The organism is Luteibacter sp. 329MFSha (genome assembly GCF_900111665.1).
GTDB lineage: Bacteria > Pseudomonadota > Gammaproteobacteria > Xanthomonadales > Rhodanobacteraceae > Luteibacter.
On sequence record NZ_FOJE01000005.1, the window covers coordinates 1 to 57540 of the forward strand.

The window sequence follows — 57540 nt, forward strand, 5'->3', positions numbered from 1 at the left end:
TTTCTTGATGTCCATCAGGAACTCCAGCTCAACCGGAGGCACGATGGCCTTGTGGCGATAGCCGAATGGCTCCTCGAAGGTTATCGATCCGTCGAGGACAAGCATCGTCACGAATGCCTCCCCGCGCCACACGTTGACCTGAAACTCCACCGACGTCCGATCGTTGCCCATGGGCTCGATGCGTCCACGGGAGAACTCGATGTTGCGTTGCGGATCGTGTGCCAATCCGCCCTTCAGAACGAAACCCATCTGTACTTCCTTACTTCTTCCGATGAATCGATCCAGCGACCGGCCCCGTCAGTCCCACCACGTACCGGGATTCGCGGCACGTGCCAGCACGTAGCCGCCGGGCGCTTCGTCGTCGTGCGGTGCGGGCAAGCCGCAAAGGTCGAGGGCGTCACGGGTGGCGGCGACGACGCATTCGGTCGCGTCGCGGTCGAGACCGGGCGAGCGATATGCGGCGGCGGTGCCGGTGGCGAGGTAGCGCAGGAACGCCGACACGTCGAGGTCGGGCGCGACGATGTCTCGCGTCAGCAGGTTCGCGTGCAGGCTCTCGCGGTCGAGGCAATGGACGTGGCGTCGGATGGAGCCCCTCGTCTCCGACACGTCGCATGCGAAGACCCAGGCGGCGAGGGGCTGTTCGCGCCGGGTGACGTGGACTTCGATGCGTGTCGACGCGATGTCGCTCGTGGCGGGCGCGACCCTCCCGCGGTGGACGAGGATGTCGCGCGCCGGGTCGTACGCGCGTCGCGGCATGGGAATGAAACTCATGCGATCTCCTTGCCTGGACGCGATGCCGCGCCCTTCCATGAATCACCGGCGCGCGCGCCCGGCGGGCCTCGCTACGCGTGCCCGTGTGCTCCCCACACCGGCATGGATGCGGAGACTACACGAGCGCCGCGAGGCGCGTATGAGAATGATCGCCCTTGCATTTTCCAGCGTTCAGCAAACTACGCCGTGACAGCGGCGGCGACTTTGGGCTGCGCGTCAGTCGACCTCGACGGGTACCGGCACGGTGTCCACCAGCCCGGCTTCGTACTCGCGCGCTTCCTCCAGCAGCCAGTCGCGCACCCGTGTCACGCCGGCGTGCGCCTCGGAGCGTTTCGGGTAGACGAGGTAATACGCTTCCGCGACGCGGAGGCGCTCCTTGCACAACACGGTCAGCGCGCCGCATTCGATCAGCGAGCGCGCCATGACCAGTCGGCCGAGGGCGACGCCGAGTCCTTCGAGCACCGCGCGTTGCAGATGTTCGGTGTTGTCGAAGCGCGCGACGTAGCGCGACGGCAACGGCATGCCGAACGCTTCGGCCCAGTCGTTCCAGCGGCCGGAGGGATCGCCGAGCAACGGCCACCCGTCGAGCGACGTCGTGGGCAGGCCGCCCATGCGGCGAACGAGCGACGGGCTCGCGATCGGGACGATGTATTCGTCGAACAGACGCTCGGCCTTCGTGCGCGGCCACGAGCCGAGGCCGTAACGGAACGCCACGTCGACATTCGGCTCGCGGTCGAAATCGACCACCGACACCGACGAGTGCAGGCTGAGTTCGAGTTCGGGATGCTTGCCGACCAGGCGCGGCAGGCGAGGGACCAGCCAGCTCGATGCGACGGAAGGGAGCACGCTCAGCGTGACCGCGTCGTGGTGCCGTCCTTCGAAACGCCCCAGCGCGTGCTCGATGCCTTCGAAGTGATGCCCGATGGCCTCCAGTAGATGCGCGCCGTCCGCGGTCAGCGTGACCCCGCGTGGCCCGCGGTCGAAGAGCGTGCGGCCAAGTCGCTCCTCCAGGTTGCGGATCTGGTGGCTGAGGGCGCTGACGGTGAGGTTGAGCTGCTCCGCCGCGCGCGACAGCTTCCCCGTGCGGGCGACCAGGACGAACCCCTGAAGCAGACCGAGTGGCAGGCGGGACATGTGAATAATCCTCAAGGCCGGATTGCAAACATATCGCTTTCTGCGCGCCTGCGGAAAGTGCACCCTTTAGCCCACGTTGAATCGCAGGCCCTTGCGACACGTCACCCGAGGGAGGTTGCCATGGCATCGATTTTCACCGGTCTTGCGTTCATGCACGGCCACATCGTCGATCGTGAACTGGTTCTTCGCCTTGGCCGCGACGAGGCCCCGCGCCCGCGCGAACGCTCGCCGCAGGCGGCGCCCCGCCCCGTCCAGGAACCGGCAGCCGTGGTGCCTTCGCGAACGGCCTGCGCCACCTGCTGACGGACACGCGGCCTGAACTTCGTTTGCGTCATGATGGATGTTTTCCACCCCATCGGAGATGACGCATGACCCTTCGACCACTTGGCCGTTCGCCGCTGAAGGTGGCCCCCCTCGCGTTCGGTGGCAACGTGTTCGGCTGGAGCGTCGACGAGGCCCGCTCGGTCGATCTGCTCGACGCGTTCGTCGACCACGGGTTCAACCTCATCGACACCGCCGACGTCTACGAAGCCTGGGTGCCCGGCAACGAAGGCGGTGAATCGGAAACCATCATCGGCAACTGGCTGGCGCGCAGCGGCAAGCGCGACAAGGTCGTGATCGCGACCAAGGTGGGCAAGTGGGCCAGGTATCCAGGTCTGTCGCCGGTGAACATCCATGAGGCCGTGGACGATTCGCTGCGCCGCCTGAAGACCGACTACATCGATCTCTACCAGTCGCACGAGGACGACCCGAAGGTACCGCTCGAAGAAACGCTCCGCGCGTTCGACGATCTGGTGAAGGCGGGCAAGGTGCGCGTCGTCGGCTCGTCCAACTATTCGGCGGAACGCCTGAGCGATGCGCTGAAGACGAGCCGTGAGAAGGACCTCGCGCGTTACGAGACCAACCAGCCCGAATACAACCTCATGGACCGCAAGGGCTTCGAGGACGGCCTGCAGAAGCTCTGCGTCGACGAGGACGTCGGCGTGATCAGCTACTACTCGCTCGCCAGCGGCTTCCTGAGCGGCAAGTACCGCGGCGAGGCCGATCTGGAAAAGAGCTCCGCGCGCGCGGCGAAGGTGAAGGCGTATCTCAACGAGCGCGGCTATCGCGTGCTGCGGGCCCTCGACGAGGTATCCGAAGCCCACGGCGCGACGCCCGCCCAGGTCGCCCTCGCCTGGGTGATGGCGCAGCCGGCGATCGCGGCGGCCATCGCCAGCGCGACGACGGTGGCGCAGCTGGACGAACTGGCGAAGGCGGCATCGCTGTCGCTCGGCGAGGCGGAGCTGGCGAAGCTGAAGGCGGCCGGGGACGAGTGATCCCCGCCGGTTCGTGGGAAGCGCGCCGGTGCACGACCGGGCGCTCGCGGCGAGCACCCTTCGCGCGCGAGCGCGCTTCCCACAGGCCGATACTTAGCGGGCGGCGTTCAGGGTATCGAGCGCGGCGTTGAGCGTCGGGCTCGGACGCATGGCCGCGCTGACCAGCGCCATGTCCGGGTGGTAGTAGCCCTTGATCTCGACCGGCTTGCCCTGCGCGGCGATGAGTTCCGCGTTGATCGTCGCTTCGTTCTCCGCGAGCGCCCTGGCCACGCCCGCGAACTTCGCCTTCAGCTCGGCGTCGTCGTCCTGCGCGGCGAGCGCTTCGGCCCAGTACAGCGCCAGGTAGTAGTGGCTGCCGCGGTTGTCGATCTCGCCGACCTTGCGCGCGGGCGACTTGTTGCTGTCGAGGAAGCGGCCGTTCGCCTGGTCGAGCGTCTTCGCGAGCACACGCGCGTGGGCGTTGTCGTAGCGCTCGGCGAGGTGCTCAAGCGACGCGGCGAGCGCGAGGAACTCACCCAGCGAATCCCAGCGCAGGTACCCCTCTTCGACGAACTGCTGCACGTGCTTCGGCGCGGAACCGCCGGCACCGGTTTCGAACAGACCGCCACCGGCCATCAGCGGCACGATGGAAAGCATCTTCGCCGAGGTGCCGAGTTCCATGATCGGGAACAGGTCGGTGAGATAATCGCGCAGCACGTTGCCGGTGACCGAGATCGTGTCCTCACCCTTGCGGATGCGATCGAGGGAGAACTTCGTCGCGTCGACCGGCGCCAGCACGCGGATGTCGAGGCCGCTGGTGTCGTGGTCCTTCAGGTAGCGCTCGACCTTCGCGATCACCTGCGCGTCGTGCGCGCGCTTCGCGTCGAGCCAGAACACGGCCGGCGTCGACGACAGGCGCGCACGCTGCACCGCGAGCTTCACCCAGTCCTGGATCGGCGCGTCCTTGGTCTGGCACATGCGCCAGATGTCGCCCTGCTCCACCGCGTGCTCGAACACCACGGAACCGTCGTCGGCGAGCACGCGCACGGCGCCGTCGGCCGGGATCTGGAAGGTCTTGTCGTGCGAGCCGTATTCCTCGGCCTTCTGCGCCATCAGGCCGACGTTCGGCACGCTGCCCATGGTCGCGGGATCGAACGCGCCGTGCGCGATGCAGTCCTCGATCACGGCCTGGTACACGCCGGCGTACGAGCGATCCGGAATCACCGCCTTGGCATCCTGCAGCTTGCCTTCAGCGTTCCACATGCCGCCCGAGTCGCGAATCATCGCCGGCATCGAGGCGTCGACGATGACGTCGCTCGGCACGTGCAGGTTCGTGATGCCCTTGTCCGAATTGACCATCGCCAGCGCCGGGCGCTGCGCGTATTCCGCGGTGAGGTCGGCTTCGATGGCGGCACGCGTGTCCGCGTCCAGCTTGCCCAGGCGCGCGTACAGATCGCCGATGCCGTTGTTGGCGTCGAAACCGACCTTCGCGAGCGCATCGGCGTGCTTCGCGAGCACGTCCTTGTAGAACTCGCGCACCACGATGCCGAACATGATGGGGTCGGAGACCTTCATCATCGTGGCCTTCAGGTGCAGCGAGAACAGCACGCCCTTCGCCTTCGCGTCGGCGATCTGCGCATCGATGAACGTCGCCAGCGCCTTGCGGCTCATCACCGCCGCGTCGACGATCTCGCCTGCCTTCACGGCGACCTTTTCCTTCAGCACCTTCGTGGCGCCGTCCTTGCCGGTGAACTCGATGCGCAGGCTGCCGGCCTTCTCGATCGTGGCGGACTTCTCGCTGCCATAGAGATCGCCGCCGTCCATGTGCGCGACGTGCGACTTCGAATCGGACGACCACTTGCCCATGCGGTGCGGATGCTTGCGGGCGTAGTTCTTCACCGAGAGCGGAGCGCGGCGGTCGGAGTTGCCTTCGCGCAGCACCGGGTTCACGGCGCTGCCCATCGCCTTGCCGTAGCGGGCGTTGGTTTCCTTTTCGGCGTCGGTCGCCGGGGCGTCGACGTAATCCGGAAGATCGTAGCCCTGCGACTGCAGTTCGGCGATCGCGGCCTTCATCTGCGGCACGGAGGCGCTGATGTTCGGCAGCTTGATGATGTTGGCTTCCGGCGTGGTGGCGAGCTCGCCGAGTTCCGCCAGGTGGTCGCCGATCTTCTGGGCGTCGGTCAGGCGATCGGGGAACTGCGCGAGGATGCGGCCGGCGAGCGAAATGTCGCGCGTCTCCACGGCCACGCCCGCGGTACCCGCGAACGCTTCGACGATCGGCAGGAAGGAGGCGGTCGCGAGGAACGGCGCTTCGTCGGTGAGCGTGTAGATGATCTTGGGGGAGCTGGACATGATCGATCGAGCCTTATGCTTGAGTGGGCCAGGTCATGGAGCCGGCCGGCGCAGGCCTCGTGGGGCGCACCGGCGAGCGGAAACCCGCCCATTGTGGCGCGGAACGCGGCAGAGGGGGAAGCGAGCAGCCGGCACAGACCTTTTTCCGGTCTGGCACGAACCGGGACCGGCGCACGGCCTTTCGCCGATGCGATCGGCTCCCACCCGTTGGTAGCGAAGGTGAGGCCAGCGCCCGCTACCGGAGGGTGGGAGCCGATCGTATCGGCGATTCAGGCACGCGAAGCGCGCAGCGCGCGGCGCTCCTTGCGGCGCGCCTTGCGGGCCTTCCAGCGCTCGGAGAGGCAGGCGAAGATCACGTACAGGGCCGGCGTGGAGAGCAGCGTCAGGCTCTGCGAGATCACGAGGCCGCCGATCATGGCGATACCCAGCGGACGGCGCAGTTCCGAGCCCTCGCCCAGGCCGATGGCCAGCGGGGCGGCGGCGAGGATGGCCACCATGGTGGTCATCATGATCGGCCGGAAGCGGACGAGGCACGCCTCGCGGATGGCCCCGCGGTAATCGAGGCCATGCTCGCGCTGCGCCACGAGGGCGAAGTCGATCATCATGATGGCGTTCTTCTTTACGATGCCGATCAGCAGCACCAGCGCGATCATCGCGATGACGGAAAGCTCCGTGTTCGTGATCACCAGCGCCGCGAGCGCGCCCACGCCGGCGGCCGGGAGCGTCGAGAGGATCGTCACAGGATGGATCAGGCTCTCGTAGAGCATGCCCATCAGGAGGTAGACCGTGACGATCGCGGCGAGGATCAGCAGGGGCATGTCGCTCTGCGATTGCTGGAAGCGCCCGAAGTCGCTGCCGGCGTCGAGGCGGATGTCGCCTGGCAAGCGCATGCCGCTGATCGTTTTCTGGATGATCTCCATCGCCTCGCCCATGCTGACGTTCGGCGCGAGGTTGAAGCTGATGCCCATGCTCGTGTACTGGTCCTCGTGCACGATCTGGCTCGGCGCCAGCCCGGGCACCTGGCGGGTCACCGCGGTCATCGGCACCATCGCGCCGGAGCGCGAACGGATGTAGAGCTGGTTGAGCGATTCGGGCGTCGCCGCCATCTGCGGCAGCGCGTTGACGATCACCCGGTACTGATTGATGTCCGAGTAGATCGTGGACACGGCGCGCTGACCGAAGGCGTTGTAGAGCGCGCCGTCGATGTCGCCGACGGCGACGCCGAGACGGGCCGCGGTATCGCGATCGATGACGATGTTCTGGCGCAGGCCCTGCGCGTCGATGTCGCTGCCGACGTCGCGCAGCATGGGGTTCTTCTTCAGCGCGTCGACCAGCTTCGGCACCCACGCCTGTAGCTCGGCGAGGTCGTCGCCCTTGAGCGACACCGAGTACTGTCCGCCCTGCGTGTTGCCGCCGCCACCGCCGGTGGGAAGATCCTGGATCGGACGCAGGCGGAGGTTGAGGTCGGGATACTTGTTGGCTTTGGCCGACAGCCGGTCCAGCACTTCGAACGTCGTTTCCTTGCGTCCCTCGGCGCGCGTCTTCAGTTCGATGTTGAAGAAGCCGCTGGAGCCGGTGCGGCTGGTGCCGAGGCGCGAGCCGACGGCTTCCACCGCGGGATCGGCCAGCAGCATCTCGGTGAGGCGCGCCTGGCGCGTCTTCATCTCCCCGAACGACACCGTGGAGCTGGACGTCGCGCGCGCGCCGATCAGGCCGGTGTCCTGCGGCGGGAAGAAGCCGCCCTTGACCATGCCGAACAGCACGAACGTGATCGCGACGAGCACCAGCGGCGTGAGCGCCATGAGCAACGCGTGCCGCAGGGTCCAGTCGAGCGCGACGCGGTACAGGCCGAGCAGGCGCTCGTGACCGCGCTCCAGCGCGCGACCGAGGCGCGACTCGGGCTTGTCGTCCTTGTGCGCGGTGAGGAAGTGCGCGCAGAGCGACGGCGTCAGCGTGAGCGACACGAGGGCCGACACGACGATAGCCGCGACCAGCGTCACCGTGAATTCCTTGAAGAACATGCCGATGATGCCCGGCGCCAGCAGCAGCGGCACGAACACGGCGATCAGCGAGCCGGTGATCGAGACGATGGTGAAGCCGATCTCCCGCGCGCCCAGGAGCGCGGCCTCGAAGCGGGGAATACCCTCGTCCATGTGCCGGATCACGTTCTCGATCACCACGATCGCGTCGTCGACGACGAAGCCGATGGCGATGACCAGCGCGAGCAGCGTGAGGTTGTTCAGCGTGTACCCGAACGCGTACATCACCATGAACGCGCCGGCGAGCGACATCGGCACCGCGAGACCCGCGATCAACGTCGGCGCCAGGCGGCGCAGGAACAACGCCATCGTCATGATCACCATGGCGAGGCTGATCAGGAGCGTGGCCTGCACCTCGTGCAGCGAGGCGCGAATGGTGGGCGTGCCGTCGAAGAACGAATGCAGCTGTACGCCGGCGGGCAGCCAGGTCTGCATCACGGGCATGAGCGTCTTGACCCGGTCGACCGTCTCGATGACGTTCGCGTCGGCCTTCTTGTAGACGTACATCAGGATGCCGGGCCGGCCGTTGAACCAGGCCGCCTGGTAGGCGTCCTGCTGGCCGTCGTACACCTTGGCGATGTCGGAGAGGCGAATGGGCACGCCGTCCTTCACGCCGATGATGAGATCCGCGAACTCGGACGCCTTGTGCAGCGAGTCGGTGGCGGTGACGGCCATCGTCGTCTGGCCGTCGGTGAGGAAGCCCTGCGGCGAGGTCACGTTGGCGGCCGTCAGCGCGTTGCGCAGCTGGTCCGGCGACAGGCCCATCGAATTGAGGGCGCGGAGGTTCACGTCGACGCGGATCGCCGGCGTGGCGCTGCCGGCGATCTCCACGGTGGAGATGCCTTCCTGCTGACGCAGCCGCTGCGCGAGGATGGAATCCGCGATGTTGTAGAGGGTGGTGGGCGCCACCGAGTCCGACGTGAGGGCCAGCACGATGATCGGGTCGTCGTTCGGGTTGGCCTTCGTGTACGAGGGCGCGCTGAGCAGGCCGCTGGGCAGGTCGGGCTGCGCGGCGTTGATCGCCGACTGCACGTCGCGCGCCGCGGCGTCGATGTTCACGCCATTCTGGAAGAACAGCAGCACGAACGTGCTGCCCTCCGAACTGTTCGAACGCATCGACTCGACACCGGGCACCTGGCCCAGGTGGCGCTCCAGCGGCGCGGCGACCGTGGAGGCCATCGTGCTGGCGTCCGCGCCCGACTGCTGGGCCTGCACGAAGATCGCCGGGAACTGGATGTTCGGCAGCGCGGCGACGCCGAGCAGCGAGTAGCAGATGATGCCGATCACGAAAATGCCGATCGCCAGCAGCGACGTACCGATGGGGCGGCGGATGAACGGACCGGAGATATTCATCGAATGCGGGGACTTAGGTGAGCGCGGCGGCGCGCGGGCATCCCATCCCTAACGCGCCAGCCGGAAAAAGGTTTCGCCGGGCGGTGGGCCGCCCGGCGAATGAGGGTGGAGATGCGGTTGTGCGGCGGGGACCCATCAGCTCGCGACGTGGGGTTCGCCGCCGTGGGCCAGCGCGCGTCGTCGCTTGCGCTCGGCCAGCCAGTCGGAGAACCGTTCCATGTACAGATAGATCACCGGCGTGGTGTAGAGGGTGACCAGCTGGGAGAGCAGCAGGCCACCGACGATCGAGACACCCAGCGGCTTGCGCAGCTCGGAACCGATGCCGTTGCCCAGCGCCAGCGGCAGCGCGCCGAGCAACGCGGCCGCCGTCGTCATCATGATCGGGCGGAAGCGCAGCAGGCAGGCGCGGCGGATCGCGTCGGTCGCGTTGAGGCCCGTGCGCTTCGCCTCGATGGCGAAGTCGATCATCATGATCGCGTTCTTCTTCACGATGCCGATCAGCAGCACGATACCGACGATGCCGTCCACCGACAGGCTCATGCCGCACATCAGCAGGGCCAGCAGCGCACCGACGCCGGCGGGCGGCAGCGTGGAGATGATCGTCAGCGGGTGGATGTAGCTCTCGTAGAGCACGCCCAGCACGATGTAGATCACGATGATGGACGCGAGCAGCAGGAGCACCTCGTCGCCGACCGACGACGAGAACTCCGCCGCCTTGCCGATGAACTGGCCGCGCACCTGCGGCGGGAAGGCGAGTTCCTTCTCCACGTCGTGGATGGCGTCCACCGCCGACGAGAGCGAGTACCCCGGCGCCAGGTTGAACGAGATGGTGACCGCGGGCAGCTGCTGCAGATGGCTGACGACCAGCGGCGCGCTCGTGACTTCCGCGCTGGCGAGCGCCGCCAGCGGGATCGTGCCGCCCGCGCCCACCTGGAAGCCGACGTTGCCGGTGTTGCCGATGCCCGCCGGCGTCGCCGAGTTGCTCGATGCGAGCTGGCCGAAGCTGGTGGCGTTCGAACCGGTCAGGGCGCCGTTGCCGTTGCCGCGCACGGTGAGCTTGTTGAGCAGGTCGGTGCTGGTGCGGTATTCCGGCGACACCTCCAGCACGACGCGGTACTGGTTGAGCTGCGTGAAGATCGTCGAGATCTGCCGCTGGCCGTAGGCGTCGTAGAGGGTGTCGTCGATCGTCTGCACGGGCACGCCGAGACGGCTCGCGCTGTCGCGATCGATGGTGAGCTTGAGCGCGTTGCCCTTGTCGGCGAGGTTGCTGTCCACGTCGGCGAGTTCGGGACGCTTGCGCAGCGCCGTCGTCATCTGCTGCGCGAACCCGGCCAGCTCCGCCGAGTTCACGTCGGACAGCGAGTACTGGTACTCGGTCGCGGACACCTGGCTGTCGAGCGTCACGTCCTGCACCGGCTTCAGGTACAGCGCGACGCCGGCGATGCCCGAGACCGCCTTCTGCAGTCGCGGCAGAACGTCGTCGAGACCGTCGCGGTCGCCGCGATCCTTCAGCACCAGCGAGATCTGGCCCTGGTTGAGCGTGGGGTTCACCGAGCCGGCACCGATGAACGCGGCCACGCCGGACACGGCGGGATCCTTCGCGAGCGCATCCGCGACGGCCTTCGTGCGCAGCTCCATCTGCGGGAACGCGACGTTCTGGTCGGCCTGCACGACGGCGGTGATGAGGCCCGTGTCCTGCTCGGGCAGCAGGCCCTTCGGGATCACGATGTACAGCACCACGGTCAACGCGACCGTGAGGGCGGCCACGACCATGGTCAGCGGACGATGGTCGAGCACCCAGTCGAGGCTGCGGCCGTAGCCCTCGACGATGCGCGACCAGGTGGTGTGCTTGCCCGCCGCGGCGGCGTGCTCGTGGGCGTCTTCGGCGTCCGGGAGCTCATCGGCCTTCAGCAGGTACGCGCACATCATCGGGGTGAGCGTCAGCGAGACCAGCATCGAGATCGCCACGGCGATCGTCAGCACCCATGCGAACTCGTGGAAGAGACGGCCGGTGACGCCAGGCATCAGCAGCAGCGGCAGGAACACGGCGATCAGCGACACGGTCAGCGACAGGACCGTGAAGCCGATCTCCTTCGCGCCGACCTCGGCCGCCGTCTTGGCGTCCTGGCCCTGCTCGATGTAGCGGACGATGTTCTCGATCATCACGATCGCGTCGTCGACGACGAAACCCGTCGCGACCGCCAGCGCCATCAGCGAGAGGTTGTCGAGCGACATGCCCGCGAAGGCCATCACGCCGAAGGTACCCATCAGCGACAGCGGCACCGCCACCGACGGGATCACCGTCGCCCAGAGGCGGCGCAGGAAGACGAAGATCACCGCGACGACGAGGCAGATCGTCAGGATGAGGGTGAACTGGACGTCCTCGACCGACGCGCGGATCGTGATCGTGCGATCGGAGAAGACCTCGAGCTTCACGTCGGCCGGCAGCACCTTCTGCAGGTCCGGGATCGTCTGCCGGATCTGCTGCACCGTCTGCACGATGTTCGCGCCGGGCTGTCGGCGGATGTCGAGCAGCACGGCGGGTTTGCCGTTCGCCCACGCGGCGAGCTGGTCGTTCTCGACGCCGTCGATCACGTTCGCCACGTCGGACAGGCGCACGGGCGCGCCGTTCTTGTAGCTGATGATCGTGCCCTTGTACTCGGCGGCGTCGGCGAGCTGGTCGTTCGTGCCGATGCTGTAGGACTGGGTCTTGCCGTTGAGCGTGCCCTTCGGCGCGTTCACGTTGGCCTGCGTGAGCGCGCTGCGCACGTCCTCCATCGTCAGGCCGAGGTTCGCGAGCTGAGCCGGATTCACCTGGATGCGCACCGCGGGACGCACGTTGCCGGCGATGGACACGAGGCCCACGCCCTGCACCTGCGAGAGCTTCTGCGAGAGGATCGAATCCGCGAAGTTGTTGACGTCACGCAGCGAACGGGTGTCCGACGTGAGCATCAGCGTCATGATCGGCGCGTCGGCCGGATTCACGCGGTTGTACACCGGCGGGTACGGCAGGTTGTTGGGCAGCGTGCCGCGCGCCTGGTTGATCGCCGCCTGCACGTCCTGGGCCGCGATGTCGATGTCGCGGTCCATGTTGAACTGCAGGATGATCGTCGACAGGCCCGCCGACGAGTCGGAGCTCATCGAGGCGAGGCCCGAGATCTGGCCGAAGTTGCGCTCCAGCGGCGTGGTGATCAGCGCCGCCATCGTGCTGGCGCTGGCCCCCGGGTATTGCGTGGTGACGACCAGGCTCGGCGCGTCGATCTCCGGCAATGCCGAGACGGGCAACTGCCGGTAGCCGAGGATGCCGAGCAGGAGCACCGCCACCATCAGGAGCGAGGTGGCGATCGGCCGGCGAATGAAGAGTGTCGAGAAACCCACAGTCTGATCCTGGTGTCTGGACCTCGCGGTCCGTGGGCGGCGCGCCCGTCACCGGGCACGCCGCGCGCTGTCAGCCCCGGCGTCCGCCCTGGCGACCCTGGCCCTTCTTGGCCTTCTGCAGTTCTTCGGCCGTCGGCGCGGCGGGCACCTGGCCCGGCGCCAGCGGCTGCACCTTCGAGCCCGGCTTCAGGCGGAACTGGCCTTCCGTGACCACCTTCTCGCCGAGCTTCAGGCCCTTGCCGATCATCACGTGGCTGTCGCCCACCTCGCTGGCGGTTTCCACCGGCGTCATCTTGACCGTGTTGTCGCCCTGCACGAGGTAGACGTAATCGCCGTCCGGCCCGCGCTGCACCGCCTGCGCCGGCACCACGAGGCCGCCCTTGACGGTGCGCACCTGCAGGCGGGCGTTGACGAACTGACCCGGCCACAACTCGGTGTTCGCGTTGTCGAAGATCGCGCGCAGGCGGAACGTGCCGGTCGTGGTGTCGATGGTGTTGTCGATCACCTCGAGCTTGCCCGTCGAGACCACGTGCGAATCGATGCGGTCCAGCGCGTCGACGGTCAGCGGCGTGCCGACGTCCTCGCGGATCGACGTGCGGACGAGGTCGAGGTTCTTCTCGGGCAGGTTGAACGAGACGTAGATCGGGTGGACCTCGGTCAGCGTGACGATCGAGTCGGTGGTGGACACGATGTTGCCCACGTCGACGGCGCGGATGCCGGCGAGACCGTCGATCGGCGCGACGACCTTGGTGAAGCCCAGCTGCACCTGCGAGGCACGGATCGACGCCTGGTCGGCGACGACCGTGGCGTTGGCCTGGTCGAGCGTGTTCTTGAGGTTGTCCAGATCCTGCTTGGAGACGTACTGCTGGCCGCCCTTGCTGACGAGGTTCTGCGAACGCTCGAGGTTGTTCTTGGCGGTGGCCGCGAGGGCCTGGTCCTGGCGCAGCTTGGCCTGGGCCTGGTCGTACTGGGACTGGATGGTGCGCGGATCGATCTCGGCGATGACGTCGCCCGCCTTCACTTCCTGGCCTTCCTGGAAGTTCAGCTTCATGAGCTGGCCGCCCACCTGGGGACGCACCACGACCGAGTTACGCGCCTGGGCGGTACCGGTCGCCGTGAGGTACACCGGGACGTCCTGAGCGACGACCGGAACGACCGTGACCGGCACCGGCGGCTGGTCGGCCCCCTGACCGTCGCCATTCGCCTTGCCTCCCTGCGCGTTCGCGTCGCCATGGTTGCCCAGGCGGGGAACGACGAATATGCCGGCGATCACCAGAACCACGATGACGCCCAGCGCGATCTTCCAAAAACGCGACATGTAAAACTCCCAGATGAATAACCGGACGGGTTACCAGTTCCGACCGCGGCGCCTTGCACCACCCGGGGTTATACCCGGTTCCGGTGAACATTCGACGGCGCCAATATAGGTTTAGGGGAACGGCATTGAACAATGCCGGTTGACAGGGGTACAGCATGACTGACGGCATGTATCGGCGCATCCCGACCCCGGCCGTGACGGACTCCTGAATCGTCCGGAGGTTCCGCTATACTCGGGAAGTTCGACGCCGCGAAGCGGCCGGAAGGCAGCCGGATCCCGGGGAGGGGGCCGGCACACCCCAATCCAGTGGAGTCAATGCGTGAGCGGTTCTCCGAGCAAGTCCGACCAGAACTTCATGCGTCAGTTCTCGTGGCTGACCGCCGGCCTCAGCGTCCTGGCCGTCGTCCTGATGGTGATCGCCTATACCATCTACAGCAACATTCCCAAGGAACAGGATCCGGCGGTAGCGAAGCGCACCGAGGCCCGGATCGCCCCCGTCGGCGCCGTCTATGCCGGCGACACGGGCCGCGCGGCCATGCTCGCCGCGCAGGAAGCCGCCGCCAAGGCCGCTGCCTCGCAGGTCGCCTACGGCGGCAGCACCGACGGCAAGACGATCTACGACAACCTCTGCCACAGCTGCCACACCGCCGGCGTCGCCGGCGCGCCGAAGCTGGCGGACAAGAGTGCCTGGGGAAGCCGCATCGCCCAGGGCCTCGCCACCCTCACCAAGCACGCGATCGAGGGCTATACCGGCCCCGACGGCAACCACATGCCCGCCAAGGGCGGCAACCCGTCGCTGACCGACGAACAGGTCGGCAACACGGTCAAGTGGATGGTCGATCAGGCGAAGTAAGCGCGATGCGCTCCGCCGCCCACCCGGTGGCGAACCGGCGCAACGCCGGAAAGAATTCGGCGAACGTCCCGCGCAACGCTTCGGCGTCCGCCAGCAGCACGGGCACACCGTCCGCCACGGGGTTCGCTCGCGACAGCCGTCGCGAGATGCCGGCGAAGGCGCCTTCGATCCGGTCGAGTCGCGCATAGCCTGCCGGCAGGTCATGCATGTCCATGTAGGCGACGAATCGCTTGAGTCCATCCGGCAGCATGGCTTCCGCGGCGCGCAGCTCGGCGCGCAGGCCGTTCGAGAACACGTCGAGCGGCGTGTCGCTCCACGACGGGAAGTCGTTGGCGAGCAGGTGATCGAACCACACGTCGAGCAGGATGCCCGCGTAGCGGCGGAAGGGCGGCTGCATGCGCTCCCGGGCCGCGCGCACCGCGGGATGACTGTCGGTGAATACGTCGATCGCCCGGTGCAAGTAAATGCCCTCACGAACCCGCGCCGGCAGCGCGAGATCGGGGGTGCCGTGGACGAAGTCGCCCATGACCCCGCCCAGCCGCAGGGCCGGGTCGTCACCCGCCAGCAGGGCGTGCGCCAGTACGTTCACGGGGTGGCCTGGCCGCGAGGACGGCGGGCAGCGGTTATCATGGCGGCCATGAGCGATCTTCTACCGAGTGCGCCGGAACATTTCCCGGCCGAAACCCTGAGCTTCGCGCTCGCGGGTCCCGCAGGCAAGCTGGAATGCGAGGCGAAGCCGGCCGACGCCGACGTGTCCCGCGACGTGGTGGCCGTGATCTGCCACCCGCTGTCCACCGAGGGCGGCAGCATGCACAACAAGGTGGTGACGATGATCGAGCGCGCGCTGCGCGAGTCCGGCGCGGACACCGTCGTGTTCAATTTCCGCAGCGTCGGCCGCTCCGAGGGCGAATTCGACCACGGCAATGGCGAAAGCGAGGATCTCGCCACCGTCGTGGCCTGGGCCCGCAGGGCCCGGCCGGGCGCCGCTCTCTGGCTCGCCGGATTCTCGTTCGGCAGCTACGTCACGCTGCGCAACGCCGTTCGCCTGGACGCCCGCGCGCTGATCAGCATCGCGCCGCCGGCCGCTGGCCGCGGCTGGGATTTCGGGCCCATCGACCTGCCCCGCGTGCCCTGGCTGGTCGTGATGGGCGACGCCGACGAGATCGTGGAGCCGCAAGCGGTGTACGACTGGGTCGAGAGCATTCCCGAGGACCAGCGCCCGCAGCTCGTGAAGATGGAAGACACCAGCCATTTCTTCCACCGTCGGCTGATGGACCTGCGTGGCGCCATCAAGCACGCGGTGAAGGACTGGCCGCCGGAGCCGCGCCAGGCATGAACTGCACGGAATCGACGCCCGGCGAACGCTACCGGGACGGCATCGCGGGCCATCGCTGGGAATCGGATCCCGCGCAGCTGCCCGTGATCACCGAGTTCGACCGCCTGCACGCGGCGCTCTGCGCGCCCGAGCCCTCGGGCGGCGGCCTGTTCGGGCGCCTGCGCAGCATGCTCGGCAACGAGCCGCGGCAGCCCGTGCCGGGACTCTACCTCTGGGGCAGCGTCGGACGCGGCAAGACCTTCCTGATGGACCTCTTCGTGTCCAGCCTCGCGCCCGGTCTCGCCCTGCGCCGACACTTCCACCGCTTCATGCTGGAAGTGCACGCCACGCTGCGCGAGCTCGGCGAGCGGCAGAACCCGCTGGACGAGGTCGCCGCGCGTCTCGCGGCCAAGCACCGCGTGCTGTGCCTCGACGAGTTCCTGGTGTCGGACATCGGCGACGCGATGATCCTCGCGGGCCTGCTCGACGGCCTCTTCGCACGCGGCGTGACCCTCGTCACCACGTCGAACACCCCGCCAAAGGGCCTCTACAAGGACGGCCTGCAACGCGCCCGCTTCCTGCCCGCCATCGCGGCGATCGAGCGCCATTGCGTGGTGCACGAGATGGTCTCGCCCCGCGACTGGCGCCTGCGCGCGCTGAGCCAGGCGTCCGTGTTCCTCGTCCCGCCCGGCCAGGAAGCCGAACGTTCGCTGGCGAAGATCTTCGCCGGCCAGGCGCAGGGCGACGTGACGGACGGCGGGTCCATCGCGGTGAACGGTCGCGACATCGCCGTGCGCAAACGCGCCGAGGGCATCCTCTGGTTCGATTTCAGCGCCCTGTGCGAGGGGCCACGCGCGGTCGCCGACTACATCGAACTGGCGAAGGGCTACCCTGCCGTCATCGTCTCCAACGTCCCGCAGTTCACCATCTACACGGAGAACGAAGCCAAGCGCTTCGTCCTCATGGTCGACGAGTTCTACGACCGTCACGTCAAGCTGATCCTCTCCGCCGCCGCGCCGATCACCGAGCTGTACGATGGTGCGAAGCTTCGCGCCGAATTCGGTCGCACGGAATCGCGACTGATCGAAATGCAGAGCGAGGACTACCTTGGGCGTGACCATAAACCCTGACACGGCACGGACGGAACCGGCTGTGCGGCCGGGTCCGTCGTCGTCCATGCTTGATAGGCGGGTCACCCGCGCCACTGACGAGGTACGCCATGGAACATTGCGAGCTGGTTCCCGGCCGCGGCATCCGCCGAGGCAACATTGACATCTTCTTCGGCATGCCGCGGAAGAAACTCCGCGACGCGCTCGGCTGGAAGTCCTCCGGCGAGAACATCTGGGACGACGAGGACGAATACACCGACGAAGCGGGCCACGAATGGCTGCGCCTGCGCTTCCTCGACGACAAGCTCTGCGACGTCGAGGTGCTGCACGGCCGCCTGATGCACGAAGGCATCGAGCTGCGCGACACCACCATGTCCGCGCTGCGGGCGGCGCTGAAGCAGGGCGGCATGGCCCTCGAGAAAACCGAATGGCTCTCCGAAGGCCATGACTGCGTCGACCTGCAGATCGTCGTCGCGTCGAAGGAAGACACCGGCGACGTCGGCGACGAGATCGACTGGGTCATCACCAGCTGCGATTTCCGCGTCGAATGACGCCGCGCCACGCCATCGTCGCGCGGCGAACCGTCCGGGCGGCGGTCGTGCTGGCGATGGCGACGCTGGCCGGCTGCGCCAGCGCGCCGCGCGTGGCGCCGCAGCGCAGCCCGATCGCGCACTGGACGCCCTCGCCGAACTACAACGCGCGCAAGGCGCAGATCATCGTGCTGCACCACACCTCGATCGGCAACGCGACCGAGGCGCTGCGGGTGCTGAGCACGCGCAACAGCGAAGGCCAGGTCAGCGCGCATTACCTCGTCGAGTCCGACGGCCGCATCGACCAGCTCGTGGACGACGGCGATCGCGCATGGCACGCCGGCGCGTCCCGCTGGGGCGACATGACGGACCTCAACTCCTCGTCGATCGGCATCGAGATCGACAACGACGGCGAATCGCCCTTCACCGACGCGCAGATTCAGGCGCTGATCCGCCTGCTCGCGGATCTCACCTCGCGACTCGGCATTCCGCGGCAGGCCGTCGTCGGCCACGGCGACATCGCCCCGGGCCGCAAGACCGATCCGAGCGCGCAGTTCCCGTGGGCCACGCTGGCCCGCTATGGTTTCGGCCTCTGGCCGGATGCCGTGCTCGTGCCCGCACCGCCGGGTTTCGACAGCCTGGCGGCGCTGCGCCTCGTGGGCTACGACGTCTCGACGCCACGCACCGCCATCGCGGCGTTCCATCGCCATTACCGCGCGATGGAGACCGACACGCTCGACGCCACGGACGCCGCGATCCTCTACTCGCTGCAACGCAAGCTGATGGCGCCGCGTCAGTAGGCGAACGACGCGAACGCGGCGATCGTGCGTTCGATCGCCGCGTCGTCCACGTCCAGGTGCGTCACGAGGCGGATCGACGGCAGATAGCCGATGCTGAGGCGAATGCCCTGCTCCGCCATATGCGCGGCGAGGTCCTTCAGCCTCGCCGCCGGCACGTCGACGAACACCATGTTGGTATGGCAACCCTTCACGTCGAGACCGTCGATCGCGCGCAGGCCATCGGCGAGACGGGCGGCACGCGCGTGATCGTCGGCCAGCCGCTCGACATGATGGTCCAGCGCGTGCAGCGCCGCCGCGGCGAGCATGCCCGCCTGGCGCCAGCCGCCACCGGTCACCTTGCGCCACCGGCGCGCGCGGTGGATGAGTTCGCGGCTGCCGAGCAGCACCGAACCGACGGGTGCGCCGAGGCCCTTCGAGAGGCACACCGACACGCTGTCGAAACCTTCCACGACGTCGCGCGCCGGGCGACCGTACGCGATCGCCGCGTTGTAGAGGCGCGCCCCGTCGAGATGGAAACCGAGCCCGCGCCGCGTGGCGAGCTCGCGCGCCTGCGCCAGGTAGCCGAAGGGCAGCGCGCGGCCGTGCCACGTGTTCTCCAGCGCGATCAGCCGCGTGCGTGCGAAGTGCGGATCGTCAGGCTTGATCGCCGCTTCGATACGGTCGAGCGGCAACGTGCCGTCGGCGTCCTGCGGAATCGGCTGGGGCTGGATGGAACCCAGCACCGCGGCGCCACCGCCTTCGAAGCGATAGGTATGCGCGTCGGCGCCGACGATGTATTCGTCGCCGCGCTCGCAATGGCTCATGAGGGCGAGCAGGTTGCTCTGCGTGCCCGTGGGCACGAACAGCGCGGCGGCGAAGCCGAGCTCGCCGGCGAGCCGCTCCTGCAGCGCGTTGACCGTGGGATCCTCGCCGTACACGTCGTCGCCGACCGGCGCGCGCAGCATCGCCTCGCGCATGGCGTCGGTGGGCTGGGTGACGGTGTCGCTGCGCAGGTCGACGATTCGCATGGTCCGGGCTTCGGTGGGGATGACCGGACGATGGTACGTGATGGCGTTCACGAATCCATGGCCTGGCTCGCGGCATGCTGCCGCGCATGATCACGATCGTCATGGGTGTCTCCGGCAGCGGCAAGAGCACGATCGGCGAGGCCCTCGCCACGCGGCTCGGCCAGGATTTCGTCGACGGCGACGATCTGCATCCGCCCGCGAACCGCGAGAAGATGGCACGCGGCGTGCCGCTCGACGATGCGGACCGCCAGCCGTGGCTGGAGGCGATCGTGGCGACGATGGACGCGTACCGGGACCGCGGCGCGTCGCTCGTGCTGGCCTGTTCGGCGCTGAAGCGCCGCTATCGCGATTTCCTGCGCTCGGGCCACGACGACGTCGCGTTCGTCTATCTGCACGGAACGCGGGAGCTGCTGGCGGAACGCCTGCGGGCACGGTCCGGGCATTTCTTCGACCCTGCCCTCCTCGACAGCCAGCTGGCGACGCTCGAGCCGCCGGGCGACGACGAAGCGCTGGCGGTCGCGATCGGCCCGGCGCCTGCGGAGGTCGTCGAGTGCATCATCCGGGCCGGCTGCCGCGAGGCCTCCTGACGCAGGAACGGACCTGGACAGGACCGCTCCTCGCGTCGAGCCGACAGGGCCTGTGACGCCTCGCGAAACGATGTCGCGGCCGGGGCCGCTCCCACGGGCCCTGCGAAGCTGCCCCGGGCGCGCGGTTTCCGTGTTCTCATAAGCACTCCCCGAATCCGAGAACGCCCATGCAAGCCCCCGCCGAAGCGGCGCTGGATGGCCCCCGCGCGGACACGACCGTCTACGGCGTGATCTTCGCGATCAGTTTCTGCCATCTGCTCAACGACATGATGCAATCGCTGCTGCCGGCGATCTATCCGGGACTCAAATCCGAGTTCTCGCTCGATTTCGGGCAGATCGGTCTGATCACGCTCACCTGGCAGATCACGGCGTCGATCCTGCAGCCGATGGTGGGCCTCTATGCCGACCGGCGCCCGACGCCGCTCGCCCTGCCCGTCGGCACGTTGTTTTCGCTGGCCGGACTGCTGGTGCTCTCGCAGGCGCATGCGTACCCGCTCCTGCTTGCCGGAGCGGCGTTGCTGGGCGTGGGTTCGTCGGTGTTCCATCCGGAATCGTCGCGTGTCGCGCGCATGGCGGCCGGCCGGCGCCATGGCCTCGCGCAGTCGCTGTTCCAGGTGGGTGGCAACGCCGGCCAGGCACTCGGCCCGCTCGCCGCGGCGCTGGTTGTGGTCCGCTGGGGCCAGTCGAGCCTCGCGTTCTTCGCGTTGCTGGCGCTTCTTTCCGCCGCGATCCTCTGGAACGTCGGTCAGTGGTACCGGCACCACGGGCTCCCGCGGCTGGCCCGCGGCGGCGCGAAGCATGGCGACGCCGCACCCGTGAGCCGCCGCGCGCGTCGCGGGATCGCGGTGCTTCTCGCGCTGATCTTCTCCAAGTACGTGTACCTCGCCAGCCTCACCAGCTACTTCACGCTCTTCCTCATCCATCGCTTCGGCGTGTCGGTCGAAAGCGCGCAGTACCACCTGTTCGCGTTCCTCGCCGCCGTCGCGGTAGGCACGATGCTCGGCGGTCCGCTGGGCGATCGCATCGGCCGCAAGCGCGTGATCTGGTTCTCGATCCTCGGCACCCTGCCCTTCACGCTGCTGCTGCCCTACGCGAGCCTGTTCTGGACGGGCCCGCTCACCGTGGCGATCGGGCTCATCCTGGCGTCGGCGTTTCCCGCGATCGTGGTGTTTGCGCAGGAGCTGGTGCCGGGCAAGGTCGGCATGATCTCGGGGCTGTTCTACGGTTTCTCGTTCGGCATGGGCGGCATCGGCGCCGCCGTGCTCGGCGAACTCGCCGACCACATCGGTATCGAGGCCGTGTACGGCATCTGCGCGTTCCTGCCGTTGATCGGGCTGCTCACGGCGTTCCTGCCGGACGCGGCGAAGGACTGACCGGCGCGGTTCCCTTCGGCAGCGCGTAGGCGATGACCCAGTCGCCCTGCTTCGTGCCCAGCGAGCCATGGCCGCCCGCGGTCACGAGCAGGTACTGACGGCCCGACGCGTCCGCGTAGGTCATCGGTGTCGCCTGGCCGCCCGCGGGCAAGCGCGCCTGCCAGAGCTTCCGTCCGGTTCGCACGTCGTAGCCGCGCACGTAGTAGTCCAGCGTGCCGGTGAGAAAGGTCACGCCACCCGCGGTGGTCACCATGCCGCCGAGGCTCGGGACACCGAGGGGCATCGGAATGGGCAACGGTGCGCTGTCGACGATGGTGCCGTTCTTGTGCCGCCACGCCATGGTGCCGGTGCGCAGATCCACGCCCGCGACATAACCCCACGGCGGTGCCTGGCACGGGATGCCCAATGGCGAGAGGAACGCGGAAAGTTCGATGCCATAGGGGATGCCCTTCGCGAGCTTCACGCCTTCCGTTTCGCTCTTCGCGGGGCCGACTTCCATCATCTCGAGTTTTTCCTTCGGGATCAGCCGCGACTGGAAAGCCATGTAGCTCGGATTGATGAGCATCAGCTGGCGTGCCGGATCGACCGAGATACCACCCCAGTCGAACACGCCGAAGTTGCCGGGGAACACGAGCGAGCCCTGCTCCGACGGCGGCGTGAACATGCCTTCGTAGCGCAGCGAACGGAAGCGCACGCGACACCACAGCTGGTCCAGCGGCGTCGTGCCCCACATGTCGCGTTCGCGCAGGTCGGGCGGCGCGAAGTTCAGGTCCGACATCGGCTGCGTGGGCGACGTATGATCCCCGGGCACGGCACCCTGCGGCCGCGGCACTTCGCGTATGGGGACGATGGGCGTGCCGTCGCGGCGATCCAGCACGTACACGCTGCCCTGCTTCGTCGATGCGAGCAGCGCCGGCTTCACCCCGTCGGCGGTCTGCAGGTCCATCAGCGTCGGCTGCCCGCCAATGTCCATGTCCCAGAGATCGTGATGCGTGAACTGATAGTTCCAGCGCACCTTTCCGGTCGCGACGTCGAGCGCCACGATGCCCGCGCCGTAGGTTTCGGAGGTGGGCGTGCGCCCGGCCGCGAACTGGTCGGGCGTCTGGTTGCCCATCGGCAGGTAGACGATGCCGAGGCCTTCATCCACGCTGAAGAGCGACCACACGTTCGGGGAGTTGCGCGTGTACGTCTCGCCTGGCGCGATCGGCGCCGTCGCCTCGGGGTTGCCCGGATCCCAGTTCCAGACCAGATGGCCGTCGTGCACGTCGAACGCGCGGATCACGCCGGACGGCTCGTTCGTGGATTCGTTGTCGGTGACGTGGCCGCCGATGATCACGAGGTCCTTCGTCACCGCCGGTGGCGACGTCGAGTAGTAGCCGCCGGGCGTGAAAGGACCGATGTTCGCGCGCAGGTCGACGCTGCCGGCGTTGCCGAAGTCCGCGCAGGGTTTGCCCGAGTCCGCATCGAGCGCGATGAGCCGCGCATCCGCCGTCGGCAGGAAGAGCCGACGCGAGCAGGTCGTCCGGGGTGCCGCGGCCCCGTACTTCGCGTCGTCGTGATACGAGACGCCACGGCAGGTCATGTGCTCCCAATGCTTGAAGCCGACCGGGCTGCGTATCTGCGGATCGAATCGCCAGCGCGTCGTGCCCGTGGCCGCGTCCACCGCGATCACCCGGCTGTGCGGCGTGCACAGGTAGACGGTGTCGCCGATCTTCAGGGGCGTGTTTTCCGACGTGGTTTCGGTCGGATCGTCGGGACCCGGCGTGTCGCCGGTCTGGATCTTCCAGGCCACCTCGAGCCGCGAGACATTCTCCGGCGTGATCTGCGTCAGCGGCGAGTAGCGTTGGCCGAACGGTGAGCCGCCGTAGTCGGTCCAGTCGGCATCCGGACGCATCGCGGCATCCGCGCTCTCGCCGGCGACCCGCGCCATCGGCAACTCGCCGGCCAGGTCGTGGTCACGGTGCACCGCCCCAACGATGCCGACGGCGGCGACGACTGCGAGCCCGACGAGCAGGACGGCGGATCCGGTCCGGCGCGACGCGCCGGACGCGTCGCCCAGACCACGCCGCACCCAGGGAAGGAGCAGCCAAAAGCCAAGCACGAACCACACGTCGAGGCGTGGCAGGAGCTGCCAGAAGTCCCAGCGCACCTCCCAGACGGACCAGGCGGCCGTCGCGACGAGAAGGGCACCGTAGGTCGGCAGCGCGAGGCGCGACCGGAACGCGACGAGCAGGGCGACGAGCAGGGTCCAGGCCCCCGCCACCGCGTAATAGGGCGAGCCACCAAGACCGACGAGGCGAATGCCGCCGATCAGCACCGCGGCGCCCAGCACCGCGAAAACGACCATCGTGACGATGATCGCGGGGTGGAACCGCCTTGCTGCACTCACCTGGGTTGCTCCTGCCGACACCGGATGCCTTACGTTGCACCACGTGATGAGGCCGTTGCGTGAATCCCGGGTGGAGGGGGGTGCATCTTTCGCATCGCACTGCCCCGGCTAGGGCGCTGCCGTCCGCGCGAGTTCCGCCACCATCGCCTCACGCATCAGGTACTTCTGTACCTTGCCCGTCACGGTCATGGGAAAGGTGTCGACGAACCGTACGTAGTGCGGCACCTTGAAGTACGCGAGGTGCCGACGGCAGTACTCCTGCACCGAGGCGACCGTCAGTCGCGCGCCGTCGCGCACGCGGATCCACGCGCAGACCTGCTCGCCGAACTTCGCGTCGGGCACGCCGAAGACCTGCACGTCCTGAATGTCGGGGTGTCCGTAGAGGAACTCCTCGATCTCGCGTGGATAGATGTTCTCGCCGCCACGGATGATCATGTCCTTCAGGCGCCCGACGATGCTGCAGTAGCCGTCGTCGTCGAGCACGGCCAGGTCGCCGGTGTGCATCCAGCGCGCGTCGTCCAGCGCGCGTCGCGTGTTCTCGTCGTCGTTCCAGTAACCGCGCATCACGGAATAGCCGCGCGTCAGCAGCTCCCCGGGCGTGCCACGCGGAACGACGCGACCCGCCTCGTCCACGATCTTCACTTCCACATGCGGATGGACGCGGCCGACCGTCGATACGCGCAGGTCCAGCGGGTCGTCCGGCACCGTCTGGAAGCTGACGGGGCTGGTTTCCGTCATGCCGTAGGCGATGGTCACGTCCGCCATGTGCATGTCGCGGACCACGCGGCGCATCACTTCGATCGGGCATGGCGAACCCGCCATGATCCCGGTGCGCAGACTCGTGAGGTCGAACTCGCGGAAGCGCGGATGTTCCAGTTCGGCGATGAACATCGTCGGCACGCCATGCAGGGCGGTGCAGCGCTCCTCGGCGACGGTTTCGAGCGTCGCGAGCGCGTCGAAACCTTCTCCCGGGATCACCATGCAGGCGCCGTGCGTCACGCAGGCCAGATTGCCCAGCACCATGCCGAAGCAGTGATAGAACGGCACGGGAATGCACAGGCGATCTTCCTCGGTGAGGCGCATCGCTTCGCCGATGAAGAAGCCGTTGTTGACGATGTTGTGGTGCGTGAGCGTCGCGCCCTTCGGGGCGCCCGTCGTGCCCGAGGTGAACTGGATGTTGACCGGGTCGTCGAACGACAGCGCCGCCTCCACGACAGCCAGCCGCTCACGCGCCGCCGCGTCCGCTGCGATGTCCTGCCAGCGCAGCGTGCCGGGCGCGGCCTCGTCGTCGAGCAGGATCACGTGGCGCAGGTCGGGCAGAGCGGCGGCGCGCCAGCGGCCCGCCGGTGCGGTCGCCAGTTCTGGCGCGAGGCCGAGCAGGATATCGAGGTAATGCGACGCCTTGAAGCTGCGCGGAAGCATCAGTGCGCGACAGGCGACCTTGTTGAGCGAATACGCCAGCTCGTGCGAGCGATAGGCGGGATTGATGTTGACGAGGATGAGGCCGGCCTTGGGCGCGGCGAACTGCGCGACGACCCACTCGGCGCGGTTCGGCGCCCAGATGCCCACCCGGTCGCCTGGCTCGAGGCCCAGCGCGAGCAACCCGGCGGCGACCCGCTCCACCTCCTCCGCGAACCGCGCGTAAGTCCAGCGAATGCCCTGGGCGCGCACGACGAGTGCGGGGCGTTCAGGCCAGCGGGCGACGATGCGGTCGAGCAGCGCGCCGACGGTTTCGCCCAGGAGGGGCGTATCGCTCGCGCCGTGGACGTAGCTCGGAGGGTGGAGCATCTTGGGTTCCTTCTTCAGATCATGAGCCGGCGTGGTCGATCGTAACGGCGTGCGATCAGCGCGAGGCGAGGTGATGCCTGCCCGCGCCGACGACGCGATACGGCGCCCCGGGCAGCACGATGGTAGCCTCGGTGCCGACCGGTACCACGACATCCGCCTCCACCGTGCCGCGCGTCTTGCGCCACGCGACCGATGCCTCGCCATGCGGCGTCATCACGCTGGCCGAGGCGTGGTCGAGGAATGCCGTCAACTGCGGCCGCACTTCGAAACGGCGCCAGCCCGGTTCGAGCGGACGCAGGCCGGCGACGTCGCCGTAGAGCCAGTCGTCGATCGTGCCGAGGAAGTAGTGACCGCGCGAGCGCGAGGAGAGCTTCCAGTGTTCCCAGAGGCTCGTCGCGCCGTTCGCTCGCCAGAATCCCCAGCTCGGGAACGTCACCTGCGTGGCGATCGCCCATGCCTCGTCCTGGTGTCCGGTGGCGGTGAGCACCGGAAGGATGACCTTCGTCGCGAGCGCACCGGTGCTGAGGTGGTCGCCGCGCGCTCTCGCATCGGCGGCGACGCCATCGGCCACCCGCGCCCGCAGATCGTCGGGCACGAGACCGAACACCAGCGCGAGCAGGTTGTGCGCCTGCCGATAACCATCGTCGCCCTCACCCCGGTAGCGCGCGGCCTCGCGATCGAGGAAGCGCGCGTTGAACGCGTCACGCACGCGCGCCGCCTTCGCGTCGAACGCGCGGGCCCCGGCTTCGTTGCCGGTGAGCCTCAGCATCGCGGCGGTCGTCTTTTCCATGCCGTAGAGATACGCCGTGGCGGCGATCCGCTTGTCTTCCGGCGCGTTGCCGCCGCCCGGATCGCTCTCCGGACTGACCCAGTCGCCGAGGTCGGTATCCGCGATGCCGCCCGGCGAACGCGCATCCTCCAGCGCCACATAGCGTGCGATGCCGTCGATGTGCTCGTCGATCGGCCGACGATCGCCCGCGAACATCCACAAGGACCACGGCACGAACACATAGGCCGAATGCCAGGTCGGTGCGCGGCCCGTGCCCCAGCCCGGGTTCGGTGCGATGAGCAGCGGCGCCCCTTCGGCGTTGCGCGTGTCCGCGATGTCGCGCACCCATTTCGCGAGCAGACGATCGGCGTCGACGTTGCGCAGGAACATGTCCGCCGCGAGCATGCCGTCGCCGGTCCAGCCGTTCTTCTCGTACATCGGTGTATCGGTCGGGATGCCGTGGAGGTTGTTCACCATCGTGTCGACGGTGGCGCGATGGATCCAGTTCAGCAGCGCGTTCGAGCTGTCGAATCGCCCCGTGATCGCGACGTCGGTATGGACCACCTGCGCCGTGATGGCCTCGGGTCGCGGCTTGCCACCCGGCCAGCCTTCAAGCTGCACATAGCGGAATCCTTTGTACGAGAACTTCGGATGCCAGCGCAGTGGGCCGCCCGCGAGCGTGATCCGGTCCGTCTGGAAGTCGCCTTTCACGTAGTGGTGTTCGTCACGCCATTGCACGGTGCCGTCGGGCGCGAGCGTCTCGCCGTAATGCGCGACGACCGTCGTGCCCGCCGGACCGTTCATGTCGAACGTCGCCCATCCCGCGACGACGCGCGGGAAGGCGACGACGTAGGTTCCGGGCACAGGCTCCGTGACCTCGCTCGCTTTCAGCGTCTCGATCACGCGGATCGGTTGCTCGGTCTGCGCGACGAGGCGTCCCGCGGGCGCGGGCAGCGCGGCGGCAGCCGACCATCGCGCTGGCGTGACGGCGCGCGCATCGTACGTTTCGCCGCCGTAGAGATCGTCCAGGCGCGTCGGACCGTCCGCCACCTGCCAGCTTTCGTCCGTGACGACGTCTTCGCTGCGGCCGTCCTCGTAACGCACCCGAAGCAACGCGCGGATCCTCGGCTTGCCGTGCCAGGGCGCCTTCTCCCAATGCCACACGTTGACGTTGGTCAGGCCGTAGAAACCCCGCCCGAGCTCCGTGGTGAGGGTGTGGTCGCCGGGCGCGAGGGACACATCGTGCGCGACGACTTCGACACGCTTCGCATAGTCGGTGAACCCCGGCGACAGCACGGCGTCGCTGACCGGCTTGCCGTCGATCGCTACGTCCGCGTAGCCGCCGGCGGCGACGTACAGCGTCGCGCGCTCGACCGCACCGTCGATCGCGAACGACTTGCGCAGCAGCGGCGCGGGCAGTATGTCGGCGGGCTTGCCGATCCATCGCGCGCCGCGCCAGCCCGGCTCGTCCAGCGCCGTGTCGAAATACGACGACACCTCGGCCTTACCGTGGTTCGTGCGGACCGTGACTCGCCATGCGTAGCGAGTGCCTGGCTCGAGCGTGGGTCCCGCATACGCGATGTCGAACGATCGTGGCTCGTCGACCTCACCGCTATCCCATACGGTGCCGCCTCCGGCCGAGACCACGATGCGATAGCCCTGCTGCACCGTGCCGTTGCGGTCGTCGCGCACGACCCACGAGAAGCGCGGCGCGGAGACATCGACGTAACCGGGCGTGTCGCTGCGCTCGACGCGTGGCAGGGACAGCGTGACCGCCGCGGTGGCGAGGGGCGACAGGACGAGCAGTGCGCCGGCGAGGGCGACATGGCGTTTGCGCAAGGCGAGGGCCTTTCTTCATCTTCGGTCGTCGTCGAGCATAACGCGGCGGCGTGGCCGTCCATACATCCATCTAACGCGCGACGCGGTATCCCATCCGCACCTTCGACCATGGAGCACGCCATGAAGACGCTGATCGCCGGGATCGCCCTCGCCTCCGCCTGCGCCGCCCTGCCCGCGACCGCCGGGCAACTCGACAGCCTCAAGGGGATGATGGGTGGAGGCGGCTCGCTGACCTCGGCCAGCAAGGGCAACGCCGCCGGCATCCTGCAGTACTGCGTGACGAACAATTACCTGGGCGGCGACAGCGGCGCGTCGGGCATCAAGGATCAACTGCTCGGCAAGCTAGGCACGCACGCCGGGAGCGACGGTGCCGACGGCATTCCCACCGGCGACGTGCAGAACCGCAGCGCGCCGAAGCCCACCGAGGGCAGTTCCGCGGCGGCGCCTACCCAGGACAAGGGGTACCTCGATGGCGCAAAGGGCCTGCTGCGGACGTCCGGCGGCAAGACGCTCGATCTTGGCAGCGCGGGCGCGGGTGCGGGCGCCGGCGGCGCGGGCGATGTGAAGGCCCAGCTGACGCGCAAGGTCTGCGACGCCGTCCTCAAGCAGGGCAAGGGCATGCTCGGCATGGGCAAATGACATGACACGACGTGGACGGGACATGGACGTTCCGGCACGTAAACAGGAAGGCCTCCTCCCCACGACCCCGAGGCTTCCCTCATGTCGAAAGCAGCCGCCAGCGATCCGTACGCGATGCGCGATCCGCGCACGCAGTATCCGCAGCCCGATTTCTCCAAGCAGCCGCAGCCGGTGCCCGGCCTCGCGCGGGAAATGGTGCCCAAACCGGACCACGGCGAGACCAGTTACCGAGGCAACGGACGTCTGAAGGGCCGGAAGGCGTTGGTCACCGGCGGCGATTCCGGCATCGGTCGCGCCGCCGCCATCGCGTTCGCGCGCGAAGGCGCGGATGTCGTCATCAACTACCTGCCGGAAGAACAGAAGGACGCCGACGAGGTCATCGCCCTGCTGAGCGGCGAGGGTCACACGATCATCGGCGTGCCCGGCGATCTCGCCGACGAGGCCTTCTGCAAGGAACTGGTCGCGACCACCGTGAAGGAGCTCGGCGGCCTCGACATCCTCGCGAACGTGGCAGGTCGCCAGCAGTTCGCGAAGTCGATCGACGAGCTCGACAGCGAGTCGTTCGAATCGACGTTCCGCACCAACGTCTTCGCGCTGTTCTGGCTCACGAAGGCCGCCATGCCGCACATGCCGCCCGGGGCCGCGATCGTGAACACCGCGTCGATCCAGGCCTATGAGCCGTCCGATATCCTGCTCGACTACGCGCAGACCAAGGCGTCCATCGTGGCGTTCACCAAGGCATTGGCGAAGCAGGCGGCCGAGAAAGGCATCCGCGTGAACGCGGTCGCCCCCGGTCCGGTGTGGACGCCGCTGCAGCCGAGTGGCGGTCAGCCGCAGGAGAAAGTCGTCGAATTCGGCAAGAACGTGCCGCTCAAGCGGCCCGGACAGCCGGTGGAGTGCGCGCCCGTCTACGTGCTGCTGGCGAGCCAGGAAGCCAGCTTCATCACGGGCGAGACGTATGGCGTGACCGGCGGGCACATGTTGCCCTGAGGAACAGCGGCTAAGCCGCGGTGGGAGCACGCTCCCACCGCGATGAGAATGCCTCAACGACGCGCGATGCGGTCGATCGCCTGCATGAGGTCCGCGACGCCGTACGGTTTCACGATGATCGCCGTGCGCTCGTCGCGGACGACGCCATTGGCGAGGTGATCGCCCGTGGCGTAGAGCACCGGAAGCGTCGGTTGGGATTCCCGAAGTCGCGCGGCGAGTTCCACGCCGCTGATACCGGGAAGGCCGACGTCGGCCAGCAGGACATCGATCGTCTCCGATGCATGCAGCCGGGTGGCCTCGGTGCCGTCGCCGGCCTCGAAGACGATGTGCCCGCGGCTCTCGAGCATTTCGCTGATCGACATGCGGATCAATGCGTCGTCCTCGACCACGAGCACGCGCAGCGGCGCTACGCGGTCCGATTCCGACGGAGCCACCGCCGCGATGGGATCCGCCGGGCGCTGCCGCGTGGCGAGCACGTGACGGACACGGCGCGCCAGCTGATCGCGCGTATAGGGCTTGCTCAGCAGCTCGACGCCCTCGTCGAGACGGCCGCCGTGGACGATCGCGTTTTCGGTATAGCCGGAAGTGAAGAGCACGGCGATGCCCGGCTGCCGCTCGACCGCCTTGCGCGCCAGCTCGGGGCTGCGCAGCGTGCCAGGCATGACGACGTCGGTGAACAGGAGATCGATCGCGATACCGCTTTCGATGATCGAGAGCGCGCTCTGCGCGTCGCGCGCCTTGAGCACGCGATAGCCGAGGTCGCCGAGCATGCCGACGACGGTCTCGCGCACGGCGTCGTCGTCTTCCACGACCAGCACGGTTTCGTCACCACCACGCACGCCTTCCTCCTCGACCGCGACGACGCGGTCCTCGCTCTGCGTCGAACGCGGCAGGTAGATCTTCACGGTGGTGCCGTGGCCGGGTTCGCTGTAGATCTTCACGTGACCGCCGGACTGCTTGACGAAGCCGTACACCATGGACAGGCCCAGGCCCGTGCCCCGTCCTTCGGGCTTGGTCGTGAAGAACGGTTCGAAGACCTGCTCGATGATCTCCGGGGGAATGCCGGTGCCCGTATCGGTGACCGCGATCATCACGTACTGGCCCGGACGCAGATCGCCATGGGCGTCCGCGTACGTCGCGTCCAGCAGCGCGTTGCCGGCCTCGATCGTGAGCTTGCCCTGCCCTTCCATCGCGTCGCGGGCATTGATCGCCAGGTTGAGCAGCGCGTTCTCCACGTTGCCCGGGTCGATGAGCGTGTTCCACAGGCCGCCCGCGACCACGGTTTCCACCTCGATGGCCTCGCCGAGCGCGCGCCGGAGCAGGTCGTCCATGTCGCGGACGAAGCGGCCGATGTTCACCACCTTGGGCGCGAGCGGCTGGCGGCGGCCGAAGGCGAGCAGCTGGGCGGCGAGCTTCGTGCCGCGCGTGACGCCGGCCATGGCGTTGGCGACGCGACGCTCGGCGCGCGCGTTGCCGGCGATGTCCGCCCCGAGCAGCTGGAGGTTGCCGCTGATGACCTGCAGCAGATTGTTGAAGTCGTGCGCGACGCCGCCGGTCAATTTGCCGATGGCGTCCATCTTCTGGGCCTGGCGGAGCTGGCCGTGGGTGATCCCCAGTGCCATGTCGCCGTCGCCCTGGGTCCAGCCACCATCGACCGCGCCCGCGGGCTGGAAGGTCCCGAGCACCACCGGCCCGAGGGTCTGATCGTTCCAGGCTTCGAAAGCGACCCGCCACGGGCCACCGGTCCCCGTCGCGATCTGGAAGCCGCGCGCGGTGTCTTCATCGGGCGCTGCCAGCGCCGCCTCGACGCGTTCGCGCCCCTCGGCGTTCCACATCGACAGGAAGCCCCCTTCGGGCATCCGGCCGGCGGCCCACGCGTTCGCGTACAGGATGTCCCCGGCGGGAGAAAGCGCCACGAATCCATAAGGAAGCGAATCGAGCGACCGGGAGATGAGGCTGTGGTCCTGCAGCGCGAGCGACGGGGGCATCGGGCCTCTATGGGTCCGCAAAAAGAAGTTCACAGTTTATCGTCGGACCCCGGTCAACTTTGTGTAGACGACCTTCACATCGTGCGAAGGGCGGCAGGGCGCGGCGTATCAGGGACATAGCAGGTGACCCCACATCTTGTGTTGACCCACCGCAGGTCCGCCTATATCGTGTGTCGCGTTGGTGTCCGGCGAGGCGCGACTGCCCGTCGGACTTAAAAGGGAATCCGGTGCGAATCCGGAACTGCCCCGCAGCGGTAAGTGGAAACGACCCCGTCATCAGCACTGGCCCTCCGGGGGCTGGGAAGCGACGGGCTAGGTCGGCCCGAAGGCCCTCGTCCACGAGTCCGAAGACCTGCCGACAGTCGGTGCCCAGCGCGGCGCCGATTCGTGGTGACGGCTTCCGCGGGGAGGCACGTCGCGGACCGGAGCGCCTTCGTGCGCGCTCCGTCGCGACCCTTTCCGCCCGGCCCGAACCGCGTCGAGACCCGTTCGAGGGAACGGGAGTCCGGACACGGCCCTGGGGCACGCCAATGACGATCACGATGGATTCCTCCGCGCGCGAGCGCACCGAGACGGCCGACGCCGCCGTCACCACTTCGACCACGGCCGCCAGCACGGCACCGGCCGCCGGCTACCGCAACGACGCGCCGCCGGCCTTCACCCTGACGCCCCCGCACAACCCGGGCCAGATGCGCGTGACCAAGCGCAACGGCGGCCAGGAAGCCGTGGACGTGAACAAGATCGTGCGCGCGGTGACGCGCAGCGCCGACGGACTGTTCGCGGTCGATCCCATGCGCGTGGCGCTGAAGACGATCGGCGGCCTCTACGACGGCGCGACCACCCAGGAGCTCGACCAGCTCTCGATCCGCACCGCGGCGGCGCTCACCGCCGAGGAGCCGGAGTACGGCCAGCTCGCCGCGCGCCTGCTCGCCGCCTTCGTCGACAAGGAAGTGTCGGGCCAGGACATCCACTCGTTCTCGCAGTCGATCTCGACCGGCTTCGAGCTGGGCATCCTCAACGAGCGCCTCCGCGATTTCGTGCAGGTGAACGCGCGCAAGCTCAACGACGCCGTCGATACCTCCGCCTCGCGCCGCTTCGAATACTTCGGCCTGCGCACGGTCTACGACCGCTACCTTCTGCGCCATCCGACGAAGCGGTTCGTCATCGAGACGCCGCAGTACTTCTTCATGCGCATCGCGTGCGCGCTCGGCGGGAACGACGTGGCCGAGACGCTCGAGCTGTACCGCATGCTCTCGTCGCTGGAATACCTCGCCAGCTCGCCGACGCTGTTCAACGCCGGCACCGCGCACGAGCAGCTCTCGTCGTGCTTCCTGCTCGATTCGCCGCAGGACGCGCTGGAGTCGATCTACGCCAAGTACGGCGACGTCGCGCAGCTGTCGAAGTTCGCCGGTGGCATCGGCCTCGCCTACTCGCGCATCCGTTCGCGCGGTTCCCTGATCAAGGGCACCAACGGTCATTCGAACGGCCTCGTGCCGTGGCTGAAGACGCTGGACGCTTCCGTCGCCGCGGTGAACCAGGGCGGCAAGCGCAAGGGCGCCGCCTGCGTGTACCTCGAATCGTGGCACGCGGACATCGAGGAATTCCTCGAGCTGCGCGAGAACACCGGTGACGACGCGCGCCGCACGCACAACCTGAACCTCGCCAACTGGGTGCCCGATCTCTTCATGCGCCGCGTGGAGACCGACGGCGACTGGTCGCTGTTCGATCCCAAGATCGTGCCGCACTTCGTCGACACGTGGGGTCCGGCGTTCGACGCCGCCTACGAGAAGGCGGAGGCCGACGGCCTCGCCGTCAAGTCGATCAAGGCACGCGAACTCTACGCCCGCATGCTGCGCTCGCTCGCGCAGACGGGTAACGGCTGGATGACGTTCAAGGACCGCTCGAACGCCACCAGCAACCAGACGGCGCTGGCGAAGAACGTCATCCACCTGTCGAACCTGTGCACCGAGATCCTCGAGGTGACCAACGAGAACGAGACCGCGGTGTGCAACCTCGGCTCCGTGAATCTCGCCCGCCATGTGGTCGACGGCGCGTTCGACTTCGACAAGCTCGCCGCGACCGTGCGCACCGCCGTGCGCCAGCTCAACCGCGTGATCGACCTGAACTTCTATCCGATCGCCACGGCGAAGACGGCGAACCTGAAGTGGCGCCCGGTCGGCCTCGGCGTGATGGGCCTGCAGGATGTCTTCTTCAAACTGCGCCTGCCGTTCGATTCGGACGAGGCACGCGCGCTGTCGACGCGCATCCAGGAAGAGATCTACTTCCACGCGCTGTCGATGTCGAACGAGATCGCCGAACGCGACGGCGCCCACCCGGGCTTCGACGAGAGCCGCGCCGCCAACGGCGAGCTGCAGTTCGACTACTGGCCGGCCGCGACGCCGACCGGAAAGGACGACCGCTGGGCGAAGCTACGCGAGAACATCAAGGCGAAGGGCCTGCGCAACTCGCTGCTGATCGCCATCGCGCCGACCGCGACGATCGCCTCGATCGCCGGCTGCTACGAATGCATCGAGCCGCAGGTGTCCAACCTCTTCAAGCGCGAGACGCTGTCGGGCGACTTCCTCGTCGTCAACCGCTACCTCGTCGAGGAGCTCAAGACGCTCGGCCTGTGGACCGCGGACATCCGCGACCAGATCAAGCTGGCCGAAGGCTCCGTGCAGGGCATCGCCGCGATCCCGGCCGAGCTGCGCGCGGTGTATCGCACCACGTGGGAGCTGCCGCAGAAGGCCCTGATCGACCTGGCCGCCGCGCGCGGCGCATACATCGACCAGAGCCAGTCGCTGAACCTGTTCATGGAGAACCCGAACATCGGGCAGCTGTCGTCCATGTACATGTACGCGTGGAAGGCCGGCATCAAGACGACCTACTACCTGCGCTCGCGGCCGGCCACCCGTATCGCGAAGACGACGGTCAGTTCCACGGCCGCCGCGCCGGCACCCGTCGCGCCGTCGAAGGACGCGCAGGAACAGGCGGAAGCCGCGGTGTTCTGCTCGCTCGAGAACCCCGAGTACTGCGAAGCCTGCCAGTAAAGCCGGGGCTGGGGGATGGGAATGGGGGGCGCATGGACGATCGCCCGAGGGTTCCGGTGAGGCTCATGTAGCGCCACCGGCCCCGTCGGACTGCCGAGCGCAGCGCCCCCACTTCCCTTCTCCCATCTCCCAGCAGCACCTTTTTCGAATTCCGAGGCCCCACATCCATGTCCGCTTCTCCCATCACCCGCGACACCCACATCCTCGATCCCGGCTTCGAGCTCACGCTGCGGCCGATGAAATACCCGCAGTTCTACGAGATGTATCGTGCCGCGATCCGCAACACGTGGACGGTGGAGGAGGTGGACTTCTCGCTCGACGTCACCGACCTGAAGTCGAAGATGTCGGACGCGGACCGTCACCTGATCCATCGCCTCGTGGCGTTCTTCGCCACGGGCGACACGATCGTGTCGAACAACCTGGTGCTCAACCTGTACCAGCACGTGAACTCCCCCGAGGCGCGCATGTTCCTCTCGCGCCAGCTGTACGAGGAAGCGCTGCACGTGCAGTTCTACCTCACGCTGCTGGACACCTACATCCCCGAGCCGGCCGAGCGAAACAAGGCGTTCGCGGCGATCGAAAGCATCCCCTCGATCCGCCAGAAGGGCGAGTTCTGCTTCAAGTGGATCGACTCGATCCAGGACCTCAACCGCCTGGAGACGCGCGAGCATCGCCGTCAGTTCCTCCTCAACCTGATCTGCTTCGCCGCGTGCATCGAAGGCCTGTTCTTCTTCGCCGCGTTCGCCTACGTGTACTACCTGCGTTCGCGCGGTCTGCTGCACGGCCTCGCCTCGGGCACCAACTGGGTGTTCCGCGACGAGTCCGGCCACATGGCGTTCGCGTTCGAGGTCGTGCGCACCGTGCGCGAGCAGGAACCGGACCTCTTCGACGACGAGATGCGCCAGCAGGTCGAGGCGATGCTGGAAGACGCGATCGCCTGCGAAACGCAGTTCGCGGCCGACGTGCTCTCGGGCGGCGTGGCCGGTCTTTCGGTCAACGACATGCGCCAGTACCTCGAATACTGCGCCGACCAGCGCCTGGTCCAGCTCGACATGCCGAAGAAGTACGGCGCGAAGAACCCGTTCGACTTCATGGACCTGCAGGACGTCCAGGAACTGACCAATTTCTTCGAGCGACGCGTCTCCTCCTACCAGGTGGGCGTGCAGGGCGAGGTGGCGTTCGACCAGTCGTTTTGACAGCGCGATAGTAGGAGCGCGCCCTGCGCGCGACATCTTTTCGCGAAGAGCAACGGGGCCTGTTGCTCGCCGCCTCAAAAGATGTCGCGCGCGAGGCGCGCTCCTACCCGTTATGCGGCGGTGCAACATAACGGGTACACTAGGACAGCCATGACCGAAAACGTCCCCAACCTTCCCGTCGCCCGCCCGACCGAGGCCCGTGTCCTCGAGATCGTCTTTCCGGACCACACCAACCACCTGGGCACGCTCTTCGGCGGCCAGGCGCTGGCGTGGATGGACAAGGCGGCGTTCCTCGCCGCCTCGCGCTACTCGCGGAAGGTCGTGGTCACCGCCCGCTCCGAGCAGGTCGATTTCCACGTCCCGGTGCGCAAGGGCCAGATGGTGGAGCTGATCGCCACGGTCGTCTCGGTGGGCCGCACGTCCATGAAGGTGGACGTCGCCATGTACACCGAGGACCTCATCACCGGTGAGCGCGAGCTGTGCACGCGCGGCACCTTCACGATGATCGCGCTCGACGCCGAGCACAAGCCCACGCCGGTCCACTGACCGGCACCGGGCCCCGGACGGGGGCCTTGACCTCGAGTGCACTCGAAGGGGTAGGCTCGTCGAATGCCTACCTCGATGACCATCGCCGAGGCCGCGCTCGCGACCGGCCTCACGGCGTACACCCTTCGCTATTACGAACAGATCGGCCTGATCGATCCCGTGCCCCGGCGCGGCGGCCAGCGCGTCTACGGCGACACCGACCTGCGCCTCATCGGCTTCGTGGTCCGGCTGCGCGGCACCGGGATGTCCATGCGGGACATCCAGGAATACGTGCGGCTTCGCCGCCTCGGCGAGACGCCGGAGAGCATCCGCCTGCGCGGCGACCTGCTCGCCCGCCACGCCGCCTACCTGCGCGGCCAGCTCGTCGACCTCACCGAGACGATCGCGCGGCTGGACGAGAAGATCGCCCTGTACCGCGCGATCTACCCCGATGAACCCCTCCCCGCGCCCGACACGACGGTCCCGCCGGCGTCGACGGCGGACACCCCCTCGAACCGGAGGAAACACGCATGAAGACCCGCCAACTCGGCAAGAACGGACCGGCCGTATCGATCCAGGGACTCGGCTGCATGGGCATGAGCGAGTTCTATGGCCAGGGCGACGAGAAGGAATCGATCGCCACGCTGGAACGCGCGCTCGATCTGGGCATCACGTTCTGGGACACCTCCGACGCCTACGGTCCGCACACCAACGAGGAGCTGATCGGCCGCACGCTCAAGGGCCGCCGCGACGCCGTCTTCCTCGCCACCAAGTTCGGCATCGTCCGCGACCCCGCCGACCCGATGAAGCGCGGCATCAGCGGCCGCCCAGAGTACGTCCGCGCCTCCGTCGAGGGCAGCCTGCGCCGCCTCCAGACCGACCACATCGACCTGTATTACCAGCATCGTGTCGATCGCACGGTGCCGATCGAGGAAACGGTCGGCGCGATGGCCCGCCTCGTCGAGGAAGGCAAGGTGCGCTATCTCGGCCTGTCGGAAGCGTCGGCCGAGTCGATCGCACGCGCGGCGAAGGTGCACCCCATCGCCGCGTTGCAGAGCGAATACTCGTTGTGGACGCGCGACCCGGAGACCACGGGCACGCTCGCCGCCTGCCGCGAAAACGGCATCGCCTTCGTCGCCTACAGCCCGCTGGGTCGCGGCTTCCTGACCGGCGCGATCACGAAGCCGGAGGATTTCGCCGAGGACGACTATCGCCGCGTCAACCCGCGCTTCACCGGCGAGAACTTCACCAAGAACCTCGCGATCGTGGACAAGGTGAGGGCCTTCGCCGCCGACAAGGGCTGCACGCCCGGGCAGCTGGCGCTCGCCTGGGTCATCGCCCGGGGCGACGACGTCGTGCCGATCCCCGGCACGAAGCGCGTGAAGTACCTCGAGGAGAACGCCGCGGCGGCGGACGTGGTGCTCAGCGCTGGGGAAATCGCGGAGATCGACGCGGTGTTCCCGCCCGATTCGGCCGTGGGCGACCGCTACGCGTCGAACATGATGGGGTCCATCAACGCCTGAGGTTCGCCGGATCCAGGGGCGAACCGGCAGGTGGCCTATAATGGCGGTTTGTACGCAGCTGCAAACCGCCATGTCGTCCCCCGAACACTCCCCGCTGGGCAAGACCACGACCTACGCCGACCGCTACGACGCCGGCCTGCTGTTCCCGATCCCCCGCCAGGGCAAGCGCGACGAGATTGGTGTGGACGGTGCCGACCTCCCCTTCCACGGCGTGGACGTCTGGAACGGCTACGAGCTGTCGTGGCTCGACATGCGCGGCAAGCCCGTGGTGGCCGTGGCGGAGTTCCGTTTCCCGGCGACCACGCCCAACATCGTCGAATCCAAGTCGTTCAAGCTCTATCTGAACAGCTTCGCGCAGGAGCGCATGGCGGGGCCGGACATCGTCCACGACACCCTGCAGCGCGACCTGTCCGCCGCGGCCGGCGGCCGAGCCGAAGTGTGGCTTCGCGCTCCGAACGAGCTGGACGGCTGCCCGCTCGGGGAGCCGGAGGGCCAGCTCCTCGACGACCAGGACCTCGATTTCGACAGCTACGGTCCGCCCCGCGCCGATTTCCTCGGCACGCTGGACGGCGATGCGAGCGAGACGGTCGTGTCCCACCTCCTCCGTTCGAACTGCCCGGTCACCGGGCAACCGGACTGGGGCAGCGTGCAGATCGCCTATACGGGCCAACGCATCGATCATGCGGGGCTGCTCCGCTACCTCGTCTCGTTTCGCAGCCACACGGAATTCCACGAGCAGTGCGTCGAACGCATTTTCATGGACATCCGCGCGCGCTGCGCACCACGCGAGCTCTCCGTGTACGCGCGCTACACGCGCCGGGGCGGACTGGACATCAACCCGTTCCGCAGCACCGACGCGAACGCCGTCCCGGGCAACCCGCGCGGGGCGCGCCAGTAAGGATGAATGGCGCATTCATGCGTTCTTCATTGGTCTTGCCTTTAGTTGTATAGCCTGTAACCTGCCGCGGCGACGGGATGCACGCCTGCAGCTCCCGATCCTGTTATCCAAGCACTCTTTGACGGAACCCAAGACATGAAGCTTTCCATGCGTTCGTCCGCCCTCGCCACGGCCACGGTCGCCGGCCTGCTGGTCCTCACCGCCTGCGGCAAGAAGGACGAACAGCAGGACGCCCCGGCCCCGGCGGCCACCGCTCCGGCGGCTGCGACCCCGGCACCTGCCGCCACCGCTCCTGCAACGGCTCCGGCGCCCGCCGCTACCGCCGCCGCGGCGCCCTCGGCGCCGGCCGCCGCCCCGGCCGCTCCCGCCGCCGCCAGCGAATCGCTGAAGGTCGGCTCGGTCACGCTCGGCAACGCCGTCGGCGCGGACAAGAAGGTCGCCAAGGCGAAGAACGCGTTCGCCCCGACCGACAAGACGATCTACGCGTCGGTCGCGACGGAAGGCACCACCGCCGGCGCCACCCTGAACGCCAAGTGGACGTTCCAGGACGGCGAAACCGTCACGACGGTGAGCGACATCAGCCAGTCCATCAGCACCGATGGCCCGGCCGTCACCACGTTCAAGATCCAGAACCCGAACGAGTGGCCGGAAGGCAAGTACAAGGTCACGGTCTCGCTCAACGGCCAGGCCGTGGGCAACGAGGCGTTCGAGGTCAAGAAGAAGTAAGCGCCGTCACCGGCGGTACGACGAAAGGCGCGGCGAAAGCCGCGCCTTTTTTCGTTTCGACGCAAGATTCGTGTAGGCGATGCATAAACGCGGTGAGACGGCACCTCACCGCTCCGAGACATCTCGTTCAACCCGCCGATGATCGAATGGCGACCGACCTGGCGCGGCAAGCGCGCACAGGCAGACACCGATCGAGGATCCGCCATGAACGAAGACACCCTCAAGGGCAAATGGAAGCAGTTGGAGGGCAAGATGAAGGAACAGTGGGGCAAGCTGACCGACGACGACTTCAAGGTGGCCGAAGGCAACAGCGAGTACCTCGCAGGCAAGGTCCAGGAGCGCTATGGCGTGGCGAGGGACGAAGCGGAACGACAGGTCAAGGATTTCCGCGACCGCATCGATCGGAATTACTGAGCGTCACCCTCCACACCACTCGCCAGGAGAACATCATGCTGCATTGGGCCGTCATCTTTTTCGTGATCGCGCTGATCGCCGCGATCTTCGGTTTCACCGGCATCGCCGCGGGCGCTGCCAGCATCGCGAAGATCCTTTTCGTGGTCTTCCTGATCCTGTTCATCCTTTCCCTGCTCTTCGGCGGCTTCCGTCGCGGTCCCAGGGTGTAGTACGCGACACCCGCTTCGCCTTTGAAAGCCCCGGCCCCAGACCGGGGCTTTTTTTCGCCACGAAAAACGCGCCGGTACGGCCTATGATCCGCGTCATGTTTGGGAGAGCCCGTCCATGACCCTATTGCCCACCCTCGACACCATCGCCCGCGTCGACCTGCTCGACGGGCCGACCTCGATCCAGCGCCTGACGCGCATCGAGGAGGCACTCGATCTCGCCGCCCGTGGCATACGCCTGTTCGCGAAACGCGACGACACCATGACGCTCGGTGGCGGCGGCAACAAGCTGCGCAAGCTGGAGTTTCATCTTGGCCACGCGCGCGCCATCGAAGCGGACACGCTCATCAGCACCGGCGGCCTGCAATCCAATCATGCGCGCCTGACCGCCGCCGCGGCGGCGAAGCATGGTTTCGCGTGCGAGCTCTACCTGTCGCGCATGGTCCCGAAGGACGGCGTCGACTACGAAGCCAATGGCAATGTATTGCTCGACGACCTGTTCGGTGCGAAACCCGTGCTGCTCGCCCATGGCGTGAACGGCCTTGCTGTCGCGGAGGCTCGCACCGCGGAGCTCGGGCGCGCGGGACGCAAGGCTCTCGTGATCCCCCTCGGTGGATCGACACCGACCGGCGCTCTCGGGTACGCGCGCTGCGCGCGGGAGATCGCGGAGCAGGAGGCGTCGATGGATCTTCGCTTCGATCGTGTCGTCGTGCCGAACGGAAGCAGCGGCACGCAGGCCGGGCTCGTGTCGGGCTACGTGGCGATGGGACGCGATCCGACGGTCGTTCGCGCCTACTCGGTGCTGGCGGACGCGGCGAAGGCGCGGGCGTCGACGGTGTCGCTCGCGAACGAGACGCTCGTGTTGCTCGGCTTGTCATCGAGCGTGGCCGGCGACGACGTCCGGATCGACGACACGCAGCTCGGCGGCGGTTACGGCGTGCCGACGGATGCGATGAAGGCAGCCGTGCGCCTCGCCGCCAGCCACGAAGGCCTGCTGCTGGATCCCGTGTACTCGGGTAAGGCGTTCGCCGGCCTGCTGCACGACCTGCGCTCCGGCGCGGTGCGCGATGGCGAGACCGTGCTGTTCGTCGTCACGGGCGGCGTGCCGGGGCTGTTCGCGTATCGGGAAGACCTGGCGACCTGACGCGATCGCTGCTCCCCACACGCGTGCTTCAGCAAGCTTGCTTCAGGGCAGGACCACCGTCGCTACCAGGCCACCGCCTTCGCGGTTGGCCAGCGTCAGGTTGCCGCCGATCGAACGCATCAGCTGCAGGGCGATGGCCAGCCCGAGGCCGGCGCCACCGGTGTCGCGATTGCGCGAGGCCTCGAGACGGTAGAACGGCTGCATCACGTCGTCGAGTTCGCCCTCGGGAATGCCGGGCCCACGATCCGATACGGTGATGCACAGCGCTCCGCCATCACGGCACACGCCGACTTCGGCCGAGCCGCCGTACTTCACCGCGTTGTCGACGAGGTTGCCGAGGACGCGGCGCAGCGCGCGTGGACGCACGGTGGCGACGCCCTCGATGCTTCCGGTCAACGTGACGGGCTTGCCGGTGTCCTGATAATCGAACACGAGGCTCTCGAGGAATGCATGAGCGTCGATGCGTACCGGCGTCTCGTCGCCGCCGTGCGCGCTGCGCGCGTAGGTCACGCCTTCGCGGACGAGGTGTTCCATTTCCGCGAGGTCGGCGAGGAGGCGATCGCGCTCGACGCCCTCGTCCAGTGATTCCGCGCGCAGGCGCATGCGCGTGATCGGCGTCTGCAGGTCGTGCGAGATCGACGCGAGGATGTGCAGGCGCTCCTTGAGGTACTGGCCGATGCGATCCTGCATCGCGTTGAACGCCGACGCCGCGTGGGCGACTTCGGTCGGCCCGTCCTGCGCCATGCGTGGGCCGTCCACCGACGGCGTGATGCCATCCGCCGCGCGCGCAAGCCTAAGCAGCGGTCGCGTCGCCTGGCGCACGGCGAACCAGCCGCATGCGAGAAGCACGGCCACCTGCAACACCAGCACGGCGGGCAGCCAGTCCGCCACCGGCATCACGCCCCGCGGCGTGATCTCGAGCGTCAGCGGCGAGCCATCGTGCAGCGTGAAATGCACCTGGTAGCGCTCGGGCGAGCGCGACACGGTTTCGCCACGCACGCGGTAACCGGCACCGACTTCCCTGGCGATCATCTGCGTCACGTCGCGGGCGCGGCGCGTGGTCAACGGCTCGCCCGGATCGCCCGGTCCGAGGATGAAACGATAATTGTCGCGACGCAGCCGCGGCAGCCAGCTCGCGCGTTCCTCGGGCGCTTCCCGGTCCAGCACGGCCACGGACGTGCCGACGTCGTTCTCCAGCGTGTTGAGCATGACCGAGGTGGCCGACTGGAAGCGCTCGTAGAGGACGAGCGCCACCGACAGCGCCTGCGCGAGAAGCAGGCCGGTGAAGATGATGAGGTACAGCCGCGAGGCCATGCTCCGCGGCCACGGACGCCAGGCGGGCGCGCGGCGCGCCGCCTCGCTCATGGAGCGTCCCCGTGCACGGTCACGGGCATCGAGAACACGTAGCCCTCGCTGCGGACGGTCTTGATGTACGCCTGCTCCTTGGCGTCGTCGCGAAGGCGCTGGCGAAGACGGCTCACCATCAGGTCGATCGAGCGATCGAACAACTCGGCGTCGCGGCCCTGCGTGAGGTTGAGCAGCTGGTCGCGGGAAAGCACGCGCTGGGGATGATCGAGGAACACGCGCAGGAGCCGGAATTCCGCGCCGCTCAAGGACACCACCGTGCCGTCGGCGTCGAGGAGATGGCGCGCCGTCGTGTCGAGCCGCCACTGTCCGAACGAGATCGTGTCGCTGGTCTCGGTGATGCGCAGGTTGGGCGGAAGCATGCGCGTGCGGCGGATCACGGCCTTGATGCGGGCCAGCAACTCGCGCGGTGAGAAAGGCTTGGTGACGTAGTCGTCCGCGCCCATCTCCAGGCCGATGATGCGATCGGTCTCGTCGTCGCGCGCGGTCAGCAGCAGCACCGGCACGGCGCGATGCTTGCCAGCGCGAAGGTTGCGGCACAGCGCGAGGCCGTCTTCGCCCGGCATCATGATGTCCAGCACGATGAGGTCGAAGGCCGACGTTTCGAGCTGGGCCATCATGTCGCGGCCGTCGGCCGCCGCGCTGGCGCGCAGGCCGTTCTTGCGCAGGTAGTCGACGACACCGGTGCGGATGCCATGGTCGTCGTCGACGACGAGGATGTGATCGATGTGTTCCACGCCTTCCAGCTCTCCAACGTTATCGATGCGTTCGGGATCGGCCTCGGCCCACATCATGCCTTCTCCTGCAGGAGCTGGCGCACGCGGTCCTCGGTCTGCTCGTAGTTTCCCTCGCCGAAGTGGCGATACACCACCTTTCCGTTCTGGTCGATCAGGTAGAGCGCCGGCCAGAACTGGTTGCCCCAGGCGTTCCAGGTCGCCAGCTCGTTGTCCTGGGCCACCGGCCAGGTGATGCCGAACCGGCGGATGGCGGCCTGCACCGTCGCCGGATCGCGCTCTTCGTCGTATTCGGGCGTATGCACGCCGACCACCACCAGGCCCTTGTCCTTGTACTTCTCGTAGAGCGCCCTGGTGTGCGGCAGCACGTGGATGCAATTGATGCATTCGTTCGTCCAGAACTCCACGAGCACGACCTTGCCACGCAGGCCCGCCACGGTCAGCGGCGGCGAATTGAACCAGCGGTCGATGCCGGTGAATTCCGGGGCGGGCGTCGCGGCGGTCGACTCGCCCGCACGCGCGGTCTGCCAGTGACCCGGCCACGCGGCGATCAGCGCGATGGCGACGACGAGCGAAGCGGCGAGGAGACGGAACGATTTCATGGGAAGCACCTCGGATATCAGGGAGGGCGCATCGGTTCTGCGCAGGGTGCCCATTCAACGCCGCGCCGTTATCCGTGGCGTGTCCGCCGGGGTGGCTTTTTGTATCGATACGTACAAGACGCGGACGGCCGCTCCGGGGGCCGGAGGCGCGTGATTTGTACCGCAATGTATCCGCGCCGATCCGCTACACGTTTCGATGCGCTTCCGCCGCCGCGGGGACACAGCCCGGATACGCCGCCACGGTCTCCTTGTCACACCGGCTGATCCGCAGCCGACACTTCCCAAGGGAAACAGACCATGGCTCAGATCACGAACGTCCTCTACACCGGCAAGACCCACATCACTGGCGGCCGCGACGGCCAGGCCCGCAGCGACGACGGCCGCCTCGACGTCAAGCTGACGCCTCCCGGCGGCCATGGCACGGGCACCAACCCCGAGCAGCTGCTCGGCGCCGGCTGGTCCGCCTGCTTCATCGGCGCGATGGGACTGGCCGCGGCCGAACGCAAGATCGCCTTGCCCAAGGGTACGGCCGTCGATGCCGAGATCGACCTCGGCACGGGCGAAGGCGGCTACTACCTCCAGGCGCGCCTCAACGTGACGCTGCCCGGCCTGGCCACCGACGTCGCCAACGCGCTGATCCAGGCCGCGCACCGCACCTGCCCGTACTCGAAGGCGACGCGCGGAAACATCGATGTCGAGATCCACCTCGTCGAAGACGTCGCCGCCTGACCCCTTCCCCGCCCCCGTTCCGCCGCCACGAACGCCGACGCTCTGCGGCACGCGCTCGATGGCGGCATCGAGGTTCCCCGGGGTGGGTCGCCTACGTCGAAGGCCCATCCCGCTGCATCACGTGCAAGGCACGAGAAGCCTCGACATGCCCTGATCGATTCGCCAAGACGCATCGCGCTACCGCTGCCATCCTGATCCCAGGCGTACCCACTCCGCGTTACCACCCAAGCGAGTACACGACCATGCCCTACCGCTTCCTGCTCGTCGCCGCCATGGCACTCATCGTGGGTGGCATCATCACCCTCGGCGCCTTCGCCAGCGAACCGGCGGTCCGACACGGCGACACATCGCGCTCGCCCGTCTTCGGTGTCGCCCTTCCCGAGGGTTACCGCGACTGGCAGACCATCAGCGTCGCGCACGAGGCGGGCAACAACAACGACATCCGCGTCATCCTCGGCAACGACATCGCCATGAAGGCGTTTCGCGCAGGCACGCTGCCGTATCCCGATGGCACGATCATCGCGCGCCTGGCGTGGAGGTACGAATCGTCCGCACGCAACAACGCGATCTTCGGCCGCGACCAGTCGTTCGTCGCCGGCGATCCGATCAACGTGCAGATCAGCGTGAAGGATTCGAAGCGCTTCCCCGACACCGATGGCTGGGGCTACGCCCAGTTCGAGAACGACGGCAAGGCCAACCAGAGCGTCGCGCTGGTGAACGCGTGCTACGCATGTCACAAGAAGCTGCCGGCTGCCAGCGATCTCGTCTTCACTTCGTATTCGAAGTGAACCGCGGGAACCACGGAGGGGAAGAATGGCGCGCCTGGAGGGATTCGAACCCCCGACCAATGGCTTCGGAAGCCACTACTCTATCCGGCTGAGCTACAGGCGCGTAACGGCGGACGGGCATTGTAGCGGGTATGACCCCGGCGGCCTAGCCTCCGGATCCGGCCCGGGCGCGGACCGGCTCGGCGCCCGCCGCCGCGGCGCGCAGGCTTTCCCTGTAGCGGCGGCTGCATGGCAGCACCGTGCCGTCGGCCATGTGCAGGCGGGCGTCGCCGGAGTCCACCGGCTCGATCGAGGTCACCTGGGACAGCTGCACGATGTAGCTGCGATGCGCGCGCACGAACACGGCGGGGTCCAGCCGTGCCTCCAGCGCCGCCAGCGTGCTGCGCAGCGGATAGTCGCGACCGCGCACCCTCAGGTTCACGTAGTTGCCGGACGCCTGCGCCCATTCGATGTCGGCGGTGGCGACGAGGAAGTCGCGGCCGAGCTTGCGCACGAGGAAGCGATCGGGGCGATCGACCGGCTCGACGGCCGGCGCGTCGTCGGGCGCCACCAGCAGGTGCGCCTCGCCTTTCACCTGCCGGCCCACCCACGCAACCATGTGCCATAGCGCCACGACGATGAAGAACGTACGGACGTCCTTCAGGTATTCGTAGACGACCTGTAGCCAGAGCGGACCCGGGTCGTAGCCGATGCCCGTCGCGGAGAAGATCGCCAGGCGCAGCAGGTCCATGCCGGCGATGTGGCCGATGCACCAGGCGATGCTGCCGGCGACGTAGAACGGCAGACGACGACGCCACGTCTCGGCGTGCAGCGGCCAACGGTCGCAGGCGCGCAGAAGGAACGGCAGCATCGCCAGCGACACCACCATGCTGGTGAACTCGTTGGTCGCGATCTCCCATGCCGACGCCGCGATGCCGTGGCGCTCGGCGTCGATGCGCAACGTCAGCGTGTTGCTGATCGCGGCGCTGCCGAAGGCAAGTAGCCAGAAGGCGAACATGAAACGCCGGCGGCGCGCGTGGGCGCGATCGAGTTCCATTCCTGGAGGCGTGGGTCGGGAGGTCATGGCAGGGATGGTAGCGTGCGCCGATGTGTGCCGAAGGGTGGGAGCCGATCGCATCGGCGATCCCGCGGCAGCGGGCCCGATGGACGGTGACGTGGCACGCTGAAACGAAGAAGGGCGCCTTCCGGCGCCCTTCCCTGTCGTGCTTACTTCGCCTTGTACAGCTCGCCCAGCCAGTCGGGCTTGCTCTTGTCCCGCTCGAGGTGCGGGTACTTGAGGCCGTCGTGGTAGTCGATGCGGATCGTCTTGTACTGGTCGAAGTTCTTCACCAGCAGCTCGATCGGTGCCTTGTCGGTCTTCGCGGCGGTCACGGCATCCTTCAGCGCGTCGCCGTCGAATTCCTTGTTGTTCACCGCGACGATGTGCATGCCCGGCGCGAGGCCGGCGTTGAAGGCCGGGCCGTCCCAGCGCACGTCGGCGATGTCGCCCTTCGACGACACGGCGAAGCCGGCCGAGTAGGTCAGGTCGACGTAATGGCGGCGCGCCTCGATGGCCTTCGACGCTTCCGACGGCTTGTCGTTGTAGACGAGCTTCCAGCCGCCGCGCTCGATGCCTTCCAGGTCGCCCTTGTGGCCGTCGACGCGGTCGCGCAGGTACTTCGCCCAGTCGTACGGCGTGATGCCGTTGAGCGTCGAGACCACTTCCTCGAACGTGTACGGATTGACCTTCCAGTCACCGTCCTTCATGCCGAAGAACGCCTTCGCGAAATCGTCCAGCGAACGCTTGTTCTTCGTCAGCTCTCGCAGCTTGGTGTCCACGTCGAGCCAGATCATCTGGCCGCCCGAATAGTAGTCCTCGCTCATCGAGTAGTTGCGGTACGAGAGCGGGCGACGCTGTGCGATCGTGGGATCGTTCGTCGTGTCCTGGATGTTGCGCCAGGCGAGACCCGGACGGCCCTTGTCGTAGGTGGCGGCGACGAACGCGAGCATGTCGCGCGCCTGGTCCTGCGAGAGCAGGCCCGAGCGGGCGGCGACCACGTTGCCCCAGAACTGCGTCTGGCCTTCGTAGACCCACAGGAGGCTGTCGCCCATCGGCACGTTGAAGTTCGGCGTGGCGAGATCGGCGCCGCGACGGTACTTGCCGTCCCACGAGTGGTTGTACTCGTGCGCGAGCAGGTCGCGACCGACCCAGCTCTTGTCCCACTCGGTGAAGTAGTTGGGCGACGCGCTGTTCTCGGACGAACGATGGTGCTCGAGACCGATGCCGCCGAGCTTGTCGGTCAGCGCCAGCAGGAAGTCGTAATGGTTGTAGTGACGCGCGCCATAGAGCTTGTCCATCTGCTGAACGAGCTTGCGATGGATGTCCAGCGCTTCGGGCTTGATCTCGAGCGACTTTGCGCTGTCGGCGACGATGTTCAGGTGCACCGGCGAACGGCCGTTCGGGTCGAGGTCGACGCGCTTGAAGTAGCGGCCGGCGAAGATCGGCGAGTCGACGAGGTTGTCGTAATCGATCGCCTTGAACGTGACGGTGTCGCCGCTCTTGCTGGCCTGTTCGAGCGCGGTGCCGAACTGGAAACCGGCCGGGAACTTCACGGTCGGCTCGACCTGGATGCGGTCGGCGCGGTATCCCGCCGGATACAGCGAGACCTGGTTCCACTGCACGTTGACGATGTCGGGCGTCATGACGATGCGGCCGCCGCGGGTGTCCTGCGGCGTCAGCGTCTGGAATTCGACGTCGACGGACGTCGCGCCTGCAGGGACGTCCACGTGGAACGCATACACGTTGTACTCGTCGCGCTTCCACTCGATGCGCTTGCCGCCAGCCGTGACGATGAGGCCGGCGAACTGGTCGATCGGGCCGCTCGGCGAATGGTGACCGGGGATCCACTCGGGGAACAGCAGCGTCAGCGGGCCCGGCTTCGCGGGAACGGTCTCATGCACGCGGAAGATGCGGCGATCGAGATCGGTCGCGTCGACCGTCACCTTCAGCACGCCGTCGAAAGCGACGTCCTGCGGCGCCGGCACGGTGGAAAGATCGTCCGCGCGAACGGCGGTGGCGCCGACGCCCGCGAGGGCGGCCAGCAGCGCGGAAGCAAGCATGGTGGATTTCAAGTCGTTCTCCCCTGGGGAAAATGGTGGTCGCCCTTTCTTCCCTGCGAGCGGATCGGCGCCGCCCCGAGGGCCCTGCGCAAGCCTTCGATCCTAAACGGCGGGGAGGGGGTCGCCCCATGCCAGAGGTCACGGTCGGCCCCGGTGGATATGTCGTAAGATTCGGTGCCCGCGCGAGCGGGACCGCACGGCGCAGGAGCCGGCGGACATCATCAGGAACAGGGAAACCCATGCAAAAGGTATTGTGTCTGGCGGCGCTGGCCGCCGTTTTCGGCGCGGCTGCCGCGCCGGTTTGCGCGCGTGGCGACGGGTTCATCGCCGTCTCGGCCGGGCAATCCCGCACCTCCATCGACGGCCAGTCCAGCGACTTCGGTCCTGACGACCATGGCGCCGGTTACCACGCCGACAAGAAGGACACGATGTTCGGCGTGATCGGCGGCTATCGCTGGACCATCGACGAGGTCTGGTCGATCGGACCCGAAGCGGGCTACGTCGATCTGGGAGGCGCCGACTACAGGGGGTCGAACGGCAGCATCATCCTTCCGTTCGATATAAGGACCAAGCTCACCAACAAGGCGGTCCTGCTGGGCGCGAACTCGAAGTGGCTGATCGGCGACGGCTGGTCGCTGACGCTACGTACGGGCCTGGCACGCACCCGCAGCGAACAGAAGTCCAGCTACGAGTACGTGGGTGTGATCGTCCTGCCGGGCCAGCATAGCCGGCACGATCGCAGTACGTCGAACGACACCGGCTTTTACGGCGGGCTCGCCGTTGGCTACGACTTCACAGACAACTTCGGCGTGACGCTCGGGTACGAGCACTACAGCTTCCGCTTCCACACCCATAGCGAACGTTCGTCCGACTTCGACCAGAACATCGGAGCGTGGGCCGCGGGTGCCGAATTCCGGTTTTGATGGCGTCCTGACACTTCATGCGCGACGACGGGCCGCTCACGCGGCCCTTTTTTCCAGCAAGGATGTGGCAGGAGAGTCGAAACCGAGGCCTGCGCTCAGCCCCTCGACGGGATCTTCAGGCCGCGCTGCACGGCTGAACGCGACATGCCGCGTTCCAGCCATGCGGCCACGTTGGCGAAGGCGTCGAAGCCCACCAGCTCGCGGGCGCCGTAGAACGTGATCAGGTTGTTGACCCAGCCGAGCGTGGCGATGTCGGCGATGGTGTACTCGTCGCCGACGATCCAGTCGTGCCCTGCCAGCTGCCGGTCGAGCACGCCGAGTAGGCGCTTCGACTCGTCGACGTAGCGCTGGAGGGGCCGCTTGTCTTCGTACTCGCGGCCGGCGAACTTATGGAAGAAGCCCACCTGACCGAACATCGGACCGATGCCGGCCATCTGGAAGAAGAGCCACTGGATGGTCTCCCAGCGCTTCGCCTCGTCCTTTGGCAGGAAGCGCCCGGTCTTCTCCGCGAGGTAGAGCAGGATCGCGCCGGACTCGAACAGGCCGATCGGCTGCCCGCCCGGGCCGTCCGGATCGACGATCGCGGGGATCTTGCCGTTCGGGTTAAGCGATTCGAACTCGGGCGCCTTGCTTTCGTTCTTGCCGATATCGACGAGATGGGCCTCGTAGGGAAGGCCAAGCTCCTCCAGCATGATCGAGACCTTCACGCCGTTGGGCGTGTTCAGCGAATAGAGCTGCAGGCGGTCCGGATGTTTGGCGGGCCAGCGGGAAGCGATGGGAAACGACGAAAGGTCGGTCATGGGAAAGCCTGGTTGGCGGATCGAAGTTCCAAGGTAGGTGGTGGGGTCCGCCGTTTCAATGCCGCCGCGTCCCAGGCGCGTTATTTCCGCCGGTACACCACGACGCGTAGGGTTTCGACATGGCGCGCGATTCCGGCCCCCTCCCGCGTGAGCGGCGAGCTATCTTCCCCGCCCCGCGTCGCCACGACGCCTGCAGGGAAAGGAATCTCCCCATGACGGCAACACCCTCGCGCAGCGCGCTCGCCTGCCTGATCGCGACGCTCGCCTGCTCGCCAGCGGCGGCGAGCGATGTCCTCGATCGCTTCGACGCCGCGATCCGCGCCGGCTTCCCCGCCACGGTCGTCCTGCCCTCACCCACCGACGACGCGAGAGGTGCGACGGCGCGCGTGGACGACGCATCCCTTACCATCCGTGCGCCGCTCGACGCCGATGTCCGCTTTCCCGACGGCGAGCCGGTGACGACGTTCGTCGGCACCTGGCAGGGCGACCCTGCCGTGATCACTCGCTCCACCGGGCACGTGGACATCACCGTGCCGCGCGGCGATGGCGTCGACGTCGTCGGCTACAGCGACGATTCCGAACAGGCACACCAGCTCCCGGCCGCCAAACCGGTCGGGCCGGAATCGCCCGTCGCCTCCACCAGCGGCCAGACCGCCCGAGCCGACACCGCGACGAGCGCCACGTCGTCGGGCAAGCCGCGAACGGCACCCGTGCTGGAGTTCTGGATGTTCCTCCACGACGACACGGCCGGCACGTCGCGGCGACATATCCATGCGCGTTACGTCGCCTGGTGGATCGCGGACATGCAGCGCATCCTCCCCGCCTATCGGCTCCGCACGTACTACCTTCAGAACCGTCCCGGCATGACCGACCTGACCTATGGACGCGAGGCGTCGATGTGGAAATGGACGCTCGCCGCGCAGGAATACGCGACAAGGGCGAGGCTGCATTACGAGCCGGGCAGGTTCGAATACAAGTTCATGCTCGTCACGAAGAACGCCGTGCGGGAGAACACGAGCGGCCTCGCGTGGCTCGGCGGCGACCAGGCCATGGCATCGCTTTCCGGCGCCTACAACGTGATCGCGCACGAGTTCGGACACACGCTCGGCGGCGTGCACGACGACTCGGCGATCTGGTGGTCCTATGTCTGGCCCTGCGAGACGAATCTGTACCCTCGCGACGTCGCCGTGCTTTCCAACTGCTACCGGTATACCGCCGCGAACGAAGACCGCATGCGCGCGTATCTTTCCCGGCACGCCGATGGTCCGGCGCTTCTCGACCCGTCGTCGCTCAGCCTGCCGCTGGTGGACTGACATGGCCACGTCCGGATCACCGACCTTGAAGATCCTCGCGGTATGCACCGTGGTGCTGGCCGCCCCCGCGTTCGCGAGCACCTCCGGTCCGCTCCGCGCTTTCGACGAGGCCGTCGCCGCTGGCCTTCCGCAGCGCGTCGCGCTCCCCGCGGGAGACGCCGAGGCGCGCGACGCCAGCAGCGGCGAGCTCGTGGTGACCTCGCTCGTCGAAGGGCTGGACACCGCGTTTTCCGATGGCACACGTGGCACGCATTACATGGCGACATGGCAAGGCAAGCCGGCCGTCGTCGTACGATCGGCCGGCCACCTGGACATCACCGTGGCCGACGCCACCGGCGTGTCGATCACGGGTTACTCGGGCGATACCGAGCGACCTCATCGTCTGCGTCGCGACGGTTCCGCCGAAAGCGCCGCGGCGACGGCGCGAGCGGTGGCGTCCGTCGCCGACGAGCCGCCGACCACGTCAGGACTCTCGCCGAACCCGCACGAGGGACTTTCGACGGTCGGATTCCACATGTTCGTGCACGACGACGTCGAAGACCGTTCCGACCAGCACATCCACGCCGGCTACGTCGCGTGGTGGGCCGTCGACATGCGACGCATCCTGGCGGTCAGGCGCGTCCAGACCGTCTACCGGCGACGCATGCCAGGCCTTACGGACATCCCGCGCCACGATGGCGATCTTCTTGGCCGCTGGACACTTTCGATGCAGCGCCTGGTGATGCGCGAAGGACTCATGCCGATCCCGGGCCATTCGTGGTTCAAGTTCATGCTGCTGACGCCGGACGCCATCGAGCCGGGCCATTACGGTCGGGCATGGCTCGGCGGCGACCATGCCGTCGCCTCGCTCAATGGACCCTATACGGTCATCGCGCACGAATACGGTCACACACTGGGCGGCGTGCACGAGGATGCAAGCGTCGAATGGTCCGGCTTCTGGCCGTGCGAGACGAACCTGTACTCGCACTCGAACGCGTTGCGGAGGAACTGCTATCGGTACACGCCCGAGAACCAGCGACGCATGCGCGAGTACATGGCAGGCGCCCTCCCGGACGAGGGAGAGCGCCGTCTCGAAATGGTTTACTGACTCGCGCCGTTGAGCTTGCTGTGGCGCACGCCATAGGTGAAGTACACGATCAGGCCGATCGCCATCCAGATCGCGAAGCGCTCGAACGTGATCCACGGCAGGCCCCAGATCAGCGCGAGCGAGAAGAGGATGCCGAGCGGCGCGACGAACCACACCGCCGGCGTCCGGAACTTCCGCTCCAGGCCGGGCTTGCGCACCCGCAGCACGAGCACCGAGGCGCAGATCAGGATGAAGGCGCTGAGCGTGCCGATGTTGACCAGCTCGGCCACTTCGCCGATAGGCAGCAAGCCCGCGACGATCGCGGTGAAGATACCGAGGATCATCGTCGGACGGGCCGGCGTGCCGAAGCGCGGGTGCACGCGGGCGAACCACGCGGGCAACAGGCCGTCGCGCGCGAGGGCGAACCAGATGCGCGCCGCGCCGAGCATGAAGGCGAAAAGCACGCTGATGACGCCGATCACGGCGGCGACGGCGATGACGTTGCTGATCCACGGCAGGCCGATCGCGTTGAAGGCGTCCGAAACGGACGCCTCGCCGCTCAGGCTCGCATACGGCACGATGCCGGTCAGCACGAGCGAGACGGCGATGTAGAGCACCATCGCGACCGCCAACGAGAGCAGCACGGCGCGCGGAAGGTCGCGCTGCGGGTTGCGGGCTTCTTCCGCCGCCGTGGTCAGCGTGTCGTATCCGAACACCGCGAAGAACACCACGCTGGCACCGGTGAGCACGCCATGCCAGCCGAAGTGACCGACGCCCTTGTCGTCGAAGATGCGTTCCGGGATGAACGGGTGCCAATTCGCCGTGTTGATGAAGAACGCGCCCACGCCGATCACCAGCGCCACGCCGAGCACCTTGATCGCGACGATGAGCGTGTTTAGGCGCGCGCCCCACTCCGTGCGAACCGAGAGCAGGATCGCCACCAGCAGCGAGATACCCGCCGCGATGACGTTGAAGCGGTGGCCGTCGGTTGGTGCCGCGACGGGGTTCGCGTAACTCACGCCCAGCGAGCCCATGGCGTGCTGCCAGTAATACTTCATGGTGTCGGCGCTCATGCTCTTCTGCGCCCATTCCGGCAGGTGCACGCCCGCCGTGGCGAGCAACACCTGCACGTAGCCGGACCACCCGATCGCCACCACGGCGACCACCAGCGCGTACTCCAGCAGCAGGTCCCAGCCGATGATCCATGCCGCACCCTCGCCGAGAACCGCGTAGCCATAGGTGTAGGCGCTGCCGGTTACCGGGATGAGCCCGGCGAACTCCGCGTAGCACAGGGCGGCGCACGCGCTTCCGAAGCCCGCGATGATGAAGCTGAGGGCGACGGCCGGGCCGGCGTTGAGTGCCGCCTGCTGTCCGGCCAGCACGAAGATGCCCACGCCGATGATGCCGCCGATGCCGATCGCGGTCAGCTGCCACAGGCCGAGGACACGCCGGAAGTCCTTCCGCTGGCCGACCTCGGCCTGCAACTGCTCGACGGACTTGTGGCGGAGGAACCTGGCTAACGACATGAGGATGACCCTGGGCTGGCTGACCCGGGATCATAGCGGGAGGGGCTGGCCCTGTCCCCGGCGGACGCTTACACAGCGTGTAGGCGTCCGCCTCATGGAGCCCCGAATCGCCGGCAGCCGAAAGGTGGGAGCCGATCGCATCGGCGATCCCCGCGGCAGCGGGCACGGGGCGGGAGAAGGATCAACGCCCGTCGACGGCCCTGCGCCCCAGCGCCGGATCGTCGGTGAAGAACGCATCGATACCCGTGGCGAGGTAGGCGCGGATCTCTGCCACCGAGCCCGCCTCGTTGCGCGTGGCGTCGCCGGCCGCGTTGCGGAAATCGGCCGCCAGGAAATGGTTCTCGGGACGGAACGTGTAGGGATGCACCTCGAGTCCCGCCGTATGGGCATCACGAACTAACGTCGTCGGCGCGGCGAGCCGGCCATCCGCACCCAGCGGGATGATGCTGCGCGTCGAGGGCCCGATCGCATCCGCGTAGGCCGCGATGGCCTTCAGGCCGGCGGGGCTCATCATCGCGGCATAGGTCGTCGACGGGTCGTCGGCGGGATGTTCCGCCCCCGCCTCCATGAGCTGCAGCAACCGGATGTTCGGATGCGACGCGCCCAGCTTGCCACGGAGGTACTTCAGGTTACCGACCTCGAACGACTGGATCTCGACGGGCGCCGTGCGCGTGTAGGCGTGCGCGGCGAGCGTCGCCAGCACCTTGTCTTCCATCGGCAGGCCGGTGCCGCGGAAATAGGTGGAGTGCTTGATCTCGGGAATGATGCCGATGACCCGGCGCCGTGCGGACGCCTCCGCGGCCACGAATTCGATCATCTCGTCGAACGTGGGCACGCTGAACTGGCCGTCGAACGCCGCGTTCGCCTTGCGGATGTCCGCCAGGCGCTCGCGGGCGCGCAGCGTCTTCAGTTCGGCGAGCGTGAAGTCCTCGGTGAACCAGCCCGTGATGGCGACGCCGTCGACGGTCTTCGTCGTACGTCGGGCCGCGAACTCCGGGTGGCTCGCGACATCCGTCGTGCCCCCGATCTCGTTCTCGTGGCGCACCACCAGGACGCCGTCCTTCGTCGAGACCAGATCGGGCTCCACCACATCGGCGCCATCCTCGATCGCCACCGCGTACGACGCCAGCGTGTGCTCGGGACGCAGCGCGCTCGCGCCGCGATGACCGATGACGAGGACCTTCGACGCGATGGGCGTCGCCGTGGCGGCGGGGGTGGACATCGGCAGCGCTCCGAGCAGCAGGGCAAGAGCGCACGAGGATAGACCAGTTCCCCGCATCAGAAATCGGCCGTCAGGGTGACGAAGCTCTGCCGCGGCGCGCTCGCGTGGAAGGCCAGGGCACGACCCTGCGGATCCGTCGCCGCGAACGCCGTGAGGTTCGTCGCGTAGCGGTGGTCGGTGAGGTTCGTGATGTTCAGGGCGAGGGTCAGGGCCTTCAGGCTCGCGACGGGTCCGAAGTCGTAGCTTGCACCGAAATCGAACGACGTGGCACCCGCGACGCCCTGGTCGTTGGTATAAGTGTAGCAGCGGCGCCCGGTGTACTTGCCGCGCAGGCTGGCCGACCACGGCCCCTCGCGCCAGCTGATCTCGCTGGCGAACATGCGCTTGGGCGTGTCCACGGTGGTCTTGTCCTTCACCGGGACGACCTGGCCGTTGGCGACGTAATTGTCGTCGTAGGTCGAGCGGTTGAACGAGGCTGAGTTGTACCACTCGAAGCCGCGGACCGGCTTCCAGATGAAGGTGAACTCCGCACCGCGGCTGCTCACCGAGCCGACGTTCACGAACGCCGTGTTGCATTCCGGTCGCGTGCCCACCTCGATGCTCGGGCAGGGGTTGAGGGAAAGCAGGCGGTTGTCGAACTTCACGTCGTACAGGGCTACCGAGGCTTCGTACCCTTCGCCCACGCTACGGAAGCCGCCGTCGATCGAGCGCGATTCCTCTGGCTTCAGGTTGGACTTCGTCCCGTCGAACGCGGCCTGCGACACGGAGAGCGGACCGCCCGCGCCGCCGCCCTGGAACGCGGCGATGTTCTTCGCGTACGACAGGAACACTTCCTGCCCCGGCGCCAGCTGGAAGGCGAGGCCCGCCTGCGGGAGCAGCGACTTGCCGGCCTTCAGCGTGCCGTTCGCGTACGGGCTCTCGACACCCGGAAGCTCGCGCGCCGTCATCGTCGTGTGCGGGCTCTTCACGCCGATGTCGACGCTTAGGCGGTCGTCGATCGCCTTGAAGCTGTCCTGCAGGTACGCCTGCTTCGTCGTGATCGTATAGTCCTGCGCGAAGAGACGACGGTTCGGATTCTTCAGGTAGTAGTCGTCGCTGACCGGGCCGTCGATGTAGTAGAAGTTGCGCTCGACGTGGTGGTCGTTCTTCTCGTACCACACCCCGCCTTCGACATGATGGGCCCCGATGTCCCACGACAGCGATGCGATCGCGCCGTTGCGATTGATCGTGTAGTTGGTGCTGCGGATGGAGATCGGAAGCTCCTGCGGCGTGCCCGGGAACGACTTCTGGCCGGGCGACCACCAGTGCCCCTGCCCCGCGTTCTCGTGGTGGTAGACCTGCGTGTGCAGCGTCGCCGCGTCGGCGACCGCGAAATCGCCCGCCAGGTAGTAGAGGTCGTCGCGACGCAGCGCGCGGCTCTGGTAGTACGCGTCGTCGATGTTGTCGACGCCGCCGGAGAAGCCGCAGCGCGGATCCTTCACGCCACCCTTCGTATAGGCGGGCGCGCAATACGCCGCCGCCAGGGCGCGGTTCCAGTCCGGCGCGTAGAGGTTCCAGTCCCAGCCGAGGCCGCGGCGCAGGCCGCTCTTCGACAGATACGCGTAATCGGCCTGGCTCGTGCGCGAGGTATCGACGAAACCGGTGATGCGGTTGCCCTCGCCGAACTCGTACACGCCCTTGCCGTTGAACTGCTTCGTGTTCGTCGGCGAGTCGGGGCGCGTCCACATGTCCGCATCCGCGTGCACCCCGGACAGGTACATCGAAAAGCCCTTGTAGTCGCCGGTGTCGATGCGTGCGTAGGTGCGGCGATTGTGATCGCTGCCGAAGGTCTGCGCGACCCTGCCGCCGAACGTCTTCGCCGGGTCGGCCGAGAAATACTGGATCGCACCGCCGAGGTTGCTGGTGGATGCCGTGCCGAGCGCGCCGATACCTTCGGAGAGCTCCACCGTGGCCATGTTCTCGGCGATCAGCGCGCGCGAGATGTTCAGGCCGTTGTAGTTGCCGTACGCGTTGTCGCCCAGCGGCAGCCCGTCGAGGGTGTAACCGAGGCGCGTGGTATTGAAGCCGCGCAGCGT

The 57540-nt window shown here is 67.5% G+C and carries 47 protein-coding genes, 1 tRNA gene, 1 pseudogene and 1 riboswitch (1 of these 50 only partly in view); of the genes and pseudogenes, 26 read left to right on the forward strand and 23 right to left on the reverse strand.

The genetic code is table 11. The features are described 5' to 3' along the window. The 3 genes from BMW54_RS17085 to BMW54_RS17095 form a co-directional block, all read right to left on the reverse strand. A partial coding sequence (locus tag BMW54_RS17085) for a hypothetical protein (protein ID WP_139206135.1) occupies window positions 1-249 on the reverse strand: 249 nt, incomplete at its 3' end. A 48-nt stretch (window positions 250-297) separates the two neighbouring features. Further along, a complete protein-coding gene (locus BMW54_RS17090; RefSeq protein WP_090058517.1) occupies window positions 298-771 on the reverse strand; it encodes a hypothetical protein in 474 nt (157 codons plus the stop codon). A 216-nt stretch (window positions 772-987) separates the two neighbouring features. Then, window positions 988-1905 (reverse strand): LysR substrate-binding domain-containing protein, encoded by a 918-nt coding sequence (locus BMW54_RS17095; RefSeq protein WP_090058520.1) that lies wholly within the window; start codon window positions 1903-1905, stop codon window positions 988-990. 120 nt (window positions 1906-2025) lie between these two features. Here BMW54_RS17095 and BMW54_RS17100 point away from each other — a divergent pair, with 120 nt between their 5' ends. Beyond that, complete coding sequence (locus BMW54_RS17100) at window positions 2026-2208, forward strand: hypothetical protein (RefSeq protein ID WP_090058523.1); 183 nt, start codon at window positions 2026-2028, stop codon at window positions 2206-2208. Window positions 2209-2273: 65 nt separating this feature from the next. Continuing rightward, window positions 2274-3221: an aldo/keto reductase gene (locus BMW54_RS17105; protein WP_090058525.1), complete on the forward strand. Its 948-nt coding sequence runs from the start codon at window positions 2274-2276 to the stop codon at window positions 3219-3221. Window positions 3222-3314: 93 nt separating this feature from the next. On the opposite strand, the gene BMW54_RS17110 is transcribed toward BMW54_RS17105, so the two are convergent. The 4 genes from BMW54_RS17110 to BMW54_RS17125 form a co-directional block, all read right to left on the reverse strand. Then, window positions 3315-5552 (reverse strand): NADP-dependent isocitrate dehydrogenase, encoded by a 2238-nt coding sequence (locus BMW54_RS17110; RefSeq protein WP_090058528.1) that lies wholly within the window; start codon window positions 5550-5552, stop codon window positions 3315-3317. Window positions 5553-5821: 269 nt separating this feature from the next. Continuing rightward, the gene (locus tag BMW54_RS17115) at window positions 5822-8944 is read right to left on the reverse strand and encodes an efflux RND transporter permease subunit (RefSeq protein ID WP_090058530.1); all 3123 of its coding nucleotides are present in this window, start codon (window positions 8942-8944) and stop codon (window positions 5822-5824) included. Window positions 8945-9079: 135 nt separating this feature from the next. Continuing rightward, entirely contained in the window at window positions 9080-12322 is a 3243-nt protein-coding gene (locus tag BMW54_RS17120) for an efflux RND transporter permease subunit (protein WP_090058533.1), read from the reverse strand. Between the two features lie 70 nt (window positions 12323-12392). Beyond that, a complete protein-coding gene (locus BMW54_RS17125) occupies window positions 12393-13640 on the reverse strand; it encodes an efflux RND transporter periplasmic adaptor subunit (protein ID WP_090058536.1) in 1248 nt (415 codons plus the stop codon). A gap of 355 nt (window positions 13641-13995) precedes the next feature. On the opposite strand from BMW54_RS17125, the gene BMW54_RS17130 reads away from it, so the two are divergent. After that, entirely contained in the window at window positions 13996-14493 is a 498-nt protein-coding gene (locus BMW54_RS17130) for a c-type cytochrome (protein ID WP_090059034.1), read from the forward strand. Here BMW54_RS17130 and BMW54_RS17135 read toward each other — a convergent pair. Beyond that, complete coding sequence (locus BMW54_RS17135; RefSeq protein ID WP_090058538.1) at window positions 14465-15082, reverse strand: acyl carrier protein phosphodiesterase; 618 nt, start codon at window positions 15080-15082, stop codon at window positions 14465-14467. The two genes, BMW54_RS17130 and BMW54_RS17135, sit on opposite strands and share 29 nt — an antisense overlap. A 48-nt stretch (window positions 15083-15130) precedes the next feature. On the opposite strand from BMW54_RS17135, the gene BMW54_RS17140 reads away from it, so the two are divergent. From BMW54_RS17140 to BMW54_RS17155, 4 genes are all read left to right on the forward strand, one after another. Beyond that, a complete protein-coding gene (locus tag BMW54_RS17140; RefSeq protein WP_090059036.1) occupies window positions 15131-15829 on the forward strand; it encodes an alpha/beta hydrolase in 699 nt (232 codons plus the stop codon). Then, the gene (gene zapE / locus BMW54_RS17145; RefSeq protein ID WP_090058541.1) at window positions 15826-16938 is read left to right on the forward strand and encodes a cell division protein ZapE; all 1113 of its coding nucleotides are present in this window, start codon (window positions 15826-15828) and stop codon (window positions 16936-16938) included. Before BMW54_RS17140 ends, zapE begins: the two co-directional genes overlap by 4 nt. 89 nt (window positions 16939-17027) lie before the next feature. Further along, window positions 17028-17468 (forward strand): hypothetical protein, encoded by a 441-nt coding sequence (locus BMW54_RS17150; RefSeq protein ID WP_090058544.1) that lies wholly within the window; start codon window positions 17028-17030, stop codon window positions 17466-17468. Then, the gene (locus BMW54_RS17155; RefSeq protein ID WP_090058547.1) at window positions 17465-18247 is read left to right on the forward strand and encodes an N-acetylmuramoyl-L-alanine amidase; all 783 of its coding nucleotides are present in this window, start codon (window positions 17465-17467) and stop codon (window positions 18245-18247) included. Before BMW54_RS17150 ends, BMW54_RS17155 begins: the two co-directional genes overlap by 4 nt. On the opposite strand, the gene ltaE is transcribed toward BMW54_RS17155, so the two are convergent. Next, window positions 18241-19254, reverse strand: coding sequence for a low-specificity L-threonine aldolase (gene ltaE, locus BMW54_RS17160; RefSeq protein WP_090059039.1), 1014 nt, complete (start codon window positions 19252-19254; stop codon window positions 18241-18243). The genes BMW54_RS17155 and ltaE overlap by 7 nt on opposite strands. Before the next feature lie 74 nt (window positions 19255-19328). Here ltaE and BMW54_RS17165 point away from each other — a divergent pair, with 74 nt between their 5' ends. Together BMW54_RS17165 and BMW54_RS17170 are read left to right on the forward strand one after the other, a co-directional pair. Continuing rightward, window positions 19329-19841: a gluconokinase gene (locus tag BMW54_RS17165; protein ID WP_254779439.1), complete on the forward strand. Its 513-nt coding sequence runs from the start codon at window positions 19329-19331 to the stop codon at window positions 19839-19841. Between the two features lie 167 nt (window positions 19842-20008). Continuing rightward, window positions 20009-21214 carry an MFS transporter gene (locus BMW54_RS17170; protein ID WP_090058550.1) on the forward strand — a complete coding sequence of 402 codons (1206 nt, stop codon included), beginning with the start codon at window positions 20009-20011 and terminating at the stop codon, window positions 21212-21214. Here BMW54_RS17170 and BMW54_RS17175 read toward each other — a convergent pair. From BMW54_RS17175 to BMW54_RS17185, 3 genes are all read right to left on the reverse strand, one after another. After that, window positions 21180-23603: a glucose/quinate/shikimate family membrane-bound PQQ-dependent dehydrogenase gene (locus BMW54_RS17175; protein ID WP_254779441.1), complete on the reverse strand. Its 2424-nt coding sequence runs from the start codon at window positions 23601-23603 to the stop codon at window positions 21180-21182. The genes BMW54_RS17170 and BMW54_RS17175 overlap by 35 nt on opposite strands. A 108-nt stretch (window positions 23604-23711) precedes the next feature. Beyond that, window positions 23712-25391, reverse strand: a complete 1680-nt coding sequence (locus tag BMW54_RS17180) for an AMP-binding protein (RefSeq protein ID WP_090058556.1) — start codon at window positions 25389-25391, stop codon at window positions 23712-23714. A 55-nt stretch (window positions 25392-25446) separates the two neighbouring features. Continuing rightward, the gene (locus tag BMW54_RS17185) at window positions 25447-27999 is read right to left on the reverse strand and encodes an alpha-L-rhamnosidase (protein ID WP_090058560.1); all 2553 of its coding nucleotides are present in this window, start codon (window positions 27997-27999) and stop codon (window positions 25447-25449) included. Window positions 28000-28119: 120 nt separating this feature from the next. On the opposite strand from BMW54_RS17185, the gene BMW54_RS17190 reads away from it, so the two are divergent. Next, on the forward strand, window positions 28120-28638 hold the full coding sequence (locus tag BMW54_RS17190) for a DUF2501 domain-containing protein (RefSeq protein ID WP_217642673.1): 519 nt from the start codon (window positions 28120-28122) through the stop codon (window positions 28636-28638). Window positions 28639-28719: 81 nt separating this feature from the next. Then, entirely contained in the window at window positions 28720-29628 is a 909-nt protein-coding gene (locus BMW54_RS17195) for an SDR family oxidoreductase (RefSeq protein WP_090058566.1), read from the forward strand. 53 nt (window positions 29629-29681) lie between these two features. Here the strand turns inward: BMW54_RS17195 and BMW54_RS17200 are convergent, their stop codons facing one another. After that, complete coding sequence (locus tag BMW54_RS17200; protein WP_090058569.1) at window positions 29682-31616, reverse strand: response regulator; 1935 nt, start codon at window positions 31614-31616, stop codon at window positions 29682-29684. Window positions 31617-31778: 162 nt separating this feature from the next. Next, window positions 31779-31991: riboswitch (cobalamin riboswitch) on the forward strand. 167 nt (window positions 31992-32158) lie between these two features. On the opposite strand from BMW54_RS17200, the gene BMW54_RS17205 reads away from it, so the two are divergent. The 10 genes from BMW54_RS17205 (at window position 32159) to BMW54_RS17250 (ending at window position 41298) form a co-directional block, all read left to right on the forward strand. Then, a complete protein-coding gene (locus BMW54_RS17205) occupies window positions 32159-34666 on the forward strand; it encodes a ribonucleoside-diphosphate reductase subunit alpha (RefSeq protein ID WP_090059044.1) in 2508 nt (835 codons plus the stop codon). Between the two features lie 167 nt (window positions 34667-34833). Next, window positions 34834-35862: a ribonucleotide-diphosphate reductase subunit beta gene (locus BMW54_RS17210; RefSeq protein WP_090058575.1), complete on the forward strand. Its 1029-nt coding sequence runs from the start codon at window positions 34834-34836 to the stop codon at window positions 35860-35862. 150 nt (window positions 35863-36012) lie between these two features. After that, window positions 36013-36408 carry an acyl-CoA thioesterase gene (locus BMW54_RS17215; RefSeq protein WP_090058578.1) on the forward strand — a complete coding sequence of 132 codons (396 nt, stop codon included), beginning with the start codon at window positions 36013-36015 and terminating at the stop codon, window positions 36406-36408. A gap of 63 nt (window positions 36409-36471) precedes the next feature. Next, on the forward strand, window positions 36472-36921 hold the full coding sequence (locus tag BMW54_RS17220) for a MerR family transcriptional regulator (RefSeq protein ID WP_090058581.1): 450 nt from the start codon (window positions 36472-36474) through the stop codon (window positions 36919-36921). Next, window positions 36918-37910 carry an aldo/keto reductase gene (locus tag BMW54_RS17225; protein ID WP_090058584.1) on the forward strand — a complete coding sequence of 331 codons (993 nt, stop codon included), beginning with the start codon at window positions 36918-36920 and terminating at the stop codon, window positions 37908-37910. Before BMW54_RS17220 ends, BMW54_RS17225 begins: the two co-directional genes overlap by 4 nt. A gap of 70 nt (window positions 37911-37980) precedes the next feature. Next, on the forward strand, window positions 37981-38808 hold the full coding sequence (gene queF, locus BMW54_RS17230) for an NADPH-dependent 7-cyano-7-deazaguanine reductase QueF (RefSeq protein ID WP_090059047.1): 828 nt from the start codon (window positions 37981-37983) through the stop codon (window positions 38806-38808). Between the two features lie 135 nt (window positions 38809-38943). Then, entirely contained in the window at window positions 38944-39534 is a 591-nt protein-coding gene (locus tag BMW54_RS17235) for a hypothetical protein (RefSeq protein WP_090058587.1), read from the forward strand. A gap of 204 nt (window positions 39535-39738) precedes the next feature. Next, window positions 39739-39948 carry a CsbD family protein gene (locus BMW54_RS17240; RefSeq protein WP_090058589.1) on the forward strand — a complete coding sequence of 70 codons (210 nt, stop codon included), beginning with the start codon at window positions 39739-39741 and terminating at the stop codon, window positions 39946-39948. A 35-nt stretch (window positions 39949-39983) separates the two neighbouring features. Continuing rightward, window positions 39984-40157: a DUF1328 domain-containing protein gene (locus tag BMW54_RS17245; RefSeq protein WP_029213207.1), complete on the forward strand. Its 174-nt coding sequence runs from the start codon at window positions 39984-39986 to the stop codon at window positions 40155-40157. Window positions 40158-40272: 115 nt separating this feature from the next. After that, complete coding sequence (locus BMW54_RS17250; RefSeq protein ID WP_090058592.1) at window positions 40273-41298, forward strand: D-cysteine desulfhydrase family protein; 1026 nt, start codon at window positions 40273-40275, stop codon at window positions 41296-41298. Window positions 41299-41340: 42 nt separating this feature from the next. Here BMW54_RS17250 and BMW54_RS17255 read toward each other — a convergent pair whose 3' ends face one another. The 3 genes from BMW54_RS17255 to BMW54_RS17265 are packed head-to-tail and all read right to left on the reverse strand — an operon-like array spanning window position 41341 to window position 43999. Next, entirely contained in the window at window positions 41341-42663 is a 1323-nt protein-coding gene (locus BMW54_RS17255) for a sensor histidine kinase (RefSeq protein WP_090058595.1), read from the reverse strand. Further along, complete coding sequence (locus BMW54_RS17260; RefSeq protein WP_090059049.1) at window positions 42660-43400, reverse strand: response regulator; 741 nt, start codon at window positions 43398-43400, stop codon at window positions 42660-42662. The genes BMW54_RS17255 and BMW54_RS17260 overlap by 4 nt, the downstream gene beginning before the upstream one ends. 53 nt (window positions 43401-43453) lie before the next feature. Beyond that, window positions 43454-43999, reverse strand: coding sequence for a thioredoxin family protein (locus BMW54_RS17265; protein WP_090059052.1), 546 nt, complete (start codon window positions 43997-43999; stop codon window positions 43454-43456). 297 nt (window positions 44000-44296) lie between these two features. Between BMW54_RS17265 and BMW54_RS17270 the strand changes: the two genes are divergently transcribed. Further along, a complete protein-coding gene (locus BMW54_RS17270; protein ID WP_090058598.1) occupies window positions 44297-44728 on the forward strand; it encodes an organic hydroperoxide resistance protein in 432 nt (143 codons plus the stop codon). A 242-nt stretch (window positions 44729-44970) separates the two neighbouring features. Then, entirely contained in the window at window positions 44971-45516 is a 546-nt protein-coding gene (locus tag BMW54_RS17275) for a cytochrome P460 family protein (protein WP_090058601.1), read from the forward strand. Between the two features lie 26 nt (window positions 45517-45542). Here the strand turns inward: BMW54_RS17275 and BMW54_RS17280 are convergent. The 3 genes from BMW54_RS17280 to BMW54_RS17290 all read right to left on the reverse strand — a co-directional run bounded on the left by BMW54_RS17280 (window position 45543) and on the right by BMW54_RS17290 (window position 48627). Beyond that, window positions 45543-45619: transfer RNA gene (locus BMW54_RS17280), tRNA-Arg, on the reverse strand. Window positions 45620-45661: 42 nt separating this feature from the next. Then, window positions 45662-46579, reverse strand: coding sequence for a LytTR family DNA-binding domain-containing protein (locus BMW54_RS17285; protein ID WP_343124122.1), 918 nt, complete (start codon window positions 46577-46579; stop codon window positions 45662-45664). Window positions 46580-46722: 143 nt separating this feature from the next. Further along, window positions 46723-48627, reverse strand: coding sequence for a M61 family metallopeptidase (locus BMW54_RS17290; protein ID WP_090058604.1), 1905 nt, complete (start codon window positions 48625-48627; stop codon window positions 46723-46725). A 227-nt stretch (window positions 48628-48854) separates the two neighbouring features. On the opposite strand from BMW54_RS17290, the gene BMW54_RS17295 reads away from it, so the two are divergent. Next, window positions 48855-49538 (forward strand): outer membrane protein, encoded by a 684-nt coding sequence (locus BMW54_RS17295; protein ID WP_175472913.1) that lies wholly within the window; start codon window positions 48855-48857, stop codon window positions 49536-49538. 95 nt (window positions 49539-49633) lie between these two features. Here BMW54_RS17295 and BMW54_RS17300 read toward each other — a convergent pair whose 3' ends face one another. Beyond that, a complete protein-coding gene (locus BMW54_RS17300; RefSeq protein WP_090058609.1) occupies window positions 49634-50338 on the reverse strand; it encodes a glutathione S-transferase N-terminal domain-containing protein in 705 nt (234 codons plus the stop codon). A gap of 212 nt (window positions 50339-50550) precedes the next feature. On the opposite strand from BMW54_RS17300, the gene BMW54_RS17305 reads away from it, so the two are divergent. Beyond that, entirely contained in the window at window positions 50551-51651 is a 1101-nt protein-coding gene (locus BMW54_RS17305; RefSeq protein ID WP_090058611.1) for a reprolysin-like metallopeptidase, read from the forward strand. Between the two features lie 25 nt (window positions 51652-51676). Next, on the forward strand, window positions 51677-52738 hold the full coding sequence (locus BMW54_RS17310; RefSeq protein ID WP_139206137.1) for a hypothetical protein: 1062 nt from the start codon (window positions 51677-51679) through the stop codon (window positions 52736-52738). Here BMW54_RS17310 and BMW54_RS17315 read toward each other — a convergent pair. The 3 genes and pseudogenes from BMW54_RS17315 to BMW54_RS17325 form a co-directional block, all read right to left on the reverse strand. Continuing rightward, complete coding sequence (locus tag BMW54_RS17315; protein ID WP_090058618.1) at window positions 52732-54243, reverse strand: amino acid permease; 1512 nt, start codon at window positions 54241-54243, stop codon at window positions 52732-52734. The genes BMW54_RS17310 and BMW54_RS17315 overlap by 7 nt on opposite strands. Window positions 54244-54424: 181 nt before the next feature. After that, window positions 54425-55465 (reverse strand): glycerophosphodiester phosphodiesterase, encoded by a 1041-nt coding sequence (locus tag BMW54_RS17320; RefSeq protein ID WP_090058621.1) that lies wholly within the window; start codon window positions 55463-55465, stop codon window positions 54425-54427. Between the two features lie 56 nt (window positions 55466-55521). Next, window positions 55522-57540: pseudogene (locus tag BMW54_RS17325) on the reverse strand (TonB-dependent receptor) (its annotated part continues 183 nt past the right edge of the window); the annotation flags it as partial.

What these genes read in the sequence shown, in the direction of transcription:
- BMW54_RS17090 (WP_090058517.1), bottom strand. Translation starts at nt 771, where the DNA reads ATGAGTTTCATTCCCATGCCGCGACGCGCGTACGACCCGGCGCGCGAC.
- BMW54_RS17095 (WP_090058520.1), bottom strand. Translation starts at nt 1,905, where the DNA reads ATGTCCCGCCTGCCACTCGGTCTGCTTCAGGGGTTCGTCCTGGTCGCC.
- BMW54_RS17100 (WP_090058523.1), top strand. Translation starts at nt 2,026, where the DNA reads ATGGCATCGATTTTCACCGGTCTTGCGTTCATGCACGGCCACATCGTC.
- BMW54_RS17105 (WP_090058525.1), top strand. Translation starts at nt 2,274, where the DNA reads ATGACCCTTCGACCACTTGGCCGTTCGCCGCTGAAGGTGGCCCCCCTC.
- BMW54_RS17110 (WP_090058528.1), bottom strand. Translation starts at nt 5,552, where the DNA reads ATGTCCAGCTCCCCCAAGATCATCTACACGCTCACCGACGAAGCGCCG.
- BMW54_RS17115 (WP_090058530.1), bottom strand. Translation starts at nt 8,944, where the DNA reads ATGAATATCTCCGGTCCGTTCATCCGCCGCCCCATCGGTACGTCGCTG.
- BMW54_RS17125 (WP_090058536.1), bottom strand. Translation starts at nt 13,640, where the DNA reads ATGTCGCGTTTTTGGAAGATCGCGCTGGGCGTCATCGTGGTTCTGGTG.
- BMW54_RS17130 (WP_090059034.1), top strand. Translation starts at nt 13,996, where the DNA reads ATGCGTCAGTTCTCGTGGCTGACCGCCGGCCTCAGCGTCCTGGCCGTC.
- BMW54_RS17140 (WP_090059036.1), top strand. Translation starts at nt 15,131, where the DNA reads ATGAGCGATCTTCTACCGAGTGCGCCGGAACATTTCCCGGCCGAAACC.
- zapE (WP_090058541.1), top strand. Translation starts at nt 15,826, where the DNA reads ATGAACTGCACGGAATCGACGCCCGGCGAACGCTACCGGGACGGCATC.
- BMW54_RS17150 (WP_090058544.1), top strand. Translation starts at nt 17,028, where the DNA reads ATGGAACATTGCGAGCTGGTTCCCGGCCGCGGCATCCGCCGAGGCAAC.
- BMW54_RS17155 (WP_090058547.1), top strand. Translation starts at nt 17,465, where the DNA reads ATGACGCCGCGCCACGCCATCGTCGCGCGGCGAACCGTCCGGGCGGCG.
- ltaE (WP_090059039.1), bottom strand. Translation starts at nt 19,254, where the DNA reads ATGCGAATCGTCGACCTGCGCAGCGACACCGTCACCCAGCCCACCGAC.
- BMW54_RS17165 (WP_254779439.1), top strand. Translation starts at nt 19,329, where the DNA reads ATGCTGCCGCGCATGATCACGATCGTCATGGGTGTCTCCGGCAGCGGC.
- BMW54_RS17170 (WP_090058550.1), top strand. Translation starts at nt 20,009, where the DNA reads ATGCAAGCCCCCGCCGAAGCGGCGCTGGATGGCCCCCGCGCGGACACG.
- BMW54_RS17180 (WP_090058556.1), bottom strand. Translation starts at nt 25,391, where the DNA reads ATGCTCCACCCTCCGAGCTACGTCCACGGCGCGAGCGATACGCCCCTC.
- BMW54_RS17190 (WP_217642673.1), top strand. Translation starts at nt 28,120, where the DNA reads ATGAAGACGCTGATCGCCGGGATCGCCCTCGCCTCCGCCTGCGCCGCC.
- BMW54_RS17195 (WP_090058566.1), top strand. Translation starts at nt 28,720, where the DNA reads ATGTCGAAAGCAGCCGCCAGCGATCCGTACGCGATGCGCGATCCGCGC.
- BMW54_RS17200 (WP_090058569.1), bottom strand. Translation starts at nt 31,616, where the DNA reads ATGCCCCCGTCGCTCGCGCTGCAGGACCACAGCCTCATCTCCCGGTCG.
- BMW54_RS17205 (WP_090059044.1), top strand. Translation starts at nt 32,159, where the DNA reads ATGGATTCCTCCGCGCGCGAGCGCACCGAGACGGCCGACGCCGCCGTC.
- BMW54_RS17210 (WP_090058575.1), top strand. Translation starts at nt 34,834, where the DNA reads ATGTCCGCTTCTCCCATCACCCGCGACACCCACATCCTCGATCCCGGC.
- BMW54_RS17215 (WP_090058578.1), top strand. Translation starts at nt 36,013, where the DNA reads ATGACCGAAAACGTCCCCAACCTTCCCGTCGCCCGCCCGACCGAGGCC.
- BMW54_RS17220 (WP_090058581.1), top strand. Translation starts at nt 36,472, where the DNA reads ATGCCTACCTCGATGACCATCGCCGAGGCCGCGCTCGCGACCGGCCTC.
- BMW54_RS17225 (WP_090058584.1), top strand. Translation starts at nt 36,918, where the DNA reads ATGAAGACCCGCCAACTCGGCAAGAACGGACCGGCCGTATCGATCCAG.
- queF (WP_090059047.1), top strand. Translation starts at nt 37,981, where the DNA reads ATGTCGTCCCCCGAACACTCCCCGCTGGGCAAGACCACGACCTACGCC.
- BMW54_RS17235 (WP_090058587.1), top strand. Translation starts at nt 38,944, where the DNA reads ATGAAGCTTTCCATGCGTTCGTCCGCCCTCGCCACGGCCACGGTCGCC.
- BMW54_RS17240 (WP_090058589.1), top strand. Translation starts at nt 39,739, where the DNA reads ATGAACGAAGACACCCTCAAGGGCAAATGGAAGCAGTTGGAGGGCAAG.
- BMW54_RS17245 (WP_029213207.1), top strand. Translation starts at nt 39,984, where the DNA reads ATGCTGCATTGGGCCGTCATCTTTTTCGTGATCGCGCTGATCGCCGCG.
- BMW54_RS17250 (WP_090058592.1), top strand. Translation starts at nt 40,273, where the DNA reads ATGACCCTATTGCCCACCCTCGACACCATCGCCCGCGTCGACCTGCTC.
- BMW54_RS17255 (WP_090058595.1), bottom strand. Translation starts at nt 42,663, where the DNA reads ATGAGCGAGGCGGCGCGCCGCGCGCCCGCCTGGCGTCCGTGGCCGCGG.
- BMW54_RS17265 (WP_090059052.1), bottom strand. Translation starts at nt 43,999, where the DNA reads ATGAAATCGTTCCGTCTCCTCGCCGCTTCGCTCGTCGTCGCCATCGCG.
- BMW54_RS17270 (WP_090058598.1), top strand. Translation starts at nt 44,297, where the DNA reads ATGGCTCAGATCACGAACGTCCTCTACACCGGCAAGACCCACATCACT.
- BMW54_RS17275 (WP_090058601.1), top strand. Translation starts at nt 44,971, where the DNA reads ATGCCCTACCGCTTCCTGCTCGTCGCCGCCATGGCACTCATCGTGGGT.
- BMW54_RS17285 (WP_343124122.1), bottom strand. Translation starts at nt 46,579, where the DNA reads ATGACCTCCCGACCCACGCCTCCAGGAATGGAACTCGATCGCGCCCAC.
- BMW54_RS17295 (WP_175472913.1), top strand. Translation starts at nt 48,855, where the DNA reads ATGCAAAAGGTATTGTGTCTGGCGGCGCTGGCCGCCGTTTTCGGCGCG.
- BMW54_RS17300 (WP_090058609.1), bottom strand. Translation starts at nt 50,338, where the DNA reads ATGACCGACCTTTCGTCGTTTCCCATCGCTTCCCGCTGGCCCGCCAAA.
- BMW54_RS17305 (WP_090058611.1), top strand. Translation starts at nt 50,551, where the DNA reads ATGACGGCAACACCCTCGCGCAGCGCGCTCGCCTGCCTGATCGCGACG.
- BMW54_RS17315 (WP_090058618.1), bottom strand. Translation starts at nt 54,243, where the DNA reads ATGTCGTTAGCCAGGTTCCTCCGCCACAAGTCCGTCGAGCAGTTGCAG.
- BMW54_RS17320 (WP_090058621.1), bottom strand. Translation starts at nt 55,465, where the DNA reads ATGTCCACCCCCGCCGCCACGGCGACGCCCATCGCGTCGAAGGTCCTC.